Source organism: Lentzea flaviverrucosa, assembly GCF_003350445.1.
GTDB lineage: Bacteria > Actinomycetota > Actinomycetes > Mycobacteriales > Pseudonocardiaceae > Lentzea > Lentzea californiensis.
Genome location: NZ_QQAU01000005.1, coordinates 1 through 56,658, shown reverse-complemented (window position 1 = coordinate 56,658; position 56,658 = coordinate 1). Strand labels below are relative to the sequence as shown.

At 68.8% G+C, this 56,658-nt stretch carries 56 protein-coding genes (1 of these 56 only partly in view); 29 read left to right on the top strand and 27 right to left on the bottom strand.

The window, feature by feature from the left end:
* The 3 genes in view from DFR72_RS16955 to DFR72_RS16945 are tightly spaced (at most 53 nt apart) and all read left to right on the top strand, a layout consistent with a single transcriptional unit that may run on beyond the window.
* Positions 1-1,608: the 3' portion of a hypothetical protein gene (locus tag DFR72_RS16955; RefSeq protein ID WP_245983074.1), read on the top strand. The gene continues 501 nt to the left of window position 1, outside the view; only the last 1,608 of its 2,109 coding nucleotides appear in the window; its start codon lies beyond the left edge, outside the window; it ends in the stop codon at positions 1,606-1,608.
* Between the two features lie 53 nt (positions 1,609-1,661).
* The gene (locus DFR72_RS16950) at positions 1,662-3,785 is read left to right on the top strand and encodes an NEW3 domain-containing protein (protein WP_090066259.1); all 2,124 of its coding nucleotides are present in this window, start codon (positions 1,662-1,664) and stop codon (positions 3,783-3,785) included.
* Between the two features lie 11 nt (positions 3,786-3,796).
* On the top strand, positions 3,797-4,696 hold the full coding sequence (locus DFR72_RS16945) for an ROK family protein (RefSeq protein WP_090066260.1): 900 nt from the start codon (positions 3,797-3,799) through the stop codon (positions 4,694-4,696).
* A 615-nt stretch (positions 4,697-5,311) separates the two neighbouring features.
* Here DFR72_RS16945 and DFR72_RS16940 read toward each other — a convergent pair.
* On the bottom strand, positions 5,312-6,091 hold the full coding sequence (locus tag DFR72_RS16940; RefSeq protein WP_090066261.1) for a LamB/YcsF family protein: 780 nt from the start codon (positions 6,089-6,091) through the stop codon (positions 5,312-5,314).
* Between the two features lie 96 nt (positions 6,092-6,187).
* Between DFR72_RS16940 and DFR72_RS16935 the strand changes: the two genes are divergently transcribed.
* From DFR72_RS16935 to DFR72_RS16915, 5 genes are all read left to right on the top strand, one after another.
* A complete protein-coding gene (locus DFR72_RS16935) occupies positions 6,188-6,874 on the top strand; it encodes a GntR family transcriptional regulator (RefSeq protein ID WP_245983072.1) in 687 nt (228 codons plus the stop codon).
* Between the two features lie 105 nt (positions 6,875-6,979).
* Positions 6,980-7,246, top strand: a complete 267-nt coding sequence (locus DFR72_RS16930; protein ID WP_090066262.1) for a DUF3311 domain-containing protein — start codon at positions 6,980-6,982, stop codon at positions 7,244-7,246.
* Positions 7,246-8,880, top strand: coding sequence for a monocarboxylate uptake permease MctP (gene mctP, locus DFR72_RS16925; RefSeq protein ID WP_090066263.1), 1,635 nt, complete (start codon positions 7,246-7,248; stop codon positions 8,878-8,880). Before DFR72_RS16930 ends, mctP begins: the two co-directional genes overlap by 1 nt.
* A gap of 71 nt (positions 8,881-8,951) precedes the next feature.
* Complete coding sequence (locus DFR72_RS16920) at positions 8,952-10,199, top strand: pyroglutamyl-peptidase I (protein WP_245983070.1); 1,248 nt, start codon at positions 8,952-8,954, stop codon at positions 10,197-10,199.
* Positions 10,196-11,038, top strand: coding sequence for a septum formation family protein (locus tag DFR72_RS16915; protein ID WP_143086728.1), 843 nt, complete (start codon positions 10,196-10,198; stop codon positions 11,036-11,038). The genes DFR72_RS16920 and DFR72_RS16915 overlap by 4 nt, the downstream gene beginning before the upstream one ends.
* 285 nt (positions 11,039-11,323) lie before the next feature.
* On the opposite strand, the gene DFR72_RS16910 is transcribed toward DFR72_RS16915, so the two are convergent.
* The 6 genes from DFR72_RS16910 to DFR72_RS16885 all read right to left on the bottom strand — a co-directional run bounded on the left by DFR72_RS16910 (position 11,324) and on the right by DFR72_RS16885 (position 18,203).
* Positions 11,324-11,533, bottom strand: a complete 210-nt coding sequence (locus tag DFR72_RS16910; RefSeq protein WP_090066266.1) for a hypothetical protein — start codon at positions 11,531-11,533, stop codon at positions 11,324-11,326.
* Positions 11,534-11,608: 75 nt separating this feature from the next.
* Complete coding sequence (locus DFR72_RS16905) at positions 11,609-13,420, bottom strand: phosphoenolpyruvate carboxykinase (GTP) (protein ID WP_090066267.1); 1,812 nt, start codon at positions 13,418-13,420, stop codon at positions 11,609-11,611.
* Positions 13,421-13,731: 311 nt separating this feature from the next.
* Positions 13,732-14,418: a DUF6802 family protein gene (locus DFR72_RS16900; RefSeq protein ID WP_090066268.1), complete on the bottom strand. Its 687-nt coding sequence runs from the start codon at positions 14,416-14,418 to the stop codon at positions 13,732-13,734.
* Positions 14,419-14,521: 103 nt separating this feature from the next.
* Complete coding sequence (locus DFR72_RS16895) at positions 14,522-16,342, bottom strand: dynamin family protein (protein WP_090066269.1); 1,821 nt, start codon at positions 16,340-16,342, stop codon at positions 14,522-14,524.
* Entirely contained in the window at positions 16,339-16,704 is a 366-nt protein-coding gene (gene grpE, locus DFR72_RS16890) for a nucleotide exchange factor GrpE (RefSeq protein WP_090066270.1), read from the bottom strand. Before grpE ends, DFR72_RS16895 begins: the two co-directional genes overlap by 4 nt.
* Positions 16,701-18,203 carry a dynamin family protein gene (locus DFR72_RS16885; RefSeq protein ID WP_090066360.1) on the bottom strand — a complete coding sequence of 501 codons (1,503 nt, stop codon included), beginning with the start codon at positions 18,201-18,203 and terminating at the stop codon, positions 16,701-16,703. The genes grpE and DFR72_RS16885 overlap by 4 nt, the downstream gene beginning before the upstream one ends.
* A gap of 54 nt (positions 18,204-18,257) precedes the next feature.
* Here DFR72_RS16885 and DFR72_RS16880 point away from each other — a divergent pair, with 54 nt between their 5' ends.
* Positions 18,258-18,707, top strand: coding sequence for a hypothetical protein (locus DFR72_RS16880; protein WP_090066271.1), 450 nt, complete (start codon positions 18,258-18,260; stop codon positions 18,705-18,707).
* Here the strand turns inward: DFR72_RS16880 and DFR72_RS16875 are convergent.
* Positions 18,692-19,060 (bottom strand): GntR family transcriptional regulator, encoded by a 369-nt coding sequence (locus DFR72_RS16875; protein ID WP_090066272.1) that lies wholly within the window; start codon positions 19,058-19,060, stop codon positions 18,692-18,694. The two genes, DFR72_RS16880 and DFR72_RS16875, sit on opposite strands and share 16 nt — an antisense overlap.
* Entirely contained in the window at positions 19,057-19,725 is a 669-nt protein-coding gene (locus tag DFR72_RS16870; RefSeq protein ID WP_090066273.1) for a hypothetical protein, read from the bottom strand. Before DFR72_RS16870 ends, DFR72_RS16875 begins: the two co-directional genes overlap by 4 nt.
* Positions 19,726-19,862: 137 nt before the next feature.
* On the opposite strand from DFR72_RS16870, the gene DFR72_RS16865 reads away from it, so the two are divergent.
* Positions 19,863-21,017, top strand: a complete 1,155-nt coding sequence (locus tag DFR72_RS16865) for a sensor histidine kinase (protein WP_090066361.1) — start codon at positions 19,863-19,865, stop codon at positions 21,015-21,017.
* A 9-nt stretch (positions 21,018-21,026) separates the two neighbouring features.
* The gene (locus DFR72_RS16860) at positions 21,027-21,683 is read left to right on the top strand and encodes a response regulator (RefSeq protein WP_090066274.1); all 657 of its coding nucleotides are present in this window, start codon (positions 21,027-21,029) and stop codon (positions 21,681-21,683) included.
* Here DFR72_RS16860 and DFR72_RS16855 read toward each other — a convergent pair.
* From DFR72_RS16855 to DFR72_RS16845, 3 genes are read right to left on the bottom strand one after another with little or no spacing between them, the layout of a single operon-like run.
* Entirely contained in the window at positions 21,680-22,600 is a 921-nt protein-coding gene (locus DFR72_RS16855; protein WP_114773694.1) for an SDR family oxidoreductase, read from the bottom strand. The two genes, DFR72_RS16860 and DFR72_RS16855, sit on opposite strands and share 4 nt — an antisense overlap.
* Positions 22,584-23,063: a pyridoxamine 5'-phosphate oxidase family protein gene (locus DFR72_RS16850; protein WP_211335446.1), complete on the bottom strand. Its 480-nt coding sequence runs from the start codon at positions 23,061-23,063 to the stop codon at positions 22,584-22,586. Before DFR72_RS16850 ends, DFR72_RS16855 begins: the two co-directional genes overlap by 17 nt.
* The gene (locus DFR72_RS16845; protein ID WP_090066276.1) at positions 23,063-23,590 is read right to left on the bottom strand and encodes a TetR/AcrR family transcriptional regulator; all 528 of its coding nucleotides are present in this window, start codon (positions 23,588-23,590) and stop codon (positions 23,063-23,065) included. Before DFR72_RS16845 ends, DFR72_RS16850 begins: the two co-directional genes overlap by 1 nt.
* A 48-nt stretch (positions 23,591-23,638) precedes the next feature.
* On the opposite strand from DFR72_RS16845, the gene DFR72_RS16840 reads away from it, so the two are divergent.
* Positions 23,639-24,424 (top strand): HAD family hydrolase, encoded by a 786-nt coding sequence (locus DFR72_RS16840; protein WP_090066277.1) that lies wholly within the window; start codon positions 23,639-23,641, stop codon positions 24,422-24,424.
* Here the strand turns inward: DFR72_RS16840 and DFR72_RS16835 are convergent.
* Positions 24,421-24,690, bottom strand: a complete 270-nt coding sequence (locus DFR72_RS16835) for a hypothetical protein (RefSeq protein WP_090066363.1) — start codon at positions 24,688-24,690, stop codon at positions 24,421-24,423. The genes DFR72_RS16840 and DFR72_RS16835 overlap by 4 nt on opposite strands.
* A 42-nt stretch (positions 24,691-24,732) precedes the next feature.
* A complete protein-coding gene (locus DFR72_RS16830) occupies positions 24,733-25,167 on the bottom strand; it encodes a PPOX class F420-dependent oxidoreductase (RefSeq protein ID WP_090066278.1) in 435 nt (144 codons plus the stop codon).
* Between the two features lie 130 nt (positions 25,168-25,297).
* On the opposite strand from DFR72_RS16830, the gene DFR72_RS16825 reads away from it, so the two are divergent.
* The 3 genes from DFR72_RS16825 to DFR72_RS16815 all read left to right on the top strand — a co-directional run bounded on the left by DFR72_RS16825 (position 25,298) and on the right by DFR72_RS16815 (position 27,960).
* On the top strand, positions 25,298-26,209 hold the full coding sequence (locus DFR72_RS16825) for an ABC transporter ATP-binding protein (protein ID WP_090066279.1): 912 nt from the start codon (positions 25,298-25,300) through the stop codon (positions 26,207-26,209).
* 5 nt (positions 26,210-26,214) lie between these two features.
* Complete coding sequence (locus tag DFR72_RS16820) at positions 26,215-26,964, top strand: hypothetical protein (protein ID WP_090066280.1); 750 nt, start codon at positions 26,215-26,217, stop codon at positions 26,962-26,964.
* Positions 26,965-27,057: 93 nt separating this feature from the next.
* A complete protein-coding gene (locus tag DFR72_RS16815; RefSeq protein WP_090066281.1) occupies positions 27,058-27,960 on the top strand; it encodes an ABC transporter ATP-binding protein in 903 nt (300 codons plus the stop codon).
* On the opposite strand, the gene mycP is transcribed toward DFR72_RS16815, so the two are convergent.
* A complete protein-coding gene (mycP, locus tag DFR72_RS16810) occupies positions 27,926-29,068 on the bottom strand; it encodes a type VII secretion-associated serine protease mycosin (protein ID WP_170176299.1) in 1,143 nt (380 codons plus the stop codon). The genes DFR72_RS16815 and mycP overlap by 35 nt on opposite strands.
* 260 nt (positions 29,069-29,328) lie before the next feature.
* On the opposite strand from mycP, the gene DFR72_RS16805 reads away from it, so the two are divergent.
* The 4 genes from DFR72_RS16805 to DFR72_RS16790 all read left to right on the top strand — a co-directional run bounded on the left by DFR72_RS16805 (position 29,329) and on the right by DFR72_RS16790 (position 33,306).
* Positions 29,329-29,733, top strand: a complete 405-nt coding sequence (locus DFR72_RS16805) for a hypothetical protein (protein WP_143086729.1) — start codon at positions 29,329-29,331, stop codon at positions 29,731-29,733.
* Between the two features lie 230 nt (positions 29,734-29,963).
* Entirely contained in the window at positions 29,964-30,608 is a 645-nt protein-coding gene (trmB, locus tag DFR72_RS16800; protein WP_218158089.1) for a tRNA (guanosine(46)-N7)-methyltransferase TrmB, read from the top strand.
* 132 nt (positions 30,609-30,740) lie between these two features.
* Entirely contained in the window at positions 30,741-31,847 is a 1,107-nt protein-coding gene (locus tag DFR72_RS16795) for a nitric oxide synthase oxygenase (protein WP_245983069.1), read from the top strand.
* A gap of 295 nt (positions 31,848-32,142) precedes the next feature.
* The gene (locus DFR72_RS16790) at positions 32,143-33,306 is read left to right on the top strand and encodes a sensor histidine kinase (RefSeq protein WP_090066286.1); all 1,164 of its coding nucleotides are present in this window, start codon (positions 32,143-32,145) and stop codon (positions 33,304-33,306) included.
* 1 nt (position 33,307) lies between these two features.
* Here DFR72_RS16790 and DFR72_RS44980 read toward each other — a convergent pair whose 3' ends face one another.
* Entirely contained in the window at positions 33,308-33,514 is a 207-nt protein-coding gene (locus tag DFR72_RS44980; protein ID WP_143086730.1) for a hypothetical protein, read from the bottom strand.
* 222 nt (positions 33,515-33,736) lie between these two features.
* On the opposite strand from DFR72_RS44980, the gene DFR72_RS16785 reads away from it, so the two are divergent.
* Positions 33,737-35,050, top strand: a complete 1,314-nt coding sequence (locus tag DFR72_RS16785) for an amidohydrolase family protein (protein WP_090066287.1) — start codon at positions 33,737-33,739, stop codon at positions 35,048-35,050.
* Positions 35,051-35,093: 43 nt separating this feature from the next.
* Here DFR72_RS16785 and DFR72_RS16780 read toward each other — a convergent pair whose 3' ends face one another.
* Positions 35,094-35,771 carry an SDR family oxidoreductase gene (locus DFR72_RS16780; protein ID WP_090066288.1) on the bottom strand — a complete coding sequence of 226 codons (678 nt, stop codon included), beginning with the start codon at positions 35,769-35,771 and terminating at the stop codon, positions 35,094-35,096.
* 12 nt (positions 35,772-35,783) lie between these two features.
* Between DFR72_RS16780 and DFR72_RS16775 the strand changes: the two genes are divergently transcribed.
* On the top strand, positions 35,784-36,959 hold the full coding sequence (locus DFR72_RS16775) for an MFS transporter (protein WP_245983068.1): 1,176 nt from the start codon (positions 35,784-35,786) through the stop codon (positions 36,957-36,959).
* Here DFR72_RS16775 and DFR72_RS16770 read toward each other — a convergent pair.
* From DFR72_RS16770 to DFR72_RS16755, 4 genes are all read right to left on the bottom strand, one after another.
* Positions 36,932-37,471 (bottom strand): DUF3455 domain-containing protein, encoded by a 540-nt coding sequence (locus DFR72_RS16770; protein WP_090066289.1) that lies wholly within the window; start codon positions 37,469-37,471, stop codon positions 36,932-36,934. The genes DFR72_RS16775 and DFR72_RS16770 overlap by 28 nt on opposite strands.
* 103 nt (positions 37,472-37,574) lie before the next feature.
* On the bottom strand, positions 37,575-39,671 hold the full coding sequence (locus DFR72_RS16765; RefSeq protein WP_090066290.1) for a PhoX family protein: 2,097 nt from the start codon (positions 39,669-39,671) through the stop codon (positions 37,575-37,577).
* Between the two features lie 129 nt (positions 39,672-39,800).
* Positions 39,801-41,825: a PhoX family protein gene (locus DFR72_RS16760; RefSeq protein ID WP_177224558.1), complete on the bottom strand. Its 2,025-nt coding sequence runs from the start codon at positions 41,823-41,825 to the stop codon at positions 39,801-39,803.
* Positions 41,826-41,889: 64 nt separating this feature from the next.
* Positions 41,890-43,056, bottom strand: coding sequence for an MFS transporter (locus tag DFR72_RS16755; protein ID WP_090066291.1), 1,167 nt, complete (start codon positions 43,054-43,056; stop codon positions 41,890-41,892).
* 67 nt (positions 43,057-43,123) lie between these two features.
* Here DFR72_RS16755 and DFR72_RS16750 point away from each other — a divergent pair, with 67 nt between their 5' ends.
* Positions 43,124-43,750, top strand: coding sequence for an HAD family hydrolase (locus DFR72_RS16750; RefSeq protein WP_090066292.1), 627 nt, complete (start codon positions 43,124-43,126; stop codon positions 43,748-43,750).
* On the opposite strand, the gene DFR72_RS16745 is transcribed toward DFR72_RS16750, so the two are convergent.
* Positions 43,699-44,280 carry a hypothetical protein gene (locus DFR72_RS16745; protein ID WP_090066293.1) on the bottom strand — a complete coding sequence of 194 codons (582 nt, stop codon included), beginning with the start codon at positions 44,278-44,280 and terminating at the stop codon, positions 43,699-43,701. The two genes, DFR72_RS16750 and DFR72_RS16745, sit on opposite strands and share 52 nt — an antisense overlap.
* A gap of 38 nt (positions 44,281-44,318) precedes the next feature.
* On the opposite strand from DFR72_RS16745, the gene DFR72_RS16740 reads away from it, so the two are divergent.
* Positions 44,319-45,053 (top strand): SDR family NAD(P)-dependent oxidoreductase, encoded by a 735-nt coding sequence (locus DFR72_RS16740; RefSeq protein WP_090066294.1) that lies wholly within the window; start codon positions 44,319-44,321, stop codon positions 45,051-45,053.
* Positions 45,054-45,092: 39 nt separating this feature from the next.
* On the opposite strand, the gene DFR72_RS16735 is transcribed toward DFR72_RS16740, so the two are convergent.
* On the bottom strand, positions 45,093-46,178 hold the full coding sequence (locus DFR72_RS16735; protein ID WP_090066295.1) for an inositol-3-phosphate synthase: 1,086 nt from the start codon (positions 46,176-46,178) through the stop codon (positions 45,093-45,095).
* Between the two features lie 31 nt (positions 46,179-46,209).
* A complete protein-coding gene (locus tag DFR72_RS16730) occupies positions 46,210-46,746 on the bottom strand; it encodes a PadR family transcriptional regulator (protein WP_090066296.1) in 537 nt (178 codons plus the stop codon).
* 164 nt (positions 46,747-46,910) lie between these two features.
* Here DFR72_RS16730 and DFR72_RS16725 point away from each other — a divergent pair, with 164 nt between their 5' ends.
* The 3 genes from DFR72_RS16725 to DFR72_RS16710 all read left to right on the top strand — a co-directional run bounded on the left by DFR72_RS16725 (position 46,911) and on the right by DFR72_RS16710 (position 51,876).
* Positions 46,911-47,309, top strand: coding sequence for a DUF5318 domain-containing protein (locus tag DFR72_RS16725; protein WP_170176298.1), 399 nt, complete (start codon positions 46,911-46,913; stop codon positions 47,307-47,309).
* Between the two features lie 347 nt (positions 47,310-47,656).
* Positions 47,657-50,161 carry a transglycosylase domain-containing protein gene (locus DFR72_RS16715; RefSeq protein WP_170176297.1) on the top strand — a complete coding sequence of 835 codons (2,505 nt, stop codon included), beginning with the start codon at positions 47,657-47,659 and terminating at the stop codon, positions 50,159-50,161.
* A gap of 101 nt (positions 50,162-50,262) precedes the next feature.
* Positions 50,263-51,876, top strand: a complete 1,614-nt coding sequence (locus tag DFR72_RS16710; RefSeq protein WP_090066298.1) for a glycosyltransferase family 87 protein — start codon at positions 50,263-50,265, stop codon at positions 51,874-51,876.
* Here DFR72_RS16710 and DFR72_RS16705 read toward each other — a convergent pair.
* From DFR72_RS16705 to DFR72_RS16695, 3 genes are read right to left on the bottom strand one after another with little or no spacing between them, the layout of a single operon-like run.
* A complete protein-coding gene (locus tag DFR72_RS16705) occupies positions 51,788-52,795 on the bottom strand; it encodes a GDSL-type esterase/lipase family protein (protein WP_090066299.1) in 1,008 nt (335 codons plus the stop codon). The genes DFR72_RS16710 and DFR72_RS16705 overlap by 89 nt on opposite strands.
* Before the next feature lie 19 nt (positions 52,796-52,814).
* A complete protein-coding gene (locus tag DFR72_RS16700) occupies positions 52,815-54,191 on the bottom strand; it encodes a glycosyltransferase family 87 protein (RefSeq protein WP_245983067.1) in 1,377 nt (458 codons plus the stop codon).
* Positions 54,192-54,214: 23 nt separating this feature from the next.
* Positions 54,215-54,985: a deoxyribonuclease IV gene (locus DFR72_RS16695; RefSeq protein ID WP_090066300.1), complete on the bottom strand. Its 771-nt coding sequence runs from the start codon at positions 54,983-54,985 to the stop codon at positions 54,215-54,217.
* 131 nt (positions 54,986-55,116) lie between these two features.
* Between DFR72_RS16695 and DFR72_RS16690 the strand changes: the two genes are divergently transcribed.
* The 3 genes from DFR72_RS16690 to DFR72_RS16680 form a co-directional block, all read left to right on the top strand.
* A complete protein-coding gene (locus tag DFR72_RS16690; protein WP_090066301.1) occupies positions 55,117-56,049 on the top strand; it encodes a hypothetical protein in 933 nt (310 codons plus the stop codon).
* A 101-nt stretch (positions 56,050-56,150) separates the two neighbouring features.
* The gene (rpsF, locus tag DFR72_RS16685; RefSeq protein ID WP_090066368.1) at positions 56,151-56,525 is read left to right on the top strand and encodes a 30S ribosomal protein S6; all 375 of its coding nucleotides are present in this window, start codon (positions 56,151-56,153) and stop codon (positions 56,523-56,525) included.
* Between the two features lie 29 nt (positions 56,526-56,554).
* The coding region (locus DFR72_RS16680; RefSeq protein ID WP_147290332.1) for a single-stranded DNA-binding protein at positions 56,555-56,658 on the top strand (104 nt) is incomplete at its 3' end.

Genomic DNA, 56,658 nt, shown 5'->3' with positions numbered 1-56,658 from the left:
GCGCGCATCGGCGGCAACGTCAACCTCGGCAGCGCGGTGCTGGAGAACGCCGACGGCTACACGTTGAACGGCAACGGCATGCAGGTCGGCGGCAACTTCCTCGGCGCGTTCACCTCGCACGGCGTGGTGTTCCTGGCCAACGCGCGGATCAGTTCGACGCTCTCCCTGAGCGGCGCGACGCTCTCGCGCGGGTCGGAATTCACGGCCTCCAGCGACCCGCACGCCGACCCGTCCGCCACGCTCTTCCTCGACCGCGTGGACGTGTCCGGCGACCTGGCGCTCGACCGGGGCTTCACCAGCCACGGCACGGTCCGCGCGGTGAACGCGAAGATCGGCGGCACGTTCTCGCTGGCGGAAGCCGTGCTGGACGCCGTGTCACCGCCGTCGGTCGGCACCGACCCGACCGGCTCGGGCCGCGCGTTGCACGTCGACGGCGCGGAGATCGGCGGCGACGTCGTCGGCCGCGGCGTGCGGATCAAGGGCCAGCTGCGCATGGTCGACACGCACGTGCGCGGCAGCATCACCATCGAACGGGCCACTGTGGACAACCCGGCCGCGGATGCCGTGCTGGCCAACCGTTCCCAGATCGGCAGCAACTTCGTGGTGCGCGAGTCGGACGTGGCCGGCGGCCTGGAGCTGCGCGGCATCACCGTCGGCGCGAACCTCGACCTGCGCGGCAGCCGGTTGATCAAGCCGGGCAAGTACCGGCACCAGCCGCGCGAGAAGCCGTCGCTCGACATCGGCGGCGCCACCATCGGCCGCGACCTCATCTGCGCGCGCGGCGACAAGGAGTTCGTCGCGCACGGCGGCGTGCGGTGCCGTCGCGCGGTGATCGGCCGGATGGCGAACTTCAACGGCGCGGTGCTCGGCTACAAGCTCGACAGCCACGCGTTGAACGCCATGGGCATGCAGGTGCAGGAGCTGATGCTCAACGTCGTGTCGCCGCCCAAGGGTCTCGTGACACTGCGGCAGGCGCGCTGCACCTCGTTGGACGACAACGAGAACGTCTGGAACGCCACAGGTTTCATCGACCTCGACGACTTCCGCTACGACTCGCTCGCCTATCCGATCGACCTGCGCGACGACGACCAGGTGCAGCAACGGTTGCGCTGGCTGCGGCAGGCGATGCGGCGCAGCTACCACCCGCGCCCGTACGACCACTTCGCCGAGATGCTGACCGCGGCGGGCAACGAGGAGCACGCCTCGACCGTGCTGATCGAGAAGCAACGCCTGCGGTACAAGGCGGTCGCCGAGGGCATGCGGTTCTTCGGTCCGCTGGTGCTGGTGTGGAGCTTCCTGCAGCGGTCGATGGTCGGTTATGGCTACCGGCCGGCGCGTGCGCTGGGGTGGCTGATCGCGGCGTGGGTCGTCGGCAGCATCTGGTTCCAGCTCAAGGGGCCGCTGACCGAGATCAACGACGACGACCACCTGCCGTGGAACGCCTGGCTCTACACGATCGACCTGGTGGTGCCGATCGTCGACTTCGGCAACAAGAACCGCTGGCAGACGCCGGGCGCGTCGCAGTGGATCGCGTCCGGGCTGATCGTGACGGGCTGGATCCTGGCGACGACCGTGGCCGCCGGTCTGACCCGGATGTTGAAGAGGTAGAACGCCACCATCGGGGTATTTCGCCGCCTGGTGAACAGTGGTGCGATCGTCCGGTGATCGCCGCCGAGTCCACCGAGCTGTTCGTCGGGCCTCGGACCGCGCTGCTGCAGGTGGTGCGGCTGACCTCGCCCACCTCGGCCGGACCGGTGCACGCGCACGTGTCCGGGCCGGGCCTGCACTCGCCGCGGCACGGCGGATCGCTGGTGCCGGGGCCGTTCGGCTACGAGCTCGCCGTCGACGTGTCCGAGCACCCGCCCGGTGCCGTGGTGCCCGCCCAGGCCGTCGTACGGTCGGCCACCGGCGAGGAGTCGTGCGCGTTCTCGCTGGTCGTGGGCTCGCCGGGGTGGACGGTGCACCTCGTCGGGCACGTCGCGGGCGACGCGCCGTTCGCTGCTGTGCGCGCCCATCTGGACCTGGCGCTGACCGATCTCGCCTACCGGTTCGCGGTGACGTCGGTCGAGTTGCTGCAGCCGTACTGGGACACGTTCCCGCAGCACCGCTCGTTGCTGCTGCGGCTGATCTCCGAGGGCCGGGTCGAGGTCGTCGGGTCCGAGTCCAATGTGGTCGGTGTGCCACCGACGTTGTCCCTGCTGCCGCCCGGATCGCTGCTGACGGCCTCGTCGCTGGGCGAGGCCGAGCGGTCGGTCTACGCCTCGTTCCTGGAGTTGCGGGCCGGGGTCACCGCGCCGCACGTGATGCTGCCGGTCGGTTCCGATCGCGAGGCTCCGAACCCGTGGGTCACCGCGATCCACCACGACTGGAGCGCGCGCTACACGTGGCCGCGGATCATCTGCTCGTTGCCGCGCGACTACTACGTGCGCGGGTCTGTGCCCGTGCCGCCCGCACCTGTGGACGACTCGCCCGCTGCCGTGTTCGCTCGGCTGACCGGATTGGCCTTTCCGCAAGCCGCGCTGGAGCGTGCCGCCCTCGCACACCCTCGCGAGGCCTTCGACCTGCGGTCCGAGGTCGTGTCGCGTTCTCTGGCCGCGTTGACGTCCACTGCGGACTTTTCAGTGACCGTCTGGAACCCGTTGCCTTCTCCCTGCACCGACATCGTGTCCGTGCATCTGCCGTCCGCTTCGAACGTGCACGTGGAGTTGGACGGTGTGGCGCTGCCGACGTTGGTCGACGGTGTGACCGTGACGTTCTTGGCGCGCGATGTGCCCGCACGTGGATGTTGCACGTACGAGTTGGTCGAGGACGACGTCGACCACGGCTGGAAGCGTGGCTTCGGCACCGAGATCGCCTCCACTCACTACGTCCTGTCGTACGACCCGATCGCTTCTCTCTCCGCCGTGGACGGGTCTGCTCAGGAGGCGCCCCATCTGTTCGGTCCGGTCAGCGTCTGGCACAGCGAGGTCGGCGAGAAGATGGTCGGGTCCACGACCTTCACGCTGTGGAACGACGTTGCTCACCTGGGTCCGTCCTCGTTGTTCGGCGTGCTGGGGGCTGCCAGGAAGCCGCCGCCGGTGGCCGAACCGCTGGGGCCTGTTTCCCCTGCTGTGACGCCGGTGTTCGCGCGCTACTGGTTGCACGAGCCCGCGCCGTTGGGCGGTCTGCCGGCAAACGTCCACCTGGAGGTGCTCAGTCCGACGCGGCTGCGGGTGGTGGCCGTGTCGGACGGTCCGGCGTTCTCGGGCGTCGTCCGTCTCGTGCTGCCCGACGGCTGGTCGGCTTCCTGGGACACGCTGCCCGTGTCGCTTCCCGCCGGTGGTCACGTCTCGGCCGAGGTGCAACTGGTGCCGTCGCTCGTTCCCGGCTGCCACCCGGTGCGGGCCACCCTGGAGGGCCTGCCGTTCGAGGTCTACGACGTCGCCCTGCTGACGGTGCCCGAGTGGGACGCCGATGATCCCGTCGAAGTCCTGTGGACGGCTTCTTCACCGTCGGTGGTGTCGGTGAGACCAGGGGAATCGTCGTTGATCCGGGTGATCATGGCTTCCGGCGCACACGGCGACCTGCCGGTGCAGGCCCGCTTGCTGTCGCCGCGCTCGTCGTGGGACTTCACCGGCCCGTTCTGCGTGGGCGGCCTGCTCCCCGCTCAGGGACGGCTGCCGCTCGACTTCACCTTCGCGGCGCCACCCCGGGCCACTCCGTGCACCTGGTCCGCCGTCGTGCGCGTGGCCGCGGGCGACCTGGTCCGGACCACTGCGCCCATCCGTCTCGAAGTGGCTGGTTAAGCTGCGTCACCGTGACTGATCTGGTGCTGGCACTGGACTTCGGCGGCACCAAGATCGCCGCCGCCCTGGTCGACCCCTTCGGCTCGGTGGTGCGCTCCGCGCGTGTGCCGACGCCATCCGAAAACCCTTGGGACGCAGTCGTCTCGGTGATCTCCGAGGTGGTCGGGGACTCGGCCGTCGCGGGCGTGGGCATCGGCTCGGCGGGCCCGGTCGACACCACCGCCGGCACCGTCTCGCCGATCAACGTGCCGTCCTGGCAGGAGTTCCCGCTGCGGTCGTCGGTGGCGTCGCTGTTCCCGGACGTCCCGGTCGAACTCGCGGGCGACGGCGTGTGCATGGCACTGGGCGAACACTGGCGCGGCGCCGGCCAGGGCAGCACGTTCATGGTCGGCCTCGTCGTGTCGACGGGTGTAGGCGGCGGGCTGGTGCTGGACGGACGCCCGTTCGGCGGCCGCACCGGCAACGCGGGCCACATCGGCCACATCGTCGTGGACCCCGAAGGCGAACCCTGCACGTGCGGCGGCCGCGGGTGCGCGGAGACCATCGCCGGTGGCCCGCGCATGGTGGCCTGGGCACGCCACGCGGGCTGGCCGGCACCGGACCACGCCGACGCCGCCCTGCTGGCCGCCGCCGCGCTGTCCGGCGAGGAGATCCCGCTGGCGGCGTTCGAACGTGCCGGTCAGGCCGTCGGGATGGCGATCGCCGGGGCTGCCGCGGTGTGCGACCTGGAGCTCGCCGTCATCGGGGGTGGGGTGGCGCAGGCCGGGGAGCTGCTGTTCGAGCCGGTGCGGCGGACGTTGAAGACCCACGCCGGGCTGTCCTACCTGGCCGGGCTCGAGGTGCGGGCGGCTGAGCTGGGTGGGGAGGCCGGGCTGGTGGGGGCGGCTGCGCTGGTTCGGCAGTCGGTGTGACCGGCGGGGGCTCGGGCAGGCGGGCCGAGCAGGCAGGCGGGCCGAGCAGGCAGGCGGGCCGAGCAGGCAGGCGGGGCTGGCCAGGCGAACTGGCTGGCTGGGTGGTCGGCATGTTGGTGGTGCTGGCTGGACGGACGAGCTGGCTGGACGGACGGACGGACGATGAAGACCCACGCCGGGCCCTCCTACTTGGCCGGGCTCGAGGTGCGCGTGGCCGAGTTGGGCGGAGTGGCCGGACCGGTGGGGCGGCTGCGCTGGTACGCCAGTCGGTGTGACCGCCGAGGGCTCGGGCAGGCGGGCCGAGTAGGCAGGTGAGGCGGCCGGGCGGCTGAGCTGCGCGGACGAGCTGGCTGGGCGGGCGGATGGCGGGACTGGCGCTGGGCGGCGAGAGCACGCTGGGCAGGCAGGCTGCGGGCTGGCTGGGCCGGGGCGATTCACAGACGTGCCGGTTGGCTGGCCGGCACCGGACCACAACGCTGCGCTGGTGGCGTTCGAACGTGCCGGTCAGGCCGCCGGGACGGCGATCGCCGGGGCTGTCGCTGGGCGGCGGCAGCACGCTGAGCAGGTAGGCCGCAGGCTGACTGGGCTGGAGCGGCCGGCGCGTTGCAGAGCGCGTCAGACCGCCTGGCGGGTGTGGCGCAGTGGTGACTCCACGCGGCCTACCGCGATTCCTGCCGTCTCCAGGGCAGAGCGGACCGTGCGGGCGATCTCCACGGCGTTCGGGGTGTCGCCGTGCACGCAGATCGAGTCGGCCTGGATTCGAACCGGGCGGCCGGAGACGCTGCGGATCCAGCCCTCGGTCGCCAGTTGGACGCAGCGGGCCGCGATCTCGGCCGGGTCGCGCAGGACGGCTCCCGGTTCGCCGCGCGGCACCAGGGTTCCGGAGGCGGTGTAGGCCCTGTCCGCGAAGGCCTCGTGCCAGACGCGCAGGCCTGCTACCGAGGCTCGCTTCAGCCAGACCGCGCCTGGTGGGCCCAGTACCGCGAGTGTCGGGTCGAAGAGGCGGACCGCGTCGACCACGGCGTCTGCCTGGGCTTCGTGCCGGACCAGGGTGTTGTAGAGGGCGCCGTGTGGCTTCACGTACGAGATGCGGGTGCCTGCGGCGCGGGCGAACGCCGACAAAGCCCCCAGTTGGGCCAGGACCTCGTTGGTGAGCGTGTCCGGGGCCACGTCGATGAACCTGCGGCCGAAGCCCGCCAGGTCCCGGTAGCCGACGTGGGCGCCTACCGCCGTTCCTGCCGCGGCGGCTGAGGCGCAGGTTTCGCGCATCGTGTCCGCGTCGCCGGCGTGGTAGCCGCAGGCGACGTTCGCGCTGGTCACGACGGCCAGCAAGGCCCTGTCGTCGCCGAGGGTCCAGTGGCCGAAGCCCTCGCCCAGGTCCGCGTTCAGGTCCATGGCCGTCCTCCCATGCGCGCTCGTTCGGTGAATTGTGGGATTGTTGAACGATTCTACGATAGGGCAATCGAACGATCCTGGAAATAGACTGCCGAGGTGACTGAGACGTGGGTGTCGACGCTGGCCCAGAGCAAGGCGGATCTGGAGCGCGCGAGCACCGCGCAGAAGGTCGCCGACATGCTGCGCGAGCGGGTGCTCCTCGGTGAGCTGGAGCCGGGCCTGCGCCTGAGTGAGGAAGCGATCGGCGGCGCGCTCGGCGTCAGCCGCAACACGCTCAGGGAAGCGTTCCGGCTGCTCACGCGCGACCGGATCCTGGTGCACGAGCACAGCCGCGGTGTCTTCGTCCGCCGCCCGACCGGCAACGACGTGCGCGACCTCTACGCCGCACGCCGGGTGATCGAGGGCGGCGCGCTGAGGCTCTGGCACACCGTCGGCGACGCACAGCGGGAAGCGGTGCGGGCGCCGGTCCGCCAGGCCGTGGCACGCGCCGAGAAGAACGACTTCACCAAGACCGGCAGCGCGAACATCCAGTTCCACCGCGGCATCGTCGGCCTCGCGGGCAGCGCCCGCCTGAGCGACGAGTCCGACCGGCTCTTCGCCGAACTCATGCTCGCCTTCCGCGTCGCGCACGAGGTCGAGGCCTTCCACCAGACCTACCTGCCGTGGAACCGCAAGATCGTGGAACTGCTGAACAACGGCACGGTCGACCAGGCGGTCCAGCAGCTCGACGAGTACTTCGACGCCGCCGAACAGGACCTCGTCAGCCGTCTTGTGGCGGATTAGTCCAAAGAGAACGTTAAGGCGAAGGCAACGATTGCGATCACGAGGCTGACGGCACCCTTCATCAGGCCTAACATCCGCGCAACACCGCGTACACGGAGGGCCACCATGCCGTCGGAGCACAAGACCGGCTTGCGCTGGAGCAACTGGAACCTGCTGCTGATACTTCCGCTGTTCATGCTCATCACGCCGTGGTTCAACCAGGACGAGCCCAGGATCTTCGGGTTGCCGTTCTTCTACTGGTACCAGTTCCTGTTCGTCCCGCTCGGCGTCGTGTGCGTCGGCCTCGTCTACGTCAAGACCAAGGACGAGCCCGTGGTCACCGGCAAGCCCGACAAGCTCGGCGTGGACGACCTGGACGAGGGAGCGAACTGATGCAGTGGACCGAGCTGATCGTTTTCAGCGCTCTCTTCCTGCTCGTCACCGTGATGGGCTTCCTGGCTGCGCGGTGGCAGAAGGGCGACACCCTCGAGCACCTCGACGAGTGGGGCCTCGGCGGCCGCAAGTTCGGCAGCTGGATCACGTGGTTCCTCGTCGGTGGTGACCTCTACACCGCCTACACCTTCGTCGCGGTGCCGGCACTGATGTTCGGCGCGGGTGCGCTCGGGTTCTACGCCCTGCCCTACACGATCATCCTGTACCCGCTGGTCTTCCTGCCGCTCGTGCGGATGTGGTCGGTCAGCCGCGTGCACGGTTACGTCACGCCCGCCGACTTCGTGAAGGGCCGCTACGGCTCGCACTGGCTGGCGCTGATCATCGCGGTCACCGGCATCGTCGCGACCATGCCGTACATCGCGCTGCAGCTCGTCGGTCTCGAGGCCGTGCTGCGCAGCATGGGCCTCAACGGCTCCGGCATCCTCGGCCACCTGCCGCTGTTCATCGCGTTCCTGATCCTCGCGCTCTACACCTACCAGTCGGGTCTGCGGGCGCCGGCGCTGATCGCCTTCGTCAAGGACATCCTGATCTACCTGGTCATCCTCGTCGCGATCATCTACCTGCCCTCGAAGTTCGGCGGCTGGGGCGAGATCTTCAACGACGCGCAGGCCAAGTTCGACGCCACGCCGAGCAAGGCCGACGGCATCCTGCTCACCGGCACCAACCAGCTGCAGTACGCGACGCTGGCACTGGGCAGCGCGCTCGCGCTGTTCCTCTACCCGCACTCGCTGACCGGCATCCTGGCGAGCCGCGGCCGCAACGTCATCAAGCGCAACATGGTCGCGCTGCCGGCGTACTCGCTGCTGCTGGGTCTGCTGGCGCTGCTGGGCTTCGTCGCGATCAGCGCGGGCACCAAGCCGATCGTCAACCAGGCGACCGGCCGTCCCGACACCAACACGATCGTGCCCGAGCTCTTCGGCGCGAACTTCCCGTCGTGGTTCGCGGGCATCGCGTTCGCGGCCATCGGCATCGGCGCGCTCGTGCCGGCGGCGATCATGTCCATCGCGGCGGCGAACCTGTGGACGCGCAACGTCTACAAGGAGTACATGAAGAAGGACGCCACCCCGGCGGAGGAGGCCAAGCAGGCCAAGCTCGCCAGCCTGGTGGTGAAGTTCGGCGCCGTCGCGTTCATCGTGTTCGTCGACCCGCAGTTCTCGATCGACCTGCAGCTCATGGGTGGCGTGATGATCCTGCAGACGCTGCCGGCGGTCGCGATCGCGCTGTACACGCGCTGGTTCCACGTCTACGCCCTGGTCGCCGGCTGGTTCGCGGGCATGGGCTACGGCATGTGGCTGCTCTACACGATCGGCAACCCGGCCATCGGCAAGGCGCACTTCGCCGGTTCCGCGCTGCCGCTGGGCAACATCTCGATCTTCGGGTGGCACCCGTTCGGCGCCTCGACGACGCAGATCTACGTCGGCATCATCGCGCTGTTCGTCAACCTGCTGGTCGCGGTGGTCGTCACGCTGATCGCCAAGAAGGCCAAGTGGTTCAACGGCACGGACCAGACGGACCCGTCCGACTACCACGTCGACGAGGACAACCCGAGGGTCAAGCCCATCGCTGCCCACTGAGACGCAGTCGTCGACACTATGGGCCACCCGTCGGTTACGACGGGTGGCCCTTTGCGTTGAGGATCGAGTACGTGAAAACCATCGCCGGACTGGTCGGACTGACCGCGATCGCCCTCACCCTGAGTCCTGCCGTCGCCCACGCGCAGGACGCGAACTGCTACGACACCACCGCACCGCTCACCGTCGAGGAACAGCGCCTCGACGACACGCTCGTCGTCGGCGGCCCCGCCGTCGGCCCGTCGCTGGTGGAGCTGGCCGGGTTCGACGGCCGCGTCACCGACTTCACCGCCAAGCTCTGCCGCCAGATCGTGCCGAAGCAGGCGCAGCAGTTCGTGGAACGCGAAGGAAACGCGCTGTGGAAGGCCGCCGTCGCCCGCGCGCAAAGCACAACACCCGTGACACACGACGCCTACGACGACCGCCCGCTCTACTGGGCCCGGCTGCAGCTCAGTTCCGCGCTGCGTCAGTGGAAACCGAAGTTCGCCCTGCCGCCGAACGAGCGCGCGAAGCTCGTCCAGCGGTTCGACTGGGCCTCACGGGGTCTGAGCGACTCCGCGTTCCCCAGCAGGCCCGGCGTGCGCAGGATCGCCGTCACCGGCTTCGACCCGTTCCAGCTCACCGGCGTGAACGTGCGGCGCGCCAACCCCGCCGGTGCGGCGGCGTTGCAGCTCGACGGCCGGGAGATCTCGACGCCGACCGGCAAGGTCGTCCTGCAGGCCGCGGTGCTCCCGGTGCTGTGGGGCGGGTTCGACGAGGGAGTCGTCGAGCAGTTCTACGGTTCGGCGTTGCAGCAGAAGCCCGACGCGTTCGTGACGATCAGCCAGGGCAGGCCCGGCCGGTTCGACGTCGAACGGTGGGCGGCGCGGTGGCGCGGTGGCTTCGCGGACAACAACAACGTCGGCTCGTTCGGCAGCGTCCCGAACGCCGCCGGCTGGCCGCAGCCCGGCAACGAGTTCATCGAGACGACGCTGCCGTTCCAGAAGATGATCGACGCGGGCACCGGCCCGTTCGCGGTGAACTACAACCCGGCCTTCTGCGAGTGGGTCGTCGTCGGTTCCCAGCAGTCGTGCCGCACGGACAACCCCACTCCGGGCAGGGTCGCGGCGTCCGGCGGCGGTGGTGACTACCTCTCGAACGAGAGCATGTACCGGGCCAACAGGCTGCGGATCGGTTACGGCGCAACGAACGTCCTCGGTGGACACCTGCACACGCCAGTGCTCGGACAGCCTGCCGACCCGGCCGCGCTGACCGATCCGGCCTTCGAAAAACAGCGTCGGGACATCGCCGAACAGGTGAAGGCCCTAGTCTCTGTGGTGTGACTCGTGTGCGGCTGGCGGTGGCAATTGTCCTGAGCGCGCTGACCCTGTCCGCGTGCGCGATCCAGGTGGGAGGGCAGGCGGTCCCCGGACCTCTGCCTTCGACCGCCTCCGCCTCCGCACCCGCACTGCCCAAGGCAGGGCAGTGCATGAACGCCTACGAGCTGAAGGTGCTGCAGTGCACCGATTCGCACGAGGCCGAGGTCATGAGCGTCGGTGAGCTCACCGGCCTCCCGACGACCTACCCGGACACGCAGGCGCTGCGCAAGGCCGCGCTCCCGCCGTGCCGCCAGACGCTCACCGAGTACCTGGGCAGCGGCGACGCGGACTCGACGCGGCTGCGGGTCTGGGCGTTCTGGCCGAACGAGCAGGGCTGGAAGGACGGCCAGCGCTGGCGGCTGTGCACCGTCGTGGAGATCAGCCCGGACGAGAAGCCGCTGGCGCGCAAGGGTTCCGTGAAGGACGTGCTGAAGAGCAACGGCTTCGGCACCTTCCAGACCTGCACCCAGGGTTCGCCGTCGAAGGACCAGGAGGTCAAGGTCGTCGCCTGCGCCACCGCGCACATGGCCGAGGCCGTGCCCGGTGGCGTCGTCTCACTCGGCAAGTCGACCGACCCCGCTCCGTCCAAGGAGCAGATGAACTCGATCGCGAACGAGAAGTGCACCAAGGCCGTGCACGACTACCTGGGCTCGACCAAGCGCTCGGACGTGTTCCCCGCGTGGCGGAACCCCGGTTCCCAGGCCTGGTCAGAGGGTTGGACCAACGCCGTCTGCTACGCGGAGGCCACCAGAACCTTCGGCGGCACCCTCCTCGGCATCCGCGACAACCCGCTCCCGAACTGATTCGGCGACCACGACCATCAGCACGGCGGCCAGGGACAGCACCAGCATCGCGATTCCTGCGATTCCCACGGCACACCTCCCTCTCCGCCTCAGTGACGATCTTTGTGACCGCCATCACGTACTCAAGACGTTCCCGGAAGGGGCCAGGTTCATTCCTGGAGCAAGACCATTCCTACGACCGGGGGAGAAGTCCCCAGGCTTGTCCACAGCTATCCACAACATGTGCACAAAGCCGTCCACACCTGTGGACAACTTCGTCTCTTGTGGACGATGAGCTGCGGTGATTCAGAGAAAATTGCTGCACAGGACCACGCCGGCGACCACGCCGATGGCTAAACCGAGGCCGAACACGAGCGCGTAACGCAATCGTGACGGACGGGCGGGCGGGGCGGCCGGCACCGGGTAGTAGCGCACGATGCCCGTCGACGGGCCGACCTCCACATCGCGCTTCGAACCGTCGAAGTTGAGGCCGCCGAGGAAGTCGTTCTGCGTCACGCCACCAGTAGTACCCCAAAGAGAAGCCCCAGCGGTCGCCGTTGACCGCTGGGGCTTCGAAACACCTCGGGCTGACTAGCCCAGGCGCTGCTTCAGGTTCGCCAGCTCGTCGCGGAGCGTGGTCGGGACCTTCTCGCCGATCTTCGCGAACCACTCCTCGACCAGCGGGATCTCGGCACGCCACTCGTCGGCGTTGAACTCCAGCGAGGCCTCGATGTCCTCACGCGACGCGTCCAGGCCCTCGAGGTCGAGGTCGTCGGCGGTCGGCACGTAGCCGATCGGCGTCTCCTGCGCGGCGGCCTTGCCCTCGAGGCGCTCGATGGCCCACTTCAGCACGCGCGAGTTCTCGCCGAACCCGGGCCACAGGAAGCGCTTGTCCTCGCCCCGGCGGAACCAGTTGACGTAGAAGATCTTCGGCAGCTTGTCGGCGTCGGCGCGCTTGCCGAGGTCGACCCAGTGCTGGAAGTAGTCGCCGGCGTTGTAGCCGATGAACGGCAGCATCGCCATCGGGTCGCGGCGCACGACGCCGGTCTTGCCGACCGCGGCGGCCGTGGTCTCGGACGAGAGCGTGGCACCCATGTAGGTGCCGTGCTGCCAGTCGCGCGACTCGGTGACCAGCGGGATCGTCGTGGCGCGGCGGCCACCGAAGAAGATCGCCGAGATCGGGACGCCGTTCGGGTCCTCCCACTCCGGCGCCTTGATGTCGCACTGCTCGATCGGCGTGCAGTAGCGCGAGTTCGGGTGCGACGACAGCTCCTCGCTGTCGGGCGTCCAGTCCTGGTGCTTCCACGAGGTGAGGTGGGCCGGGGGCTCGCCCATGCCCTCCCACCAGATGTCGCCGTCGTCGGTCAGCGCGACGTTCGTGAACAGCGAGTTGCCCTTGGCGATGGTGCGCATCGCGTTCGGGTTGGTGTGGTAGTCGGTGCCGGGCGCGACGCCGAAGAAGCCGTTCTCCGGGTTCACCGCGTACAGGCGGCCGTCCTCACCGAAACGCATCCAGGCGATGTCGTCGCCGAGCGTCTCGACCTTCCAGCCGGGGATGGTCGGCTCCAGCATGGCGAGGTTCGTCTTGCCACAGGCCGACGGGAACGCGGCGGCGATGTAGTACGCCTTGTTCTCCGGCGAGGTGAGCTTGAGGATCAGCATGTGCTCGGCGAGCCAGCCCTCGTCGCGCGCCATGGCCGAGGCGATGCGCAGCGAGTAGCACTTCTTGCCGAGCAGGGCGTTGCCGCCGTAGCCGGAGCCGAAGCTCCAGATCTCCCGGGTCTCTGGGAAGTGCGAGATGTACTTCGTGTCGTTGCACGGCCACTGCACGTCTTCCTGGCCGGCCTCCAGCGGAGCGCCGAGCGAGTGCAGCGCGGGGACGAACGGAGCGTCCTCACCGAACAGCGCCAGGGCCTTGTTGCCCATGCGGGTCATGATGTGCATGGAGACGACGACGTACTCCGAGTCGGTGATCTCGACACCGAGCATCGGCTTCTCCGCGTCCAGCGGGCCCATGCAGAACGGGATGACGTACATCGTGCGGCCACGCATGCAGCCCCGGTAGAGCTCCGTCATGATGGCCTTCATCTCTGAAGGGTCCATCCAGTTGTTCGTCGGGCCCGAGTCCTCCTCGCGCACGGAGCAGATGTAGGTCCGCTCCTCCACACGCGCGACGTCCGTCGGGTCCGAGGCCGCCCAGAACGAGTTCGGCTTCTTCTTGAGCGGCACGAACGTGCCGGCGTCGACGAGCTTCTTCGTGAGACGGTCCCATTCGCCCTGAGACCCGTCAGCCCAAACAACCTCGTCAGGGCAGGTCAGCTCAGCGACTTCCTGAACCCATGCGAGCAGACGCGCGTGGTTGGTAGGTGCGTGTTCGAGACCGGGAATGGTCACTGCCGTCATCTCGTCTCGTCTCCTGACTGAACGCCTCGGCAACCCGAGCACGTGGTGGTCCGGTGCAGGACTTCGTCGTCCTCGGGAATAGCTCACGACGCCCGGTGGGGCCGGGCGTACGTGGAAGGGGATGGACCGAGGTTAGCCCGGTGAATGGCAGGTAAAGCACCCCCAGCCTGTCGCTTCCCTCACAAAACCGATTCTGGAATCGATTCAGCACTCGGACGGCGTTAAGGCCGGCTTGAGGTGGGAAAAACACAAGAGGCCCCGGTGCGGTTCTCACCACACCGGGGCCTGTGACCTGCGCTTCAGTTAGAGGGTCAGTTCGGACTGATCCACTGACCGGTTGTGGAATCGATTCGGACGACTCCGTCGAACCGTTCTTCCTCCAGCCAGTCGTCCGAGTCGTCCAGAATGCCGCTCTTCGAGTCGGTCACGTACCGGCCGTCGGACTCGATGTGCCCGTGCTCGACCTCGACCCAGTCGTCACCGCGGTGCTCCGACATCGTGACCTCGCCGGATCGTGTGATCTCGGTCGCCACGTCGGCCTTGCCGTCGCCGTTCTTGTCCGTGAACAACCACGTGTCGCCGGCGTCGTCCCGGACGACGGCGGTGTCGGCCTTGCCGTCCCCGTCGGTGTCCTCGGTGGCCTGCCCGACGTTTCGTTCACCGTCGTCGGTGTCCACGACAATCGCCTGCGTGGGAGACGAATTCGTTTTTTCCTGCCGGGGATCGCTCGGGTCGACGGCAACCCACTCACCGGAATTCTCCTCGAACCGCGCCTGGCTCAGGAGATTGCCGTCCTTGTCGAACGTGCTCATCAGATCGGCGTCACCGTCGCCGTTCGTGTCGGTGAACGCGAGATGTCCACCGTCGTCCGTCTCGACGACGGCGGAGTCGTTCACGCCGTCGTGGTCGAGGTCGAAGGTGACGTCGGCGGTGTACTCCTCATCCTCGACGGTGACCTTCAGCTCGGCGTCGGCCGCACCGTTCTCGTCGATGTACACCGGGACACACCTCCTACTTGCTCATGTACCGGTATGACCCACGTTATGCCGGTTTGGTTCCGCCGCCAACCGTTTGCGCCCGTGTCGACGACCTCCGGCGGAGTCAGGCCCGGTCTCGCACGGACCTGATCCGGCCCAGCAGCTCCTCGGCCTTCGAGCGCCCCTGCTCCACCTCGGCGAGCTGCCGGGTCACGGCCTGCAGCTCGCGGCCGCGTTCGCCGGCCTCCATCCGCAACGCGCGGTCGACCTCGCGCAGTTCGGCCTCGATGGCCTCGATGCGCTTGGCCAGTGCCTCGTCCAGCGCGAGCGACAGGGCCTGTTCGGCCTCGATCAGCTGCTCGGCGGCCAGTTGGTCCACTGTGGAGCGTGCGTCGGCGATGGCGTCCGAGAGCCACTGCTTGACGTGCTGCTTTTCAGCCGTGTGGGTGCGGGTGCGGGCCATCCACCAGCCCGCGCCGAGGCCCAGGGCGATGGTGACGGGCAGGACGATCGGGTTCAGCACGGCGATGCCGAGGCCCGCCAGCGGCATGACGGCGAGCTTGCCCGCGCCCAGGCCGCCGGACACGCCCATGAACACCAGGAGTTTGTCCTCCGCCGTCGGCGGGCGCTTCTCCTTGGGGCGCAACACGACCGGGGGTTGCTCGCCGCGGGCGAACTGGCCGCGGATCAGGGTCAGTTCCTCCGCGCTGAACAGCGCGGCCAGCACGGCGTCGGTGACCTGGGAGAGGCGCACGGACAGAGCTGTGGAGATCCGGCCGGAGACGACCTGCAGTGCGGTGTCCACCTGCTGCGGCAACGTGGTCAGGCTGGTGCGGTCGGCCGCGTCGATGGCCTGGCGGTACCAGGTCTGCAGGTCACGCATCTGGCGGGAGATCTCGTGGGAGTTCTCGATGCGGGCCCGCTGGACCTCGCCGCGCAACCGGACCTGCCAGCCGCGGGTCGAGGAACGGCGTTCGGTCTGCAGTTCTTCGCGGCGGGCACGGAGGACGACAGCCTCGTCCTCGCCCACGGACAGAGCGCGCTTCTCATGTTCGAGGCGGATTTCCAGCTCCGCCAGCACGGTCGACAACGCGCGCAGGGCGTTGGCCTCGGCGAGCATGCCGGCGCGACCCGTGACGAGTTCCTGCAGTGCGGTCTGCAGGGCGGAGATGCCGGAGCGTTCGCGGAGCATGGAGGCCGCGTCCGGGTTCGGGGCCTGGGCGGCCATGCCGAACATGCGCGACGACACCGGGTAGAAGGTGGCGTCGGCGAACCGCGGGGCGTGCTCGGCCAGCAACGCCTTGTCGGCGTCGAGGACCTGGCGCCAGCCCCGATACTGGTCGGTCTTGGTCAGCGCGAAGACGACGGTCTCGACGCGGTCGCCGACGCGCTTGAGGAAGTCCAGCTCACCGCGGGTGAACGGTGACGAGGCGTCCACGACGAAGATCAGGGCGGTGGCCGACGTGACGGCCTCCAGCGCCAGTTCGCCGTGCACCGACTCCAGGCCGCCCACGCCAGGGGTGTCCACGACGGACATCCGTTCCAGCAGCGGGATCGGGGCGTCGACCTCGACGTAGCGCGGCGGCAGCTCGCCCTCCGGCAGGTCGTGGGCGGCGGACACCCAGTTGATCAGCGCGGGCAGCGGGAAGCTGACGGGCGCGAGCAGGCCGGGGTAGCAGGCTCGGGCCGCCCAGGACGGGCCGTGCTGGAAGACGAGGTAGGTGGAAGTGGCCACGTCCGCGTCGACCGGCGAGAGACCCGGAGCCGACAGCAGGGCGTTGACCAGCGACGACTTGCCGCGGTTCGTCTCGCCGACGATCACGACCGACGACACCTCGGGAGCCGCGCTACGAGCCACCCAGTCGGCCATCGACGGGTCGAGCTCGCGCACGAGAGAGGTGAGGCGTTCGCGGGTCTGCCGGACTGTCTGCGAAAGGTTGCTCATCGGGACGTGTAGACCGTCACGATCGGAGCCCGCAGGAGACGGCCTCGGTCGCAGAAGCCGGGCACCTCGGTCTCGGCGACCAAGCCCTGCAACGACAGGTCGTCGGTCGGCACGGCGCCACCGGCCTCGTGCTGCGACGGGTCGAACCGCTCACCGTCCACCCGCAGCGCCACGACGCCTATGGACGACAGGCCTTCCTCGATGCGTGCGACCACGCCCGCACTGGCGCGGTCCAGTGCGTACAGGCACAGCTGGACCAGCGCGCGGCGCTCGGCCAGCGCCTGGTCCAGCAGCTCGTCGGCAATGGTCTCCACACCGTCGTCCGACGCCAGATCGGTGCGTTCGGTTCCGTTCACGCTCATCGGTGCCCCCCAGCACGTAGTTGCTGCCAGATGAGGAAATACGCCCTGTGGACGACGTGCGCCACCCGAGCCTGCGCCGGAGTCGCGCCGAAGGAGGCGAACGAACGCCACCACCCGGCCCGTTCCAGCGCGAACGCGACGAGTTCCGCGCCTGGTCTGCCCGGCAAGCCGAGCTGTGCGGCCACGTCCGGGGTGCTCCCGACGCGGAGCACCTCCTCCGTCAGGTCCGGCGCCAGCGCGACCGCACCGGACGAGACCAGCGTCAACGCCTCCAGCAGCCGCAGCTGGTGTGCCTCTGGACGGGCCAGCAGGACCTCGATCGCGTCATGAACGCGCTGCCGTTCACCGGGATCGCCCGAGGCCAGCGACGTGACCGACGCCAGCGCCGCCGCGGCCTTGATGCCGTCGGCCCGCGCCCGGAAGACCGCGTCGAGCCGGCCGCGGACCGCGGCGAACCCGGACGCGTCGAACAGCACCCGCCGCAACGCCCCGGCGGGCAGCGCGGGCTCGGCGTCCAGTGCCAGGAGAGCCTGGCCGATGCCGTAGAGGTCGAGCTTCTCCAGCAACCGGGAGCGCACACCGGCCGCGACGTCGCACTCCCACGACGTGAAGAGGTCTCCGGACATCAGCATCATCGTGCGGGTGTCCGCGTCGAGGGCCGCCAACGCCCTCAGTGCCTCCGCGTCGGCCGACGTGAACTCCCCGGTCTCGGCGGACTCGGCGAGCAGGCTGATCACCGGCAGCACGTCGGCGACGCGCGGCCTGAGCAGTTCGGCCTGCTTCGCCGCGAGGATCTGCGCGGCGCGCCAGAGGTCACCGTCGGCGCCCTCGACGGTTTCCGGCGCGACGGCGTCGACCTTGTTCAACGCGGCGATGGCGTTGACCGGGCCCGCCTCGCGGGAGGCGGTCGCGGCGGTGAACGCGGCCAGCGTCGAGTGATCGTCCGCCCGCACGCCCTGCGTCACGACGTAGAGAACAGCCTCGGCACCGGCGACCGCGTTGCGCGACACGGGGTCCAGCAGTTCCTCGGTGCGCGCGACCGATGCCGCGTCCAGCGAACCGAGCCCTGGTGTGTCGATGACGGTGATGTCACGCAGCACGGCGTTCGTCAGGTACGCCTCGATGTGCGAGACGCCGTCCAAGCCGAGAGAAGTGGGGATCATGCCGTTCGCGTCGAACGGCAGCACCTGCCGCCTGCCGTCTCGCAACACGACTTCGATGCGGTCGACCGTGCCGTACTGATAGCGCGTGACGAGCCGTGTGCACTCGCCGATGTCGGTGGGCGCGACCCGGCGTCCGATCAACGCGTTCACCAGAGTCGACTTGCCGGACTTGATCCTGCCCGCCACCGCGACCTGCAACGGCGCGTGCAACCGGCGCAGCACCTCCTGGAAACCGGCGGCGGTCCGCGGGGACACCTGGGGCTGGAGGGCAACGCACAGGTTGGCCACCGCCGCGCACAGCGGACCGGCCAGTTGTTGTCCCTGCAACGCCGTCACGGGCACTGATCGTGCCACGGTTTGTGTGCGAGCGTGTGCGGGTAGCCACAGCGCATGGGTGACAGCTACGTGACGTTCCTAGTACTGGGGATCGTCCTGGTCGTGGTCGACGGCCAGCTGATCTACCGCGGTGGCAAGGGATATCTCAAGCGCGCCGCGTACGACGAAGAGCAGGCCGGCAGCATGATGAAGCTGACGACCGTGCTGTTCCACCTCGTCGTGCTGGGCCTGCTGGCGTTGGTGTCGATCATCGACGTCGACACCGGCGACCCGGTGAAAGACGTGGTCGTGCAGCTGGGCCTGGTGCTGTTGTTGCTGGCACTGGCCCACGGCGCGACGATGGCGATCCTGGCCAGGATCCGGGACCGCCAGATGCAGCAGCAACTCGCTGACCAGATGGCCGAGGAACACCGCATCTACGAGGAACGGCAAGAGGAACGTCAGGCCCACATCAACGAACCGCGACCCGCACCCAAGATCGAGTCGCCTTACTCACCCAAGTAATGGGCTCGCACGGCGTTCAGCGCCTCCCCCTCGCTGGCGCCGAGTGACCGAGCGATGGCGACGAACTCCGCCGCGGCGGCGGAGAGCGGGTCCGGTGCATGCGAAGGCAGGGCAGCCACCACGGTGCCCTGCCTTCGTCCTGTCGTGAGCACACCACCGGTCTCCAGCTCCCGGTAGGCCCGCGCGACCGTGCCGGCGGCCAGGCCGAGGTCCGCGGCGAGCTGCCGGATCGTCGGCAGCCGGGACCCGACCGGCAGCACACCACCGTTGATCAACCGGACGAGCTGGTCCCGTACCTGGCGCCAGGGCGCGACACCGTTCTCGACGTCGACGACGATTCGGGGTGCGGTCACAAGACAATCTTCTTGGACACGACGTTCGTGTTGGCCATCAGCACCCACGCGACGACGCCGGCCAGCAGGAACGAGCCGCCGACGAGCGCGCCGACCATCGCCGCCCCGATGCCCGCCGACACGTGCACGCTGCGAGTGCGCAGCGCCCGGTCGACCTCCTCGTCACCGTCCGCCGGGCGTGCGACCGCCGCCCACATGACCACCGCGACCGCGGCGACGGACACGACGAACACGGGCAGTTGCGCGATCTCGAGCCGCACGAGCAGCCAGGCCAGCCCGAACAGCACGATCGCCGCGTACGCGATCAGCACGTACTGCGAGCCGATGTCGAACAGGCCGCGCGGCGTGAGCGTGGCGACCCGCTGCCGGCCTTCGCGGGGCAGTGACAACGCGATCAACTCCGCGAGCAGCGTGCCCCCGAGCACGACCGCCGCGAACGACCCGACACCGCGACCGCTGGCGAACGGCACGAACGACATCCCGACGAAGAGCCACGGGTAGAGCAGGCGCCGCCGCTTCAGGTACCGGATGGCGTCGTCGATCTGCGCCGGCGTCGGGTCGGACACCTTCCAGCTCTTGAGCAGGCGCCTGCCGGTCGACTGCGTCGGCCACAGAGCGACCAGCAGGAACAACCCAACGCCAGCGGCCCACAGGACGTCGTACATGGCGAACCCCCGAACTTTGTATCAACCCCTCGACACAATAACTCACACTGAAGTCGTACGCGGCGTCAACCCGTGGCGCGACGCGCGAAGGTTCGGTCCGCACCTAACCTTGTCCAGTGCGGCGGTTCAGTCTGTGGATGAAGAGTCATCCGGCGTTCGGGGACTCCCTGATCGCCGGAATTCTGCTGCTCTTCGACATGGGCATCGCGGCCACAGTGGTCGACCAGGGGGTGTCGTTCTCCGCCTATCTCGCGGTGACGTTGCTGATGCTCGGGCCGCTGCCGTTCCGCCGGCACCACCCGCTCGGCACGAGCTACCTGATCCTCGCGGGCGGGTTCCTGCAGCTCTTCTCGCACGGCGGCATCAACGGCATCCCGGTCCGCATGTCCGACTTCGCGCTGGCCATCGCGCTGTACACGCTCGTCGCGAACACGAACCGCAAGACGGCGTTGATCTACCTGGGCTGGCTGCTCGCCGGCACGCTGCTCTGGGCGGTGTTCCAGGTCGGCGAGCTCCAGGCCGTGTTCCTGGTGTTCCTGGTCTTCGTGATCTTCGGGTTCAGCTGGGCGATGGGCGAGTTCATCGGCGCGCGCCGCGCCTACCAGCGGGAGATGGAGCAACGCCTGGTGCTGCTCGAGACCGAACGCGACCAGCAGGCCAAGATCGCCGTGGGCGAGGAGCGATCCCGGATCGCCCGCGAACTGCACGACGTCGTCGCCCACGCGGTGAGCGTGATGATCGTCCACGCCGACGGCGCCGCGTACACGATCAGGTCGCAGCCGGAGGTGGCCGAGAACGCGGTCCGCACGATCGCCGACACCGGCCGCCTCGCGCTGACCGAGATGCGCCGCCTGCTCGGCGTGCTGCGCAGCGAGGAGGCCGAGACGCAGTGGGCCCCGCAGCCGGACGCGCGGGGTGTGGTCGAACTCGCCGAGAACACCAGGGCCGCCGGCGTGCCGGTGCGCCTGGAGATCAACGGTGACGTGGACGACCTGCCCGTGGGCGTCGGCCTGAGCGTCTACCGGATAGTGCAGGAAGCTCTGACGAACACCATCAAGCACGCCGGAGCAGGGACCACCGCCTTGGTCCGCCTGGCGCGCTCGCCCGAGGAACTGCGGCTGGAGGTGACCGACGACGGGTACGGCACACCCCACGACGTGGTCAAGGTCTCCGGCGGCAACGGACTGATCGGCATGAGGGAAAGGGCAGCGGTGCTGGGTGGGGAGTTCGAGGCGGGTCCCAACCCCGGCGGGGGCTGGCGCGTGCGCGCGACATTCCCGCTAGCCGCATAGGGTGATCGAGTGATTCGGGTACTGCTGGTGGACGACCAGGAACTCATGCGGATGGGCTTTCGCATGGTGCTGGGCGCGCAGGAAGACATCGACGTGGTCGGCGAGGCGGCAGACGGCCTCGACGCCGTGCAGATGGCGGAGAAGCTGCGGCCCGACGTCGTCCTGATGGACGTCCGCATGCCCGTGATGGACGGCGTGGAGGCGACCAAGCGCATCGCGGAGGCCGACTCCGCGAAGGTGCTGGTCATGACCACCTTCGACATGGACGAGTACGCGCTGTCGGCGTTGCGCAACGGCGCCAGCGGGTTCCTGCTGAAGGACACCCCGCCGTCCGACCTCGTGTCGGCGCTGCGCGCGGTGGCCTCCGGCGACGCGGTGGTCTCGCCGTCGGTGACGAAGCGGCTGCTGGGCCGGTTCCTCGGCGACGGCGGCGGTGAGCTCCGGGACGCCTCGGTGCTCGACGTGCTGACCGAACGCGAGCGCGAGGTGCTCGTGCTGATCGCGAAGGGCCTGTCGAACACCGAACTCGCCCGCAAGCTGTTCCTGTCCGAGGCGACGGTGAAGACGCACGTCGGCAGGATCCTGGCGAAACTGGAACTGCGAGACCGGGTGCAGGCCGTGGTGCTGGCCTACGAGACCGGTCTCGTCCGTCCCGGTGACGCCTAGCGGTACTTCTCGGGGTCGGCGACCACGGTCTGTCCCGCCATTCGCGGCTTCACGACCTCGTCGTACCAGCGGCCCCAGTCGGGCTGCGAGCCGTCGAGGTCGGTGAACCCGTACTCGCGCTTGAGCTTCCACGACGAGAGGCACTGCCCGGCGAACCGCTTGCGGTCCTCGTCCGCCGCGAGGTGCGCGAGGCCGCGGCCGAGGTAGTGCGGCGTCTCGGACAACGCGTAGTCCGGCACCTTCTCGATCGCGTCACGCCAGTTCGCCTCGGTGACGCCGAAGCCCTCCAGCATCTGCTCGGAGCGCAGGAACCCCGGCGTGGCCGCGACCGCCGTCACGTTCGGGTGGTCCTTCAGATCCTTCGCCAGCACCTCACCGAACCGGCGCACCGAGCTCTTCACCGCGTCGTACGGGAGGTTCACGAAGTACGCCTCGCCGTCCTCGCCGTCGGTCACCTCGACCACGAGCCCGTCGTCGGACCTGATCAGGATCGGCATGAGCTTGTGCAACGCCACCAGGTGCGTCTCGACGCCGTTGCGCCACATCCGCAGCTGCCTGTCGAGGTCGTGTTCCCAGAACTTGCCCCACTCGACGAGGTTCTCGCCGCCCCAGGCGTTGTTCACGAAGATGTCGAGCTTGTCGATCTTCGCGGCTAAAGCGTCCACATCGGACGGATTCGTGAGGTCGCACCGGACCGCGATCCCCTTACCACCGGCGGCGTCCACGAGTTCGGCGGTGTCCTCGATCGTCTCCGACCGCCCGACCTCGGACTGCTGCGTCCGCGTGGTGCGGCCGGCGACGAACACCGTCGCCCCCGCTGCCCCCAGCTCCACGGCGATCGCCCGTCCCGCACCGCGCGTGGCGCCGGTGACGACCGCGACCTTCCCGCTCAGATCGGGATCACTTCTTTTCGACACGGCGAGTTCCCCTTCCCTCGTGCCAGGAGAGGACGATCATCCCGTCGCCCTCGACGGTGAGCTGCACGACCTCGGTGACGTCGAACCGGAACAGGTCGATCTCCTCCGGCTTCGGCTGCCACTCCGTGCGGTCGAACAGGTCTTTCAGATAGGCGTCCTTGTCCGTCCAGAACTCGGCGGTGCCGCTGATCTTCGCGTCGCCCGCCTCCGTCATCGAGGCCACCGTGGTGGTGCAGTGCAGCGCGAACCTCGGGTCGCGCCGCAAGTCCTTCGACTTCAACGAGTTCGGCATCATGCCCGCCCACAGCTCACCGCGGGCGAAGTCCGGTTCCACACCGCTGATCCGCGGTGAGCCGTCCTTGCGCAGCGTCGCGATCAACGCGTGCCGGTCCGCGGCGAACCTGCCCTGCACGAACGCGGCCATGTCGGGCTGTTCGGCCGTGAACTCCGCCCAGGTAGCCATCAACGCATCCCTTCCAGCACCAGGTCGATGTCCTCCGCCGTGCGTGCCAGCAGGTCGCCGCGCGGTCGCACCGACCAGTCCATCGAGATCCCGTAGACGAGCGCGGCGAGGACGCGGGCCGCGTTCGGCGGCAACCCCTCGGCCGCACAGAGGACTTCCAGCTCTTCTTCCAGCACCGCGTAGTGCCGGGCCAGCAATGCGCGCAGTTCCGGGTCGATCAGGTCGACCCCGAGCTGCGCCAGGTTGTTCGTCGCGACCACCGGGTCGGCGAGCCGGTCGAACCAGGTCAGCAGCGCGTCGCGGACGGTGCCGGCCGCGCGCATCCTGCGGGTGACCTCCTCGGTGCCCGCTTTGGTGAGCGCCTGCAGCAGCCCGCTCTTGGACCCGAACCGCTTCGCCACCGCCCCGACCGACACCCCGGCCTCCGCCGCCACGTCCGCGACGGTGAACTCCGGTCCGCGCCGGTCGATGACGGCCGCGACGGCGTTCAGGATCCGTTCGTCGGTGATGGTGCGAGGTCGTGCCACGCCGTTAGTGAACCACAATTCACTAACCTTCGCATAGGGTGGCGACACGTGACCTGGAGACCGAAACTGGTGGCGCTCGACATCGACGGAACCCTGACCGCTGTCGCCTCGAACCACATAGCGCCCGCCGTGAAAGCGGCCATCACCCGCGCCACCGAACACGGCGCCGTCGTCGTGCTCTGCACCGGCCGCAGCCTCGTCGGCATCAGGGCGGTGGTCCCGCAACTGCCGGCCTCGTACGCGCTCTGCTCGAACGGCGCGGTGTGGTGGGACCCGGCGCTGGGCGAGGTGACCAAGCGCGTGACCTTCGACCCCGGGCCGACCATCAAGACGTTGCGGGCTTTGCTGCCGGGGTCCGTGTTCGCCGTCGAGCAGCTCGGCGTCGGCAACCTGTCGCTGGGCGAGTTCCTGCCCGGCGACCTGTGGGGTGAGACGACCTGGGTGACGTTCGAGGAGATGGCGGTGCCGACCTCGCGGCTGGTCATGCGCTGGCTCGACCACACGCCGGCCGAGCTGGCGTTCGCCGTCCGCGAGCTGGAACTGCCGGGCATCGAGTGGTCCGTCGACCACACCGAGGCGTGGCTGACCGCGGTGCCGCCGGACGTCTCGAAGGGCTCGGCTCTCGACGAGCTCGTCGCGCAGCTGGGCATCAGCGCCTCGGACGCGCTCGCGATCGGGGACGGGTCCAACGACGTCGAGATGCTGAAGTGGGCCGGGCTCGGCGTCGCGATGGGGCAGGCGCCGGCGCACGTGCAGGCGGTGGCGGACGAGGTGGCGCCGACCGTGCTGGAGGACGGCGCCGCCCAGGTGCTGAACCGCTTCTTCCCCGGCTAGGGGTTCGGAACGAACACGCTCAGCCGGTACGTGGTGGGGTGGACCTCGCGGCCGCACAGCGCGTCCAGCCTGGCCACCTCCAGGTCGGCCCGCGTCAGGCCGGCCTGCTCCGGCACGGCGCGCAGGCGGCGCACGTACTCGCGGTACTCCGCGTGGTCCTGCGTCTCGAAGTGCACGACCCATCGCCCCGTGCCCGGCGCAGTGCGCGCGGCGAGACGACGGCTCGCCTCCGCTTCGCGGTTCTTGCGCTTCTTCTGTCCTGGCACCGGTTCAGCGTCGCGGAACCGGTGCCAGGACGGCAACAGGATTCAGTCCGACACGTTCTTCATGGCGACGACCTTGTCGACCTTCACCCGCACGACCATCTCGCCGGGCACGCCGTTGCGCTCGGCGTACTCGTCGGCGCGGTCGGCGCCCATGTAGCGCGCGGCGGTGCGGCCCGCCCAGTACTTGAGCTGGTCCGGGTCCTCGTCGACCACGGCCTGGCCGGTGATGGTGACGAAGCTGAACGGCGGCTGCTCGTCGTCGAAGCACAGGGCCACGCGGCCGTCGCGCAGGATCGACTTGCCCTTGACCGTGTCGCGGGCGGTCAGGAAGACGACGTCCGGGCCGTCGAGGTCGACCCAGACCGGGGCGACGTGCGGCGAGCCGTCCTTGCGGGTGACCGCGAGCTTGGCGGTGCGGGCGGGTGTGGCCAGGACGAACTCGCGCCACCAGCCGTCCGGGGCTTCCGTGTATCCCATGTGGCTCATTCAACTACGACGGAGGTAGCGCCACCGGACGACGGAAGTTGACGCACGCGCAGACCGCAGGCCGATGTGGGATGACCCCTCGGAACGTCAAGGTAGTCCCATCACCGAGAGGGGACAGCCAATGATCGAGGCAATCGGCCTCACCAAGAGATACGGCAGGACGGTCGCGGTCGACGACCTGTCGTTCACCGTCCATCCTGGACGGGTGACCGGATTCCTCGGTCCGAACGGCGCCGGCAAGTCGACCACCATGCGCATGGTCCTGGGGCTCGACCGTCCGACGGCAGGCCGCGTGCTGATCGACGGCAAGCCCTACACCGAGTTGCACCGTCCACTGCAGACCGTCGGTGCGCTGCTCGACGCCAAGTGGGTTCACCCGAACCGCTCCGCCCGCGCTCACCTGCGCTGGCTCGCCAAGTCCAACAACCTGCCGAACAGCCGCGTGGACGCGGTGCTGGAGGCCGTCGGTCTCACGCAGGTCGCCGGCAAGAACGCCGGCGGGTTCTCGCTCGGCATGTCGCAGCGGCTGGGGATCGCCGCGGCACTGCTCGGCGACCCGAAGGTGTTGCTGTTCGACGAGCCGGTCAACGGTCTCGACCCGGAGGGCATCCTCTGGATCCGCACGTTCATGCAGAACCTCGCCGCCGAGGGCCGCACGGTCCTGGTGTCGAGCCACCTGCTGTCGGAGATGGCCGTGACGGCCAGCGAGCTCATCGTGATCGGCCGGGGGAAGCTGATCACGCAGAGCACCACGCAGGAGTTCATCGACAGCGCGACGGGCAACACCGTCCTCGTGCGCAGCCCTCAGCTCTCCAAGCTCGGCCCGTTGCTGGTCGACAAGGGCTTCACCGTTCGTGACGGTGCGGACGGCGCGTTGTCCGTATCGGGTGCAACCAGTGACCAGATCGGTGACATCGCCGCTGCCAACGGCGTCGTCCTGCACGAGCTGAGCCCCCAGCGTGGTTCGCTCGAAGAGGCGTTCATGCAGCTGACCGGCGATGCTGTCGAGTACCACGCAGAGATCGGGAAGTGAGTCTGATGACCCTGTTGGCAGTTGAGAGAATCAAGCTCTTCTCGACCCGCTCGCCGTACTGGTGCAGCGCGCTCGCCATCGTGCTGGGCGTGGGGCTCACCGCGATCATCGCGGCGGCCAGCGAGGAGCAGGTGTCGCTCGGCCTGACCCAGATCGGCAGCGCCCAGCTCGCCATCGCGGTCGTGCTGGTGATGGCGGCGATCGCGGTCACCACCGAGTACCGCTTCGGCACCATCCGCTCGACGTTCCTCGCGGTGCCGAACCGCACCTCGGCGCTCGTCGCGAAGACCGTCGTGGTCGCGTTCATCGCCGGTGTGCTCGGCGAGATCATCGCCTTCGGTTCGGTGGGCATCGCCAAGCTGCTCTCGTCGAACTCCGACCTCTCCATCAACACGGCCGCCGAGTGGCGGCACGTTGCCGGCGTCGGCATCGTCTACGCCATCGGCGCGATCATCGCGGTGGCCGTGGGCATCCTGGTCCGCCAGACGGCCGGTGCGGTCTCGATCCTGCTGGTCTGGCAGATGGCCGCTGAAGGCCTGATCGGGTTCATCCCGAAGGTCGGCATCAAGATCCAGGCCTGGCTGCCGTTCACGAACGCCACCCACTTCCTGACCATGGGCGCGGACAGCCCGGAGCAGGGCGGGGCGGGCATCGACTTCAAGCTGAGCCAGTGGGGATCGCTGGCCTACTTCGCCGGCATCGCCGTCGCGATGCTGGTGGTCGCACTGATCGTCGCGAAGCGGCGGGACGCGTGACCTGTTCCGAATGAGGGGGAGAGGGACCTGGGTCATCCGTCGGGGGGGTGACCCAGGTCCCTGTCAGTTCTGTCGAGCGAACCGGGAGAGGTCATGATCGAAGCAGTGCGGTTGCAGAAGCACTACGGCAGGACGAAGGCCGTCGACGACCTGTCGTTCACCGTCCAGCCCGGCCGCGTCACGGGCTTCCTCGGCCCGAACGGCGCCGGCAAGTCCACGACCATGCGGATGATCCTCGGCCTCGACACCCCCACCGGCGGCGACGTCAGGATCGACGGGAAGCACTACGCCCAGCTCAAGCAGCCGCTGCGCAAGGTCGGCGCGCTGCTCGACGCGAAGTGGGTGCACCCCAACCGTTCCGCGCGCTCGCACCTCAAGTGGCTCGCCGTCTCGAACAAGATCCCGGTCAGCCGGGTGAACGAGGTGCTGGAGGTCGTCGGCCTCACCGAGGTCGCGCACAAGAACGCCGGCGGGTTCTCGCTCGGCATGGCGCAGCGGCTCGGCATCGCGGGCGCGCTGCTCGGCGACCCCGAGGTGCTGCTGTTCGACGAGCCCGTCAACGGCCTCGACCCCGAGGGCATCCTCTGGATCCGGCAGTTCATGCACCGGCTCGCGAGCGAGGGCCGCACGGTGTTCGTGTCGAGCCACCTGCTGTCCGAGATGGCGCAGACCGCCCAGGACCTCATCGTCATCGGCAAGGGTCAGCTGATCGCGCAGACCTCCACCGAGCAGTTCATCGCCGACGCCACCCAGGACACCGTCCGGGTGCGGTCGCCGCACGCCGCGAAGCTGCGCGAGATCCTCGCGGCGCACGCGACGGTGACTGATGACTCGGTGAGCGGAAGCCTGGTGGTGCAGGGGATTCCGGCGCAGCAGATCGGTGAGCTCGCGGCGGAGAACCAGATCGTGCTGCACGAGCTCAGTCCTCAGCGCGGTTCGCTGGAGGAGGCCTTCATGCAGCTCACCAAGGAGTCGGTGGAGTATCACGCGCACTGACGGGCTTGGGACGCCGTGACCTGATGGCGGGCAACGCGATCAGCAGCCCGGTCATCACGGCGGTGCCGCCCGCGACGGCGGCGACGAACGGCAGCCGGTCCTCCACGTCGACCGGCTGCTGGGGACGCTGGGCCGTGAGCGCCGGAGTCGGTTGCGTGGTCGAGGGCGACGGTGGCAGCAGCGGGTTGCGTTCCACCGGCGGGAGTTGCGCGGTGAGCGCGCCCATCGGGTTGACCATGCCGAACCCGGTCGCCGCGTCACGGCCGGGCTCCGCCAGGTCGGTCGCGGTCTTGACCAGCGCGTTGACGACGTCCTTCGCCGCCATGTCCGGGTGCTTCGCACGGACCAGCGCGGCGACGCCGGACACGATCGCCGACGCCGCGCTCGTGCCGTCCATCTCGGCATAACCGCTGGCGTACACGCTCTGCGGCGCGATGGTCACGATGCCCGCCGCCGGAGCCGCGAGCACGGTGTCCGTTCCGACGTTGGACGCCGCCCAGGGCTTGCCTTCCCTGGTCGTGCCCGCGACCGCGATCACGCCGTTGATGTTGGCGGGCGCGGAGACCTCCTTGCCGTCGTTGCCGGTGGCGGCGACGAGGACGACGTCCTTCTCGATCGCGTAGTTCACGGCCTTGACCAGCGTCGGCGTCATCGAGCTGGAGAAGCCCAGCGACATGTTGACGACCTTGGCGCCGTGGTCGGCGGCCCACCTGATGCTCTCGGCGACGACGTCGAGCCCGAACTGCTCCTTCTCGTCGGCACTGGCGATCGGCAGGATCTTGGCGCCGGGCGCGATGCCGAGCGCCCCGCCGTCCCGGCCGGTCGCGGCGATGATCCCGGCCATCCCGGTGCCGTGGCCGTCGACGTCGGTGGTGCCGTCGGTGCCCTTGGAACGGCCGAAGCCCGCTCCGGGCAGGACCTGGCCGACGAGGTCGGGGTGCTGGGCGTCGACGCCGGAGTCGATCACCGCCACGATCACGCCGTCACCGCGGGCCTGGGACTGCGCCGAGTAGACGTCGAGCGCGTCGAGGTGCCACTCCTGCTCCTCGATCGTCTGCGCGGCGAGCAGCAACGGCAGCGCGACGGCGAGCGCGGAGACCAGGTGCACGTCAGCTACATCGTGTTTCCACCTCACACCGCAACGTGCCTGGCGTCACACGTTGCGTAAGGGTGCTGTTAACAAGCCGTGAAAAGCCGCATTCTGGACATCACCGGCGTTTGAGTTCACGTTCAATGGGGTTATCCCCGCTGCGGAGGTGGCCAGTGGTCCGTGTGGAAGCAATGCTCGGCCTCGAGTGGAACAGTGCGCTCGAAGCCCCCAACCCTTCCGAAATCGCCCTCACCCCTGCAGACGCGCGCCGTTCGTGGGTGAGCCGCGCCTCCGAGAGCGAAGTCCTGGCGATGTACCGCTCGGTGCGGGACGTCGAGGACGCACCCGCGCCGTGGTGGCTGCGCGCGCTGGACCGGGGACGGCTGCGTTCCCGTGCCGAAGGCTATGCGATCGAGGACGCGGTGAGCGAACTGCTCTCCTCCCGTCCCGGCTGGGTGTTCGTGCCCTGGGTCGACCTCGGCGAGGTCGGGTACTGGGAGTACGTGCCGTCCGAGAGCGGTGTCTACGGGCCCGCCACCCCGACAACCGTGCAGTTCACCGACTCGCACCGCGGGTTCGTGCACCTGGTTCCCGCCCATCGCGGGGCCGGTCGGCCCCAGGCCATCGACTTCACCGTTGCTGACCTGCGTGCTCAGATCGAGGACATAGAACTCATTGCCTAGGCCCTGTCCTGCAGGCCTCGTCCGCGACAGTCGCGGCCGAGGGCCCCGGAGGCGGCACCATCGCAACACCCGGATACGCCCGGTATGAGGGCGCCGCGGCGGCACCGCCCCAGGTCTCTCGACCGTGACTCTCATCGAACGGCCCTACAGGACAGGACCTAGAATGTCCCGTCGTGACCAGGCCTGAGTTCCCCCGTTCCATCGTCAGCTTCGTCCAGCGCGGCGAGCGCATGACCGTGGGACAGGAACGTGCCTGGGACACGTACTGGGAGAAGATGGGCAACGACGTCAAGTCGTTGCCCGAGGGGCCCCTGGACTTCGACTCGTGGTTCGGCCGTTCAGCGCCCGTGCTGCTGGAGATCGGTTCCGGCATGGGCGAGACCACCTCCCAGCTCGTGGCCGCCGCGCCCGAGCTCAACTACGTCGCCGCCGAGGTCTACAAGCCGGGACTCGCCCAGCTGCTGCTGCGCGCCGAGCACCTCGGTGGGCTCGACAACCTGCGCGTGCTGCGCGGTGACGCCGTCGACCTGCTGACCGACCACATCGCGCCCGCGTCGTTGCACGGCGTGCGGATCTTCTTCCCGGACCCGTGGCCGAAGAAGAAGCACCACAAGCGCCGGCTCGTGCAGCCGGAGTTCGTGGCGCTGGTGGCGTCGCGGCTGGAGCCCGGTGGCGTGCTGCACCTGGCGACGGACTGGGAGCAGTACGCGGAACAGATGCTGGAGGTCTGTTCCGGCGAGCGGCTGCTGACCAACGTGCACGACGGCTGGGCGCCGCGGCCGGACTGGCGGCCCGTCACGAAGTTCGAACAGCGTGCGGTGAACGAGGATCGGGTCTCGCACGACCTGATGTTCCGGCGGAACGACCTCACCTGATCGAGGCCTCAAGCCGATCGAGTGAACACCCTGGGTCTCGCGTTCACTCGTTGGAGTGGCCGGTGTTGATCACCCGAAATGCCCCGAGTGGCAGTGACGCGTGAGGCTGTTCCGGGCTTAGCGTCTCGCTCCGTGACCCCCGACGTCCTCCCCGTCGCGGAGGAGTTCGTCCGCATGTTCCACGCGGCGCACTCCGACGCAGGCTCGCTGTCCGCCCGCATCGCCCAGGTGCGCGCCGAGATCACCGAGACCGGAACCTACCGCCACACCACCAACGAACTCGCCTACGGCGCGCGGATCGCGTTGCGAGATTCCGGCTGGTGCACCTCGGGTGTGCCTTGGCGCCGCCTGAAAGTCCGCGATCTGCGCGGCTACCGCAACGCCGCCGCCGTCGCCGGCGAGTGCGTCGAGCACCTGCGGCTGTCGACCAACGGCGGCGAGATCCGGCCGCTGGTCACGGTTTTCGCGCCGGACGCACCGGGTTCGCCCGGGCCGGTGATCTGGAACGAGCAGCTGATCCGGTACGCCGGGTACGCCGACGGGATGGGGGACCGCCGGTACACCCAGTTCACCGAGACCATGCAGGGCATGGGGTGGCGTCCGCCGGTGCGGCGTTCACGCTTCGACCTGCTGCCGTTGGTGGTGGAGACGCAGCACGAGGGCCCGCGGCTGTTCACGCTGCCGTCCGAGATCGTGCACGAAGTTCCTTTGGAGCACCCGACTCTGCCGTGGTTCGGCGAGATGGGGCTGCGCTGGCACGCGGTTCCGGTCATCTCGAACATGCGGCTGTCGATCGGCGGCGTGCACTACCCCGCCGCGCCGTTCAACTCGTGGTTCGTCGGCGCCGAGATCGGCACGCGGTCATTGGCTGATGAAGGTGCTTACGGTGTGGCGCGTGAGGTTGCCGATGCGTTGGGTTTGGACACCTCGTCCGAACGCACGCTGTGGCGGGACCTCGCGACCGTTCACCTGAACGCTGCAGTGCTGCACTCGTTCGACAAGGCGGCTGTCACGATCACCGATCACCACGCGGAAGCGTTGCACCGCCTAGCGTGGCTGCGTTCCCGTCAACGGCCTTCCGCCGCACGGCCCGCGTTCCGGCTCGACACCGCAGCCGCGGCGCGCGCACGGACCGGTTCTCCGGCGCGCTTCACGGCCGCGTTGGACGAGACCCGCCCTCAGCCGACGAGCAGGCTGGCGGAGCTGCTCCGCCAGCAACATTCCCTGACCAGCGTCTGACTTCCCCATCACACGCCGGTTCGGGACCTAGTGCTTCGAGTCGATCATCACGCCTGACAGGGCCATCAAGGCGAGGACCAACAGGCCGACCACCGCGGCGGCCCAAGTGAACACAACTGACAACATGACGTCCTCCTTTTCCCCGACTTTCGCTCCTCCAGAGTCCGTGACCCCGGCGTAATCCGGCATCCGCCGTGAGGGTGTTTCCGCAGGTCGCCCAGTCAGCCTTATGGCTGACCCTTCGGTAGACCCCGGTCGGACGCGGGATCAGCCTTCCGGCTTTACCGTGTGTCGGGTGGAGAGCAAGGAACTGAACTGGCGGTTGCTCGCCAAACGCCAGTGGCCGCTGGCGCTCTCACTGGCCTTCATCTCGGGCTTGGAGCTGTTCACCGCCGACTACACGAACCCCTGGTGGCAGGCCCCCGGCGTCGCGGTGATCTGCGCGATCGCCGTGCTGGCGCCCCGGCGTCCCTTCGACGCGACCCTGGCCCTCGCCGCGGCGATCGTCTTCACCGCCGTCTACCTGCGGTTCTTCGACCTGTCCATGCAGCCGCACTTCTTCATCAGCGGTGCGTCGATCTCCGTGACGGGCGCGGCGATGGCGACCATCGCGATCGTCGTGCGCGAGGCACCGCGCTGGTACGCGACGTCGGGCACCGCGGTCGTCCTCGCGGCGATGGTGGCCGCGGAGGTCATCAGCTATCCGGTCGTGGCGCCGCGGGACTACCGGACCTACGAACCCGACCCGGGGAGCTACCTGTTCGGCGCGGTCCTCATGTTCGTGATCGCGGTGGGCACCGGCCTGTACTTCCGGGCCCGTGACAACGAACGCACGTCTCAGCTGGCTGCTTCCGTTGCGGCGGCCCAGAACTCCGAACGGCTGGCGCTCGCCCGCGAACTGCACGACGTGGTGGCTCACTACGTGACCGCGATCGTCGTGCACGCGCAGGCCGGCCAGATCAACCGCGCCGCAGCCGAGCAGGTGCTGCCGACCATCGAGGCGTCCGGCCACGAGGCGCTGACCGCGATGCGGCGGCTGGTCGGGACGTTGCGGGACGGCGAGTCCTCCACACCGGCCGCGTCCTCGTCCCTCGTGGACGACGTGCGGTCGCTGGCGGTGGAGTCCGGGCTCCCGGTGCGGCTCTCGTTCGACCTGCGGGACGCCGTGCCGCAGGAGCTGGCGCGGTCAGTGCTGCGGTTGGTGCAGGAATCGTTGACGAACACCCAGAAGCACGCGGCAGCGGTGTCCTCTGTGGACGTCTCACTGTCCTCGAGTGACGGTGTGCTGCACCTGAACGTGGTCGACGACGGCGTCGCGTCCGGCGTGCCCGTGGGCGGATCCGGAGGCTACGGGCTCGTCGGCATGCGCGAGCGCGCGGAACTGCTGGGCGGCACCTTCTCCGCAGGCCGACGCGAACCGACTGGGTGGACGGTCCGCGCCGATCTGCCGATCAGCTAGCTCACATGTCGTCGCGGATGACTTCGAACTCCTGAGTCATCTCGACATCGCTCTGCTGGTCGTCGTTCTGAGGGTCGATGTCGGCCACTGAATGCCTCCGCATGATCACGCCCGGTCGTGGGGTGTGATCATGCCAACTCAGCGGCGAGTCGGCGGCTTGGGGGTGGCGGGCTTCTGCGCGCGGCGGAACTGTCCACTGGACGTGCACGGCTTCTTCGACATGATCTTGAGACGCCCCTGTCCTACCCGTGGTTGCTCTTGGATGCACAAAGGGCCCGTCGCAGCATGCGTGACGGGCCCCTTGGTTGGGGAGAAGTTTTAGGCCGGGGCGGACCCTGGGGGTCGGCCCGCGCCCGACACAGCGAGGATGCCCATCGCGTTCGGATGTATGCATGCTTGTGATCGGCATCACAATGGCAGGATTCTTCCCATGTCACTGCGTCTGCACGCCCCGGTGGTCCTGCCCTGCGACCCGTCCTGCGCCGTGTTGCGCGACGCGGTCGTGGACGTCGTCGACGGCCGGATCACCTACGTGGGTGCCCTCTCCGATGCCCCCGCCTTCGACGGCGAAGTCCGCTCGCTGACCGGCATCCTGCTGCCCGGCCTGATCAACACCCACGCGCACAGCCCGATGACGGTGCTGCGCGGCCTGGGCGCCGACCTGCCGCTGCTGCGGTGGCTTCAGGAGCAGATCTGGCCGAACGAGGCGCGGATGACCGCCCAGGACGTCGGCACCGGCATGCTGCTCGGCGCCGTCGAGATGCTGCGGCACGGCGTCACCACCTCCACCGAGATGTACTTCCACGGCCCTGAGCTGGTGTCCTCGGTGCTGGCGGCCGGGTCGCGGGTGGTCTTCGGCGGAGCGATCCTCGACGTGCCCGGGATGGACTGGAAGTCGCTGACCGGTGAGATCTCCGCGTGGATCGACGCCGACGGACTGCGGTTCGGGCCTGGTGAGCGGGTCGAACTGGCCTACGGGCCGCACTCCGCCTACACGCTGTCGGCTCCCCAGCTCACTTCGATCGCGGCCGAGGCTCGGGCGCGGGGCGCGTTGTTCATGGTGCACGTGGCCGAGTCGCCGTTCGAGGACGAGGCCGCCCGCGCCGAGTTCGGTTCGGTGCCGGCGTTGATGAAGGCCTCCGACGTGCTGGGCGGGCGCGTGCTGTCCGCGCACTCCGTGCACCTGTCCGACGACGACATCGCGCTGTACGCCTCGTACGGCGTCGGCGTCGCGCACTGCCCCGGGTCGAACGCGAAGCTCGCCTCGGGGATCGCGCGGGTGCCGGAGATGCTGGCCGCCGGGGTCTCCGTCGGACTCGGGACGGACGGGCCGGCGTCGAACGACGACCTGGACCTGTTCGAGGAGGCACGGCTGGCCGGGCTGTTCGCGCGCGTCTCGAAGATGGACGCGACCGTCCTCGGGGCCGCGCAGGCGTTGCTGATGGCCACTCGCGGCGGGGCCGACGCGCTCGGCCGCGCCGACATCGGCTCGCTGGAGGCAGGGCGCTGGGGCGACGTCGTGCACATCGCCGCCGACGACCCCGCCTTCGCGCCCGGTCTGGACGCGCCGGACGCGCAGCTGCTGGCGAACCTCGTCTGGGGGTCCGGGTCGCGCCGGGTCACCGACGTGTGGGTCGCCGGTGACCACGTCGTCGCAGGTGGGGAGTCGACTCGGGTCGACCGGCACGAGGCGCAGGCCGGAGTCGCCGCGGTGGCACGGCGACTGCGCAGCGTCAACCTCTAGCCACAGGCTGTTGACAAGCCTGTGGACAACCAGTGGCGTGCCACTAGTGCGGTCGCGACCGCACGTTGATCTCGGTGATGTGGGCGTCGGGCGTCGCCAGCACGGCCGACGCCACCGCCCGCCCCACCGAGGCCGGGTCGATGTACTTCGACGGGTCGTACTCGCCGCCCTCGTGGCGCCGCACGTCCTCCTGCATCGGCGTGGCGGTGCGGCCGGGGTAGACCGTGGTCACGCGCAACGACGGCTCGTCGCCGCGCAGGGCGTCGGCGTACGCGCGCAGGGCGAACTTCGAGGCCGCGTAGACGCCCCAGCCCGGGTTGGCGTTCAGGCCGGCGCCGGAGTTGATGAGCACGACGTGGCCGGAGGCGGCGCGCAGCTGCGGCAGGACGAGGTTGGTCAGTTCGGCCACGGCGAAGACGTTCACGTCGAACGTGCGGCGCCAGTCGTCCTGGGTGGCCTCGGCCAGCGGGCCGAGCAGGGCGATGCCGGCGCTGTGGACGATCACGTCGAGGCGTGAGACGGCGGCCAGGTCGGCGCTGGCGGCGTTCGTGAGGTCGAACGGCCAGGCCTGCGCGCCGGGGAGCTCGGCGGCCAGCAGAGACAGGGACGTCTCGTCGCGGCCGCCTAGCAGCAGGTCGTGGGTCGAGGCCAGACTTCTGGCGATGGCCGAGCCGATTCCGCTGGATGCCCCGGTGACGAGGGCGACCGGACGATCACTCATGGGGGGACCATAGTGCCCAGGAAGTTGATCCTGCCTTACCTGTGCCTGCTCTACTTCATCAACTACCTGGACCGGGTCAACATCGGGTTCGCCGGGCCGAACGGCATGTCGGAGGAGCTCCAGCTCTCGGCGACGGTGTTCGGGTTCGCGTCCGGGGTGTTCTTCATCGGCTACCTGCTGCTCGAGGTGCCGAGCAACCTGGCCCTGCACAGGTTCGGCGCGCGCAAGTGGATCGCGCGGATCATGATCAGCTGGGGGATCGTCGCCACGGCCATGGCGTTCGTGCCCAACGGGACCGTGCTGGTCGCGCTGCGGTTCCTGCTCGGCGTGGCCGAGGCCGGGTTCTTCCCCGGGATCATCCTGTACCTGACGTACTTCTACCCGCAGAGGGAGCGGGCGCGGATCGTCGCGCTGTTCATGGTGGCGGTGCCGATCTCGACGGCGGTCGGGTCCACGTTCAGCGCGTTGCTGATCCAGTGGACGGACTGGCGCACGATGTTCCTCATCGAGGGACTGCCGGCGATCGCGCTGGCGTTCGTGACGTGGTTCTGGCTGCCGGACAAGCCCGACGACGCTCCGGAGCAGCCCGCCGAGGAGCACTGGCCGCTCAAGAAGGCCCTCACGCACCCGCGGATCCTGGCGTTGAGCTTCGTGTACTTCGGGATCGTCTACGGGCTGTACACGCTGGGGTTCTTCCTGCCGACGATCATCAAGGGCCTGGCGCCCGGAGCCGGGATCGTCGAGCGCGGGCTGATCAACGCGATTCCGTACGTCCTCGGCGCGGTCGCCATGGTCCTGTGGGCCAGGCACGGCGACCGCACCGGAGAACGGAAGTGGCACGTCGCCGCGCCCATGCTGCTCGGCGGAGCGGCCATCCCCGTGGCGCTCTACCTGGACAACCCCATCGCGGCGATGGTGGCGGTCTCGGTCTGCGCCATCGGTGTCTGCGCCGCGCTGCCCACGTTCTGGGCGCTTCCCACGAGCTTCCTGGGCGGCGCGGCGGCGGCGGGTGGAATCGCGTTGATCAACTCACTGGGCAACCTGAGCGGTTTCGCGGCGCCCTACGTGACCGGCTGGCTGCGTGACATCACCGGGACCCAGAAGACCGGCCTCTGGGTCGTCGGCATCACGATGATCACGGCAGCGGTGGTCGCGCTCGTTCAGAGGGCGGGGACGGAGAAGGTGTAGAGCGCCTCGTAACGCACGGACGTCTGCGCGCCCTCGGTGCAGCCGCCCGCCGGTGCGACGCCGCCCTTGGTGGCGAGGCGCTGCACATAGCTGGCGCCGGCGAACGTTCCCTCGCCCCTGGTGGACTTGGCCTTGAGCAGGAGTTCCGGAACGGCTCCGGAAACCTCGTTGCGGGCGCCCTCGACCGGGGCGGCCTCGACCGCGCTGCCGTCGACGGTGGAGACCCAGACCGGACCGCGCGAGTGCAGTCCGACCGCCCTGCCGAGCCGGTCCGCCAGTGTCGCGGCGGGTTCCAGGCCCTTCCACGCTCCGGCCGTGCAGGTGTAGGTCTGCACGCCCTTGGCGTAGAGCTTCGCGACGAGCTTGTTGCCGGACGGGACCTGAACAGCGGGTGCGACCCTCGCGTCAGCTCCGTTCATGGCTTCCGGGGTCGGCGCGGCGGTGGAGCCGGCACCTCCCAGGAGGATGCCGAGAAGAGTTGATGAGACCAGGACGATGCCAGCACGTTTCATCACCTCCGGTCGTACGGGAGGGTTTGCGGACCGGTTCAGTACCGTCTCAGCTGGTGGTGCGGCCACCCGTCACGCGGACGGGCGGCCGCACCGGATCACGGGATCAGTCGCAGATCTTGCGACGGTCCTTGCGCCACACCACCGCGACGGACGGACGCGGCTGCGAGGTGCCACCGTCAGGCCAGTGCGACAGCGGGTTGTTGGCCGAGGCGCCGTCGATCTCGCCGGGGTGCTGCACGGACACCAGCACGAAGTCCTCGGTGATGACCGGGCCGCAGGTCTCCGCACCCTTGGGAACGGTGAGGAACTGCTTCACCTGACCGCGGCGCTTGCCGGAGACGGGCACCGCGAAGAGGCCGTCGTTGGACCCCAGGGCGTTGCCGTCGGTGGAGATCCACAGGTTGCCGTGCGTGTCGAACGCGACGTTGTCCGGGCAGGAGATCGGGCTGACCTGCGACTTGTCGTAGCCGCCGAAGTACGTGCCAGGGTCCTTCGGGTCACCACAGACCAGCAGCAGCTTCCAGGAGAACGTGAGCGCCGTGTTGTCGCTGCGGCGCTCCTCGATCTCCAGGACGTGGCCGTGCTTGTTGCCGTTGCGCGGGTTGATCTCGGTCGGGCCTTCCTTGCCCGCCTTGCCGCGGTCGGTGTTGTTGGTCAGCGCGGCGTAGATCCGGCGGTTGTGCGTCGAGGGCTCGACGTCCTCCGGGCGGTCCATCTTCGTGGCGCCCATCTTGTCCGCGGCCAGGCGCGTGAAGACGTAGACCTCTTCGGCGGTGAAGCCCGGAACGAACGACTTGTCGTTGTGCGCCAGCGCGATCCACTCGCCGCTGCCGTCGAACTCGCCGTCGGCGGGCAGCTTGCCGGTGCCGTCGATCTCGGCGGCCGGGCTGTCACCGGTGAACTTGGCGACGTAGAGCGTTCCCTTGTCCAGCAACTGCTTGTTGTGCTCGCGGGCGCGCTTCGAGGCGCCCTTCTGCATCTTCTCGTCCGTGACGAACTTGTACATGTAGTCGAAGCGCTCGTCGTCGCCCATGTACGCGACCACGCGGCCGTCCTTGGCGACGATGACGTTCGCGCCCTCGTGCTTGAAGCGGCCGAGGGCGGTGTGCTTGACCGGGGTCGAGTTCTTGTCGAGCGGGTCGATCTCGACGATCCAGCCGAACCTGTTGGCCTCGTTGGGTTCCTGGGCCAGGTCGAAGCGCTTGTCGAAGCGCTCCCACTGGCGCAGCGACGCGCCGCCGCTGATGCCGTAGCGGGCGAACTTGGCCTTGGTGTCCGGGTCGGTGACCTGGCTCGCGTTGGCGAAGTACTGGTTGAAGTTCTCCTCGCCGGACAGGATCGTGCCCCACGGTGTGACGCCACCGGCGCAGTTGTTCTGCGTGCCCAGGACCCTGCGGCCCGTCGGGTCGGCGGAGGTCTTGAGGAACTTCGAACCGGCGGCCGGGCCCTTCACCTCGAACGGCGTGGTGAGGGTGATCCTGCGGTTGTACTTCTTCTTGTCGTCCGGGCAGACGAAGAGCTTGCCCGTGCGGGGGTCCCGGTCGACCATCACGACCGACAGGCCGTGCGCGGCCCATGCGATCTTGGCGTGCTTCTCGGTGATCTTGTCCGGCGCCCAGTCCTTGAACATGTAGGTCTCGGACGTGTACTCGTGGTTGCTCACCATGAGCCAGCTGTCGTGGTAGCCGGGCACCGGCACGAGGCCGCAGAAGTCGTTGTTGAAGCCGAACTGCTTGGCCTGCGCCTCCGGCGTCTGGTTGTCGAAGTCGAACTTCGGCGCGTCGTCCAGCACCCCGTCACCCCAGCGGATGACGACGTCCTGCTGGAAACCCTGGGGCACGCTGATCTGGTCGAGGGTGTTGGGCTGCACCGGCTCGAAGTTCAGACCGTCGTTGCCGTTGTTGCCGCCGCGGCCCAGGGCCTCGGCGTCGGCGTGGGCCGGAGCGGCGGCGGCCGCACCGGAGAACGCGAGCGCGCCGGCACCGGCGGCCGCGACGACCGCACCGGCCTTGAGCATGCCGCGGCGGCTCACGACCTCCTTGACGACGTCACCGAAGTACGCGTTCTGCGTCGTGTTGGGCGCCTCGTGGGCGCAGGCGTTGCCGCAGCGGAACTCGCAGGTGACGGCCTGACGCCCGAGCGGGTGATTGGCCGTGAGCAGGGGCAGCAGGCGACGGCCCCGATCGGTGGGTGAGGACACGCAGGCCTCCGAGATCGGTCAGTGTGGGAACTGGCCGAACCTAAGAGCCCAACGAGATCGCCTGCCGTCCAGGAGGTGAACGACAGGCGAACTCGTACTACTCCCGAACGATCACAGCACGCAGGGTGATCAGCCGATCTCACCCAGCTGACGACGGCCCTTGCGCCACACCGCGACGACCGACGGACGCGGCCGCGAGGTGCCCCGGTCCGGCCAGTTCGAGACGGGCTTGTCGGCGCTCGCGCCGTCCACCTCGCCGGGGTGCTGGACGCACACCGTGATCACCCGCTCGCCGATCACCGGACCGCACGTCTCACCGCCGCGCGGCACCGTGAGGAACAGCTTGAGGTGACCGCGTTCCGGGCCTTCCAGCGGCACGCCGTAGAGGCCGTCGTTCAGCCCGTCGAGCTTGCCGTCCGCGTCCGTGGAGATCCACAGGTTGCCGTGCCGGTCGAACGCCACGTTGTCCGGACTGGAGATCGGGCTGACCTGGGACTTGTCGTAGCCGCCGAAGTAGGTGTTCGGGTCCTCCGGGAAGCCGCAGACCAGGAACAGGCCCCAGTTGAACGTCAGCGCGAGCGCGTCGCTGCGGCGTTCGACGATCTCCAGCACCTGGCCGTGGCGGTTGTTGACGCGCGGGTTCGGCTCGGTCGCGCCTTCCTTGCCCGCGGTGACGCCGCGTTCGACGTTGTTGCTGAGCGCGCAGTAGACCGTGCCGGTGCGCGGGTGGCACTGGATGTCCTCCGGGCGGTCCATCTTGGTCGCGCCGACCTTGTCCGCCGCGATGCGCGTGAAGACGTAGACCTCTTCGGCGGTCATGCCCGGCACGAAGGACCTGTTGCCCGCCGCCAGCGGGATCCACTCGCCGGTGCCGTCGAACTTGCCGTCGCTGGGCAGCTTTCCGGTGCCGTCGATCTCGGAGACCGGGCTGTCGCCGGAGAACCTGCCGACGTAGAGCGTGCCGTCGTCGAGCAGCGTCATGTTGTGGCGGCGCGCGGCCTTGCTGTTGCCGCGCTTCATCTTGCCGTTCGAGATGAACTTGTAGATGTACTCGAACCGCTCGTCGTCACCCGAGTACGCGACGATGCGGCCGTCGTCGGCGACGCGGATGTTCGCGGTCTCGTGCTTGAACCGGCCGAGGTGCGTGTGCTTGATCGGCGTGGAGTCCGGGTCGTTCGGGTCGAGCTCGATGACCCAGCCGAACCTGTTGACCTCGTTGGGTTCCTGCGCGAGGTCCCAGCGCTTGTCGAAGCGCTCCCACTTGCGCGTGGTCGCCGTGCCGGTGACGCCGTACCTCGTGAGCCTCGGGTCGTTGCGGCCGGCGGCGTTGCCGAAGTACTGGTTGAAGTTCTCCTCGCCGGACAGGATCGTGCCCCACGGCGTGACGCCGCCGGCGCAGTTGTTGATCGTGCCGAGAACCCTCTTGCCCGTCGGGTCCACCGAGGTCTTCAGCAGGTCGCTGCCCGCGGCCGGCCCGCGCACCTCGAACGGCGTGTGCAGGGTGATGCGGCGGTTGTACTTGCTGAACTTCGCCTTGTAGTGGCCGGAGAACAGCGAGCGCTTGATCATGAACACCGACAGGCCGTGCGCGGCCCAGCCGATCTTCACCTGCTCCTCGGTGGGGTTGTTCGGGTCGTAGCCGCGGAACATGAACGGCTCGCTGGTGTACTCGTGGTTCGTGACCATGATCCCGGTCAGTTCCAACGGGTCCAGCGGCAGGATCGCGGCGAAGTCGCAGTTGAAGCCGAACTGCTTGGCCTGCTTGGCCGCGGTCTGGTCGTCGAAGTCGAACTCGGGGACGCCGGGGAAGAGCGGGTCGCCCCAGCGGATCACGATTCCCTGCTCGTACCCCTCGGGGACGACGACCTCGTCCTTGGTGTTGACCGTGACGGGCTTGAAGTCGAGTCCCCTGGGTGGGCGGCCCTGGGACTGCTGGGGTTCGGCGGCGGCCGCGGCTGTCGCCGGCGTGGCGATGGTGGCGGCGGCCGCGACGACCGCACCCGCCTTGAGAGCGGTGCGGCGGCTGACCAGATCCCCGAAGTAGGGGTTGCCCGAGGTGTTCGGGACCTCGTGGAAGCACGCGTCCCCGCAGCGGTACTCGCATGTCACCGCCGCTCTGCCGACGCGGTGGTTGACGAGTGGCAGAGGGATCATGGTGGTGGCCTCCTACGGTCGGTGCGGGAACCAGCACCGACCGTAGGCTTCCGTTCATGCTTTGTTAACCCACAAGTTGTTCACCCGCGAGGACAGCTTCGGACGGAACGTCCCTTGTGTCCGTCCGGTTGAGCGCCAGCAGTCCGGCGGCGACGACGCAGAGGACCGCGGCGACGACGAACGGCTGGGCCAGGTGACTGACGAACGTCGCGGCCAGAGCACCGCCGAGCCAGCGCAGGAAGTTGTACCCGGCGCTCGCGACCGGCCGCGGCGCGTCGCTGACGCTCATCGCGGTGCCGGTGAACAGCGTGTTGAGCAGCCCGCTGACCAGGCCGCTCACGATCACCGCGACTACCAGCAACGGCTTGCTGGGCACCGCCATCAGGAGCATGAGCACGGCGAACGCCAGCACAGACCCGATGATCGCGGCCTTCTCGCCGACGCGGTCCGCGAGCCGTGGCGCGAGGAAGACGCTCGACACGGCGACGCACACACCCCAGCCGAAGAAGATCAGTCCGATCTCGACGGCGCCCCACCGCAGGACGAACGGCGACCAGGCGAGAACTGTGAAGAACGCGGCCGTGTAGAGCGCCGCTCCGATCGACGTGCGCAGCAGGACGGGGTTCCGCAGGGCCTTCAGCGGGTCGAGCAGGCTGATCCTCGGACGTTCGAGGTGCGAGTCCTTCGCCAGGAACGTTGCACAAAGGATCAGGGCGGCCGCCATGAGGATCGCGGTGCCGAGGAACGGCCCGCGCCACGAGAAGCTGCCGAGCAGCGCCCCGAGCAACGGCCCCACGCTCAGACCGAGGCCGAGCGCCGCCTCGTAGAGCAGGATCGCGGCCTTCTGCCCGCCGCTGGCCGCACCGACGATGACGCTGAGCGCGGTGGCGATGAAGAACGCGTTGCCGAGCCCCCACACGGCCCGCAACCCCACGAGCTGGCCGATGCTCCCCGCCGCCGAGCACAGCAGCGTCGCGACGACGATCAGCGCGAGCCCGCCGACGAGCGTGCGCTTGGCCCCGAACCGCGCCGTCGCAGCGCCGGTGAAGAGCATCGCCACGACCTGGACGCCGAGGTAGGACGAGAACAGGAGGGTGACCTGCGACGGTGTTGCGTGCAGACCCTCTGCGATGGACAGCAGGATCGGGTCCACGAGCCCGATCCCCATGAATGCGATCACGGCGGCGAACGCAGTGATCCACACCTGCTTGGGCTGAGCCTTGAAATTCACTTCGCCATCCTAACTTATTTTACTTAGCATCGCGAAGTACAGTGCGTCACAAGGTACGGTTCAGGGCGTGGATGCGGTGATCTTCGACCTCGACGGCGTGCTGATCGACTCGGAACAGGTGTGGGACGAGGTGCGCCAGTCGTTCGCGGCTGCTCACGGCGGCACGTGGACTCCTGAGGCGACCCGTGCCATGCAGGGGATGTCGACGCCGGAGTGGGGCGCGTACCTGGTGTCGCTGGGCGTTCGGCTGACGCCCGCCGAGGCGTCCGCCGGCGTGATCGCCGAGATGGAGAAGGCCTACGCCGCACACCTGCCGGTGATCCCGGGCGCGGTGGACGCGGTTCGCGCGGTGGCGTCACGCTTCCCGGTCGCGATCGCATCGTCGGCACCCGCCGTGCTGATCAAGGTGTTCCTCGAGGTGACCGGCCTGCCGGTGCCGGTCGCCGTGTCGTCGGAATCGTGCGCCGCCGGGAAACCGTCGCCCGACGTGTACCTCGCGGCCGCCGCACAGCTCGGGGTCCCACCGGCATCCTGTTACGCCGTCGAGGACTCGACCAACGGCCTGAAGGCAGCCCTGGCAGCGGGCATGACCGTGCTCGCCGTGCCGAACCCGCACTTCCCGCCCGCCGAGGACGTGCTGGTTCAGGTGCGAGTGCTGTCCTCGATCACCGACCTGCCGGACGCGCTGGCGTAGCTGATCGCGGCCAGGCCGATCGCGATGCAGGTGCAGGCGATGACGCCCTTCGGCCAGTAGATGTGGCTGCTGAGGAACAGGTAGCTGCCCAACAGCAGGAAGACCGCTCCGGGCAGGGCCTTGAGCTTGTACTTGAGCAGCGCGCACACCACGAGCGCGGCGCTGGCCGCCAGGAAGCACCACGCGCCAACGGTTCCGAGCTGGTTGCCGATCTTGAACAACGGCTCGTCGGCGCTGGTGCGACCGCCGTTCGCCAGCGTCATCGCGCCGCCGCCGATGCCCGCCAACGCGTCCAGCGCGCCGTAGAAGACGACGAAACCGAACGCGAGGACCCGGCCCGGGTAGCGGACGTACTTGGGGGTGTCATCGAGCAGGACCCATTGCGCCGCACCGAGAAGCGGGAAGATCACCGCCAGGATGACGTGCATGTCCCGCCACCACTGCGCGGTGGACGCGTCCAAGTGGTGGGGGTGGGTCAGGCCGATGCCGGCGAGGACCAGGCCGGGGAGGGCGACCAGCAGCGTGCGCACCGGCCGAACCTAGCGGAAGCACGGCTAGCGTGGCGGGCATGACGCAACGAGTTGCCGTGGTCACGGGCACGGCGCAGGGCATGGGGCTGCGGATCGCCGACGTGCTGCGCGAGGACGGGTTCGCCGTCGTCGGCTTCGACCTGCAGGAGAGCGAGGACGGGATCGTCGGCAACGTCGCGAGCGCCGCGGACGTCCAGCGCCTGACCGATCACGTCGAAGGCACGTACGGCCGGGTCGACGTGCTGGTCAACAACGCCGGGATCGCCGGCATCGTGCCGTTCGAGGACACGAGCCTCGAGCAGTGGGAACGGATCATGGCGGTCAACCTGACCGGGCCGTTCCTGCTGACGCAGGCGCTGGGCAGGATCATGCTCGGCCAGGGTTCCGGCAGCGTCGTCAACATCGCGTCCGTCGCCGGGTTGCAGGGCGTGGCGGACCGGGCCGCGTACAACACGACGAAGCACGGGCTGATCGGGTTGACGCGCACGCTCGCCGTCGAGTGGGGCGGGCGGGGGATCAGGGTCAACGCCGTGTGTCCCGGCTGGGTCAAGACCGAGATGGACGTCGAGTCGCAGGCCGGCGGGTTCTACGTCGACGAGGACATCACGGACCACGTGCCGATGAACCGGTTCGCCGCGCCCGATGACATCGCACAGGCCGTGCGGTTCCTGGCGAGCGACAACGCGCGGTACATCAACGGGGTCGCGCTGCCCGTCGACGGCGGGTGGACCGCGGACGGCAGTTGGCAGAAGTTGCGGCTCTCGAAGCGGTGAAAGGAAGGGCCGCCCTCGTGAGGAGGGCGGCCCAACAGATCAGACTTCGCCGCGAATGAACTTCTCGACGGCCTCGTGCGCCTCGGAGTCCGAGTACTGCACCGGCGGGGACTTCATGAAGTACGACGACGCCGAGAGGATCGGGCCGCCGATGCCCCGGTCGAGGGCGATCTTCGCCGCGCGAACGGCGTCGATGATGATGCCCGCGGAGTTCGGGGAGTCCCAGACCTCCAGCTTGTACTCGAGGCTCAGCGGCACGTCGCCGAAGGCGCGGCCTTCCAGGCGCACGTAGGCCCACTTGCGGTCGTCGAGCCACGCCACGTAGTCCGACGGTCCGATGTGGACGTTGCGCTTGCCCATGTCGCGGTCCACCTGGGACGTGACGGCCTGGGTCTTGGAGACCTTCTTGGACTCCAGTCGCTCCAGTTCCTTCATGTTCAGGAAGTCCATGTTGCCGCCCACGTTCAGCTGCATGGTGCGGTCGAGCTGGACGCCGCGGTCCTCGAACAGCTTCGCCAGCACGCGGTGCGTGATGGTGGCGCCGACCTGGGACTTGATGTCGTCACCGACGATCGGGACACCGGCCGCGCGGAACTTCTCCGCCCACTCCGGGTCCGACGCGATGAAGACCGGCAGGGCGTTGACGAAGCCGACACCGGCGTCGATGGCGCACTGGGCGTAGAAGCGGTCCGCGTCCTCGGAACCCACGGGCAGGTACGAGACCAGCACGTCGACCTCGGCCTCGCGCAACGCCGCGACGACGTCGACGGGCTCGGAGTCGGACTCCTCGATCGTCTCGCGGTAGAACTTCCCGAGACCGTCGAGGGTGTGCCCGCGCTGCACGACGACGCCGAGCGGCGGCACGTCCGCGATCTTGATCGTGTTGTTCTCGCTGGCCCCGATGGCCTCCGAGAGGTCGACCCCGACCTTCTTCGCGTCCACGTCGAACGCGGCGACGAACTCGACATCGCGCACGTGGTAGTCACCGAACTGCACGTGCATGAGACCGGGCACGCGGGTGCTCGGGTCGGCGTCCCGGTAGTAGTGGACGCCCTGCACCAGCGACGCCGCGCAGTTGCCAACCCCGACGATGGCCACTCGAACGGTGCGGCGGTTTTCGCCCATTGCCGAGTCCTCCTTGATCAACAGTGAATCGCTACTCGTCCTGCTCGGACTTCTCGTGCGCGATGAGCTCGTTGAGCCACCGCACCTCGCGCTCCGTGCTTTCCAGGCCCTGGCTGTGCAGCTCACGGGTGTAGCGGTCGATCTGCTCACCCGTGCGCGTGAGCCGCTCGCGGAGCCCCTCCCTGCGTTCTTCGACACACCGCCGGCGGCCCTCCAGGATGCGCATCCTGACGTCTGCCGGCGTGCGTGAGAAGAACGCCAGGTGGACTCCGAACGAGTCGTCGTCCCAGGTCTGCGGACCCGCGTTGACCAGGAGATCGGCGAACCGCTCCTTGCCCTCGGGAGTCAACTTGTAGACCTTGCGAGCCCGACGTCCCCAAGAAAGAGCCGATTCCTCCGGCCCCTCCTCCACGATCAGGCCCGCCCGTTGGAGTCGCCGAAGTGTTGGGTACAGCGATCCGTACGAGAACGCGCGAAACGCTCCGAGCAGGTCATGCAAGCGCTTGCGCAGCTCGTAGCCGTGCATGGGCGCCTCGTGCAGCAGGCCGAGCAGCGCGAACTCGAACACGAGTCACCTCCTCGCACCTGCACCGATAGGTGAGGTGATTATATCGGCTCGATACATCGATGGCTCCTCGCAACTGTGGGATGTGGCACACCGTGATACCGCGTCGGGGCCTGCTGCCCTGAACGGCCCATCATCGAAAAGCGCCCGGCACGTACTCTGGTCTCGTGTTGACCCAACGGCAGGTGGTGGACTACTCGCTGCAGCGGCGTGCGCTGCTGGCGGAGGTCTATGCCGGTCGCACGGGCACCATGGAGGTCTGCGACGCGAACCCGTACCTGCTGCGAGCTGCGAAGTTCCACGGGACGGCGACCGATGTGCCCTGCCCCGTGTGCCGCAAGGAACCGTTGACGCACGTGTCGTGGGTCTACGGTGACGAGCTCAAGCACGCGGCCGGCTCGGCGCGGACGCCTGAAGAACTGGTGAAGATGGCGAACCTCTTCGACGAGTTCTCCGTGTACCTAGTTGAAGTTTGTCGCACGTGCAGTTGGAACCACCTGGTGCAGTCATACGTCCTGGGGAAGCGTGGGCTGGAAGAGCCACGCAGGAGGACTGCGTCGGAATGACCCACAGGTGACACTGCTCCGAATGAAGTACGACCACCGAACCGTGTGCTGATGCACGCCGGTCTGGGAGGCCTTTTCACGTGAACGACCAGCATGATGACCGGCAGCGCGGAGGCGAGCCGCAGTGGCCGACCGGGGACGACCCGGACGGCGGCGGCGCGAGGCGCGATGTCCCGAATCAGCCACGTCCGGGTACCCCACCCGGTGGTTTCGCGCGCCCTCCCCAGGGTGGCACGCCACCTGGTGGTTTCCCACAGCAGCAGCCCCCACGCCGCCCGAACGGACCAGGCGGTCCGCAGGGCGCTCCTGGTGGGCCGCAGGGCGGGCCAGGGCGGCCGCAGGGCCCCATGAGCGGCCCCGGCGGCCCTCAGGGCGGTCCCGGTGTTCCGGGCAACCGTCCTCCGACGCCTCCCGGCGGCATGCCCATCGCCCCGCCTCCCGGCGCCCGTCGCCCCGGTGGCCCGGCCGGCCCCGGTGGCCCGCAGGGTGGCCCCGGCCGTCCCGGCGTGCCCCCGCGCACCCCCGGTGCGGACCGCACCACGCAGCTGCCGCCGGTCAACCGGCCGACGCAGCGCGAGCCCGAGCTCATCACCCACCGCGAGCCTGACGACGAGTTCCTCATGGCCGGTGTGCACGACGGTGACGACGACGAGTACTACGACGACGAGCCGGAGCTCACCGAAGAGGAGGAGCGTCGTCTGCGCAAGAAGAAGATCTGGAAGCGCGTGCGGATCGCCGCGTTCGTCTCGATCGGCCTGATGCTCCTGGGCCCGGTGATCGCCATCGCGGTCGCGTACCCGCTCGTCGACTGGCCCCGGCCGAACGACATCGCGGCCGAACAGGACAAGACGATCACCCTGCTCTACTCGGACAACACCGAGATGGGCAAGATCACCTCGCCCGGCCAGAACCGCACGCTGCTCACGTACGAGGAGCTCCCGGACACCGTCAAGAACGCCGTCATGGCGGCGGAGGACGCGGACTTCTTCGACAACCCCGGCTTCGACGTCAAGGCCATCGCCCGCGCCGTCTGGATCCAGGCGACCGGTGGCAGCTCGGGTGGTTCCGGTCTGACGCAGCAGTACATCAAGAAGGCGACCGGCAACGAGGAAGCGACGCTGACTCGTAAGTTCACCGAGCTCGTCAAGGCCTACAAGATGAGCAACGAGTCGGACCACCCGACGATCCTCACCGCGTACATGAACACGGTGTACTTCGGTCGTGGCGCGAACGGCATGAAGGCCGCGGCGCAGGTCTACTACGACAAGGAGATGAAGGACCTCACTCCTTCCGAGGCCGCCTTCATCGCGGGCATGATCCAGATCCCCTCCTGGTCCGAGGACGAGGAGCACGCGAAGAAGCGCTGGGAATTCGTGATGAAGCAGATGCTTCAAAAGGGATGGGTCAGCCAGGCCGACTACGACGCCCGCCAGTACCCGGCGCCCCTGCCGTTCGAGCAGACGCAGCCCGCGAGCCTCGACGGACCGCTCGCCCGCGTGAGCCAGCAGGTCCAGAACGAGATCGACAGCGAGCTCGTCGGCCTCACGATGGAGAAGGCGCAGAAGGTCGGCGTCACCGTCCACACGACGATCGACCCGAAGATGCAGCAGGCCGCGCTCGACGCCGTGAACTCGGTGATGGCGGGCCAGGACCCGGAGCTGCGCACGTCGCTCAGCGCGATCGAGCCGCAGTCCGGTGCCGTCAGGGCCTACTACCCGGGCAAGGACGGCCTCAAGGGCATCGACTACGCCAAGGGCACGATCCAGGAGGCCGGCTCGTCGTTCAAGCCGTTCGACCTGGTGGCCGCCCTGAAGATGGGCAAGGGCATCGGCGACACCTACGACGCCACGCCGCGTAAGATCGCCGGTGTCGAGATCCGCAACGCCGGCAACAGCCAGTGCGGCAAGCAGTGCCCGATCAAGCAGGCCATGAAGGAGTCCCTCAACACCGTGTTCTACGACATGGTGGCGGGCCCGGAGGGCACGGGCACGAAGGCAGTGGCGGACGCGGCGCACGCGGCCGGCATCCCGAAGGTCGTCAAGGTCGGCGGCCAGGAGAAGCAGACCCTGGTCGGTGAGGGCGGCAACCCGCCCACCGCCGGTATCTCCATCGGTGCCGACAGCGCCCAGGTGCGGCCGTTCGACATGGCCTCGGCCTTCGCGACGTTCGCGGCTCGCGGCGTGTACCGGGCTCCGTTCTTCGTCACGAAGATCGTGGGCCCCACCGGTGACGTCCTCTACCAGCACGTCGACCAGCCGGTGCCGGCGTTCGACCCGGTCGAGACGAAGAGCCGCGACATCGCCGACAACGTCACGGAGACGTTGAAGGACATCCCGTCAGGGGCGATCGCGTGCGCCGGCGGCCGCCCGTGCGCCGGCAAGACCGGTACGCACGAGCTCCCCGGCAGCCTCGACCAGAACTCGAAGGCCTGGATGGTCGGCTACACGCCGCAGCTGTCCGCCTCCGTGTGGGTCGGCAAGGACCAGGGCAACGTGGCCATCAAGGACAAGGGCGGCAAGGCCGTCTTCGGCTCCGGTCTGCCCGGCCTGATGTGGAAGAAGTTCATGGACGGGGCACTCGCCGGAGCGCAGAAGGAAGCGTTCCCGAAGCCGGTCCCGCTGGGCAACTTCAACCCGCCGCGCAAGTCCGACCCGCCGTCGCCTCCGCCCAGCAGCAACAACAACCAGCCGAGCAACACCCCGCCGTCGCCGACCACGGAACCGACCAAGCCGTCGCAGACGAAGCCGCAGAACCCCGGTTGCATCCCGGGCATCAACTGCCCGGATCCGTCCGGCGATCCCGATCCGTCGACCAGCGGCCGCCCCAGAGGCGGCGCTCCAGGAGACGGCTGACCCGCGAAGGGGCCCGGTGCACACGCACCGGGCCCCTTCGCTTTGTGCGGTACCTGGGATGTTGACCACGGCGAAACGGTCTTGGCCGTAACATCCGCCCCGTGCCCAGCAGCCCTGCCGAGCGTCCCGCCGAGGTTTCCGAGACGGACCTCGCCGAGGAAACCGACTCGCTCACCCGCGAAGAACGCGTCGCACCGACGTGGACCGAGTCCCTCGCCCGCAGCCTGAGCAGACCTTTCGGCGGTCCGCTCGGCGAGCACGCGCAGGTCGGCCGGAACTACTTCTGGACGGCGCTGCGGGTCATCCTGATGCTCGCCGTGGTCACGTTGCTGCTGGGATGGGTGCAGAAGTCCCCGTGCATCCAGCAGTACACGGACGACAAGGGCGTCGTGCAGCTCGACTGGCGGGGCAGCAAGCAGTTCACCGCGCTCTGCTACTCCGACACGGTGCCGCTCTACACCGCGGAACGGCTCGACCAGCGCGGTGCCTTCCCGTACATCACGTCGTGGAAGGACGACGAGGGCAAGCCGACCGAGCACGTCCGGTACATGGAGTACCCCGTGGTCACCGGCCTGTTCATGTGGCTCAACGCGCGCGTGGCTCAGGGGCTCGTGGCGCTCGTGCCGGGGCTGCCGATGACGGTGATCGTGTTCTTCAACGTCACGGCGTTCTGGCTGGCGGTGGCGTGGCTGGTGACGGTGTTCTCGGTCGCCCGGATCGCGCGGCGCAGGACGTGGGACGCGGCGATCGTCGCTGTGTCGCCGCTGGTCGTCGTGCACGCGTTCACCAACTTCGACACGATCGCGACGGCGTTCGCGACGGCCGGCCTGCTGGCGTGGGCGCGGAAGAAGCCGGTGCTCGCCGGTGTGCTGCTGGGGCTCGGTGGTGCGGCGAAGCTCTACCCGTTGTTCCTGCTCGGGCCGTTGCTGTTGTTGTGCTGGCGGTCCAACAGGATCAAGGTCGGCCTCGCCACCACGGCGGCGGCCATAGGCGCGTGGGCGCTCGTCAACGCGCCGATCGCCCTGAACCCGGCGTCGCAGACCGGGTGGCGTGAGTTCTTCCGCCTCAACACCGAACGCAACGCGGACCCGGACACGCTCTACAACGTGCTCGTGCAGTGGACGGGGTGGCAGGGCTTCGACCCCGGGCTGACGCAGGGACAACCGCCGACGATCCTCAACACGGTCAGCATGGTGCTGTTCCTCGTGTGTTGCGCCGGCATCGCCTACGTGGCGCTCTCGGCACCGACGAGGCCAAGGCTCGCGCAGCTGGGGTTCCTGGTCGTGGCGGCGTTCCTGCTGACGAACAAGGTGTGGAGCCCGCAGTACTCGCTGTGGCTGGTGCCGCTGGCCGTGCTGGCGTTGCCGCGCTGGAAGCTGCTGCTGGCGTGGATGGCGGTCGACGCGCTGGTGTGGGCGCCGCGCATGTACTTCTACCTCGGCACCGACAACAAGGGCCTGCCGATCGACTGGTTCCTCGGCGCCGTGGTGCTGCGTGACGCCGCCGTCGTCCTGCTGTGCGTGATCATCCTCAAGGAGATCTACCACCCGGAGCGCGACCTCGTGCGGCAGGCGGGCGACGACCCGCTGGCGGGCGTGCTGGCCGACGCGCCGGACCGGCAGCTCGTCACACCCGCACGAGGCGCGCCATCGCACCGAATGCGTTCCCGTTCGGATGCAGGTGATCACCGGAGTCGAACTCCGGACGCAGTCTGAGCGGATCGGCGGGGTCGCGCACGGCCTCGTCGAAGTCGATGGCGTCGCGGAAGGTGGCGCGGATCCACGCGTTCACCTTCTGGCGCTGCTGTTCCCTCTCCTCGGTCCACGTGTACCAGCCGCGCCACGGCGTGATGGTGCCGACGTGGAACTCCACGCCCTCGTTGCGGCACCGCAGCTGAACGCTGCGGATGCCCGCGATGACGTTCTCGGCGCTGACACCGCTCTGGATGTCGTTGATGCCGCCCAGCAGCACGACCTTGCGGACTTCTTCGCTGAACAGGACGTCCCGCTGCACACGCGTGATCATCGGTGCGTTGCCCAGCACCACGCCGTTGCCGTTGATGCCCGCGTTCAGCACCGCGTAGTCGCTCCGCACCAACGACGGCCAGGTGTTCTCGTAGAACCCCTCGGTGATCGAGTCGCCGAACATCACCACCGCACCCGGCGCGGTGAAGCCCGCGACCTCGACCCCCGAGACGAGGCAGATCTGCTCACGCGTGGACGTGATCGTGCGATGTGCGCGGGCCTGGCACGGCGTGCCGGCCGGGGCGTACGTGCTGATCTCCAGCGTCTTGGTGACCTCGAGCTGCACGGCGTCGCTGTAGACCTCGTCGCGCGCCCTGATCGTGACGCCCTTGGACCTGCCGAACGTGAGTTGCCGCGTCTCGCCGTTCGCGGTGACGGTGACCTGCTCGACGCGCACCGGCCTGATGCCCATCAGGTTCGACAGGCGCACCCGGACCGAGGTGCCGCCCGCCGCGAGGTCGACCGTCGTGCGCACGCTCTGGTCCGGCACGGTGCCCGAGAGCGTGGGCACGGCCTGCCACACGGGCAGCCAGCGGATCACCTCCGAGCGCACGGGCACGCCGGAGGCACCGCAGGCCAGCAGCAACGCCAGCACGATGATCAGCCTCACGAGTGAAGTCTGCGGCGGATCAGGCCTTCGCTGCTACAGCTCCGCGGATGAACTTCAGGTCCTCTTGATCGTCCTCGGTGACGTCTCTGGCCTTGAGGAACACGACGAACAGCGCCACGAGCAACGCGGCCCGGCCCCACACGCCGATCATCACGGCCTGCGCGGAGAAGCTGTCGTAGATCCCGGCCGGCTGACCGAACTCGATCGCCCAGAACCAGCGGAAGATGCCGATGCCCATGGCCAGGTCGACCACGAAGTAGGCGAAGGACCACACCAGCCGCACGCGCAGCAGCACGAGGAACGGCACCAGCCACAGCGTGTACTGCGGCGAGTGGACCTTGTGCAGCAGCATGAAGCCGCACAGCATCGCGCCGGACACCGCGATCCACGGGTAGCTGCCCTCGCGCCGGAACCGCATCCAGCCGTAGCCGGCCGCGATGCCGAACGAGAGCAGGATCGTGATCGGCGAGATGACGCCGACCAGCGACTGCATCGCGTCGTCGCCGATGAACGGCCGCAGGCCCCAGTACCAGACCGAGTTCGTGGTGATGTCGACCCGGCGCAGCGACTGGAACTCGAACGACGCCGCCCAGCCGTCGTAGCCCGCGATCGCGAACGGCAGGTTGACCAGCACGACCGTGATGATCGACGCGAGCCCGACCTTGACCGCGCCCGCCACGTCGGCCTTCTTGCCGGCGGGCATCTCCTGGCCGCGCCAGCCGCCGGTGGCGACGAAGAGCATCAGCGGCAGCACGAACGCCGCCGGGTAGACCTTGAACGCGAACCCGAGCCCGAGCAGCACGGACGCGACGACGGCTCTCTCGACGAGCGGCCGGTTCCAGCGGTGCACCACGAAGACCGCGGCGACCGAGCACAGCACGACCGGCAGGTCCCAGTTGTGGAACGCGTAGAGGACCAGCGGTGGCCCGATCGCCCACAGCAACGCGCGCCAGCGGGCCAGCTTGCCCAGCAGGTAACCCGTGAGCAGGCCGAACGGCGCCATCAGCAGCGACGAGTAGAGCAGGTACTCCGCGTCGGTGTGCGCGAAGATCGCACCCGCCCAGATCAGGAGGCCGGAGAGCACCGGGTACTCGACCGAGCCCCCGATGAGGATGCCCTTGTCGTTGATGTTGCCGTCGACGTACGGGAAGACGTGCCGGTCGATGTCGCGCCCGATCCAGAGGTGCTGGATGTCGGAGTAGCAGACGTCCTGCTTGTTGCGCTCGTCGTAGTCGGGCTGCGTGCGGCCCCACTGGTCGAACGCGGGACCGGTGCAGCGGTCCTTGTTGATGAAGCCCAGCAGCAGCGTGAGCCCGCAAAGCAACACGAGCACGGCGGCGGCAGCGCTGCCGAAACGGTTCACGGAACGCCCGGCGTCGCCTCGCTCGGGCGTCACGCTCACCACCTCGTGCACGGTCTTCACCGGCCGGCGCGGTCGCGCAGGAAGGCGATGTCGTCGGCCTGGCCCTCGTCGGGCGTCTCCACCACGACGGGGCATCCGGCTGTGGCGACCACGGCCGCCAACTGGTCGGCGTCGATGGTGCCAGTCTTGATGTTGTCGTGCCGATCGCGCGAGGAACCGAACTCGTCGCGCGAGCTGTTGAGGTGCACGAGGTCGATCCGGCCGGTGATCGCTTTCACCCGGTCGACGATGCCGACCAGGTCCTCACCGGCGGCGAACGCGTGGCAGGTGTCGAGGCAGAAGCCCGCGCCGAACTCGCCGACCGCGTCCCAGAGCAGCTTGAGGGAGTCGAACGTGCGCGCCATGGCGCCGTCGCCGCCCGCGGTGTTCTCGATCAGGACCGGGACCGCGAAGCCGCCCTCGGCGACCTGGCGCTCGAAGAACTTGCGCCAGTTCGCGAAGCCCTCGGCCGGGTCCTCGCCCTTGGTGACGTGGCCGCCGTGCACGATCAGGCCCTTGGCGCCGACCGTCGCGGCGGCCTCCGCGTGCTGGATCACGTTCTTCCTGGACGGAATCCGGATCTTGTTGTTCAGCGACGCGATGTTGATCATGTACGGGGCGTGGACGAACACGTCCAGCTCGGAGGCGAGCAGGGCCTCCGCCTGCGGGTGGGGTTTGGGCTTCTTCCACCCCTGGGGATCCGACAGGAAGAACTGGACGACCTCGGCCCCGCGTTCGGCCGCGGCGCCGACCGGGTCGTCGTCGCGTACATGGGCCCCGATGCGCATACGCAGGAGGGTAGTCGGCGCCCATAACGCCATCGCAGCCGCCGCCGATAGGAGTAATTGGAAAAACTGGGGATGGTCTACGTCACCACCAGGACCTACGGTCGTTACTAGAGAGTAGGAAAGGGGTTCGCATGAGGCTGTTGAGCGTCGCCGCCACGGCGTTGCTGGCCCTGGCTTCCGCTTCGGTGGGCGGGGTCGCGCACGCGGCGGAACCCATCGTGGTCGGCAGCTGCGCCACCACCGTGCAGGGCGCGCCCGGCACCCCCGTCTCTCTGAGTCCGGCCGCCGTGACGCAGCCGATCACCGACCTGGTGCGCGCCGTCCCGTTGCTCGGGCCGCCGCTCGCCGAGCCGTTCAAGCAGGCGTTCGCGCAGGCCAAGCCCATGCCGATCGGCGCGGTGCAGGTCGGCACGACGACCATCAGCGGCGGCACGATCGCCAACGCCGTGATGGCCGAGGTGAACAAGATCCCGTTGCTCGGGCCGATCCTCGGCACGCTCGACAAGACCGTGCGCGCGACGCTGACGCAGGGCTGCCAGGTGACGGTGGTCGGCGTCAACCAGGTCGCCGCGCCCGTCCAGGACGGCGCCAAGGCCGTCGCGGATGCCTCGCAGCAGGCCGTGGGCGCCATCCCCGGCGCACCGAAACCGCCTGGTCAGCAGCCCCAGCCGCAGCCTCAGACCAACCCCGGCACGCAGCCGGGCACCCAGCCCGGCGTTCCCGGCGTGGGCGCGGGCGCTCCCAGCAACCGCGACTTCTCGCTCTACCCGATCGGCTCGAACTTCGGCCGCGTGCCGCTGTTCAGCTACGGCTCGCTGCCGTTCGCGATGCCCGGCCTCTACTCGCCGTCGCCCGGTGTGCGGTACGGCTCGCAGGTGCCCCGCGCGTCCAACGGCACCGGTGTCGAGGGCGACTCGGTGCAGGCCGCCGGTCGTGCCACGGCGTTGCCCAGGCTGAGCGGACCCGGCGGGGTCGGCGCTCCGGTGCTGGTCGCGGTGCTGATGCTCGCCCTGGTCACGGGCGCCCTGGTGCGGACCTGGGCACTGCGTCGCACCCCTGCGTAGTCGCCGGACGCGCTCTGTTAACCTTTGTCAGTTGCTGACGCGACGACCCTCCTGCCACGGAAAGCCCGTGGCCGCGAGTCCACAGGAGGTGAGTGGTCCTCATGCGTCATTACGAAGTGATGGTCATCCTCGACCCCAGTCTCGACGAGCGCACTGTCGCACCGTCGCTCGACACGTTCCTCAACGTCATCCGCACCACGGGCGGAAACGTGGAGAAGGTCGAGGTGTGGGGCAAGCGCCGGTTGAGCTTCGAGATCAACAAGAGCGGCGAGGGCATCTACGCGGTGCTCGACCTGACCTCGACGCCTGACGCGGTGAAGGAACTGGACCGCCAGCTCGGTCTGCAGGAGACGGTGCTCCGGACGAAGGTCCTGCGCCGCGAGCCCGCCAAGGCCGCCAAGTTGGCCGCCAAGGCCAAGGCCAAGTCGGACGCCAAGTCGGCCAAGTCAGCGGCCAGGGCCGCTGCCAGGGCCTGACGAACCTCGACTAGGGGAGCTCCCAAGACATGGCTGGTGAGACGACGATCACGGTGGTCGGGAACCTGACTGCCGATCCCGAACTGCGCTTTACCCAGTCCGGTGCGGCGGTGGCCAGCTTCACGGTCGCCTC

What these genes read in the sequence shown, in the direction of transcription:
- trmB (WP_218158089.1), top strand. Translation starts at nt 29,964, where the DNA reads ATGACCGTGGGACAGGAACGTGCCTGGGACACGTACTGGGAGAAGATG.
- DFR72_RS16740 (WP_090066294.1), top strand. Translation starts at nt 44,319, where the DNA reads ATGACGCAACGAGTTGCCGTGGTCACGGGCACGGCGCAGGGCATGGGG.
- DFR72_RS16715 (WP_170176297.1), top strand. Translation starts at nt 47,657, where the DNA reads ATGAGCGGCCCCGGCGGCCCTCAGGGCGGTCCCGGTGTTCCGGGCAAC.
- DFR72_RS16880 (WP_090066271.1), top strand. Translation starts at nt 18,258, where the DNA reads ATGGGTGACAGCTACGTGACGTTCCTAGTACTGGGGATCGTCCTGGTC.
- DFR72_RS16850 (WP_211335446.1), bottom strand. Translation starts at nt 23,063, where the DNA reads ATGGCTACCTGGGCGGAGTTCACGGCCGAACAGCCCGACATGGCCGCG.
- DFR72_RS16695 (WP_090066300.1), bottom strand. Translation starts at nt 54,985, where the DNA reads ATGCGCATCGGGGCCCATGTACGCGACGACGACCCGGTCGGCGCCGCG.
- DFR72_RS16930 (WP_090066262.1), top strand. Translation starts at nt 6,980, where the DNA reads ATGCCGTCGGAGCACAAGACCGGCTTGCGCTGGAGCAACTGGAACCTG.
- DFR72_RS16865 (WP_090066361.1), top strand. Translation starts at nt 19,863, where the DNA reads ATGAAGAGTCATCCGGCGTTCGGGGACTCCCTGATCGCCGGAATTCTG.
- DFR72_RS16830 (WP_090066278.1), bottom strand. Translation starts at nt 25,167, where the DNA reads ATGGGATACACGGAAGCCCCGGACGGCTGGTGGCGCGAGTTCGTCCTG.
- DFR72_RS16940 (WP_090066261.1), bottom strand. Translation starts at nt 6,091, where the DNA reads ATGGACCTGAACGCGGACCTGGGCGAGGGCTTCGGCCACTGGACCCTC.
- DFR72_RS16870 (WP_090066273.1), bottom strand. Translation starts at nt 19,725, where the DNA reads ATGTACGACGTCCTGTGGGCCGCTGGCGTTGGGTTGTTCCTGCTGGTC.
- DFR72_RS16815 (WP_090066281.1), top strand. Translation starts at nt 27,058, where the DNA reads ATGATCGAAGCAGTGCGGTTGCAGAAGCACTACGGCAGGACGAAGGCC.
- grpE (WP_090066270.1), bottom strand. Translation starts at nt 16,704, where the DNA reads ATGAGCGTGAACGGAACCGAACGCACCGATCTGGCGTCGGACGACGGT.
- DFR72_RS16770 (WP_090066289.1), bottom strand. Translation starts at nt 37,471, where the DNA reads ATGAAACGTGCTGGCATCGTCCTGGTCTCATCAACTCTTCTCGGCATC.
- DFR72_RS16895 (WP_090066269.1), bottom strand. Translation starts at nt 16,342, where the DNA reads ATGAGCAACCTTTCGCAGACAGTCCGGCAGACCCGCGAACGCCTCACC.
- DFR72_RS16760 (WP_177224558.1), bottom strand. Translation starts at nt 41,825, where the DNA reads ATGATCCCTCTGCCACTCGTCAACCACCGCGTCGGCAGAGCGGCGGTG.
- mctP (WP_090066263.1), top strand. Translation starts at nt 7,246, where the DNA reads ATGCAGTGGACCGAGCTGATCGTTTTCAGCGCTCTCTTCCTGCTCGTC.
- rpsF (WP_090066368.1), top strand. Translation starts at nt 56,151, where the DNA reads ATGCGTCATTACGAAGTGATGGTCATCCTCGACCCCAGTCTCGACGAG.
- DFR72_RS16735 (WP_090066295.1), bottom strand. Translation starts at nt 46,178, where the DNA reads ATGGGCGAAAACCGCCGCACCGTTCGAGTGGCCATCGTCGGGGTTGGC.
- DFR72_RS16690 (WP_090066301.1), top strand. Translation starts at nt 55,117, where the DNA reads ATGAGGCTGTTGAGCGTCGCCGCCACGGCGTTGCTGGCCCTGGCTTCC.
- DFR72_RS16785 (WP_090066287.1), top strand. Translation starts at nt 33,737, where the DNA reads ATGTCACTGCGTCTGCACGCCCCGGTGGTCCTGCCCTGCGACCCGTCC.
- DFR72_RS16825 (WP_090066279.1), top strand. Translation starts at nt 25,298, where the DNA reads ATGATCGAGGCAATCGGCCTCACCAAGAGATACGGCAGGACGGTCGCG.
- DFR72_RS16820 (WP_090066280.1), top strand. Translation starts at nt 26,215, where the DNA reads ATGACCCTGTTGGCAGTTGAGAGAATCAAGCTCTTCTCGACCCGCTCG.
- DFR72_RS16780 (WP_090066288.1), bottom strand. Translation starts at nt 35,771, where the DNA reads ATGAGTGATCGTCCGGTCGCCCTCGTCACCGGGGCATCCAGCGGAATC.
- DFR72_RS16905 (WP_090066267.1), bottom strand. Translation starts at nt 13,420, where the DNA reads ATGACGGCAGTGACCATTCCCGGTCTCGAACACGCACCTACCAACCAC.